The organism is Fusicatenibacter saccharivorans (genome assembly GCF_027667425.1).
Classification (GTDB): domain Bacteria; phylum Bacillota; class Clostridia; order Lachnospirales; family Lachnospiraceae; genus Fusicatenibacter; species Fusicatenibacter saccharivorans.
This window is the reverse complement of the sequence record NZ_JAQEGR010000012.1, coordinates 1-57671: the sequence shown is the minus strand read 5'-3', so window position 1 is coordinate 57671 and position 57671 is coordinate 1. Positions and strand designations below refer to the sequence as shown.

The following is a 57671-nucleotide window of genomic DNA, read 5'->3' as shown; positions in this document are numbered from 1 at the left end:
CGCGCCAAGAAGCACGATGAAAAAGACTGACAGAAACCGCCCCTTGTTCTTTGTGATTTCCCGGATAAAGTCTTTTCGAAATGCTCTCATCGTCCACCTACCATTCTATCTCTTCCACCGGCGTCGGGTTCTCATTTGTTTTCATTCCCGCCACTTTTCCGTTTCGGATTTTAATCACGCGGTCCGCCATCGGTGTCAACGCCGAGTTGTGAGTGATGACAATGACCGTCATCCCCTTCTCCCGGCAGGTATCCTGCAGCAGCTTTAAGATCGCTTTTCCCGTCACATAATCGAGCGCGCCGGTCGGCTCATCGCAGAGCAGCAGTTTCGGATTCTTCGCCAGCGCACGCGCAATCGCCACACGCTGCTGCTCTCCGCCGGAAAGCTGCGCCGGGAAGTTATTCTTTCGCTCTTCCAGCCCAACCTCCGCAAGCACCTCCGACGCATCCAGCGGATGCTTACAAATCTGCATCGCCAGCTCCACATTCTCGAGCGCCGTCAGGTTCTGCATCAGATTATAAAACTGAAAAACAAATCCAATATCCTCCCGCCGGTACTGGATCAGCTTCTTGCCGCGGTATTTGCTGATTTCCGCGCCGTCCACCAGCACCTTTCCGGAAGTCGCCGTGTCCATGCCTCCTAAGATATTCAGAACGGTCGTCTTTCCCGCGCCGCTCGGGCCGACAACGATCACAAACTCACCTTTTTCCACATCAAAACTGATTCCATCCGCGGCCTTGATGGTGACTTCACCCATTTTGTATGTCTTGGTTACATCCTGAAGACTCACATATCCTGCCATGCTCTTGTGTTCCTCCTATGTAAAATTCAATATCCCTCATTTCTTTTATTGTACCAAGCCGTTGCCGCGGCGGCTAGTCCTAAGAAGGCGAATTTACTGTTTTTTTATAAATATTCCTGGGCAGACCGCATTCTCAGCTTTTGCATTTTTCCATACATTTGCAGAATAAAACAGCCGCTACCGTGCTTGCTGCCGTCGCTGCCAGTGCCGGTCCGACAATGGCCGTTGGATGCACGCTGCCATACTGGCTGCGGTAGGCAATCACGTTGACCGGTATCAGCTGCAGGGAAGAAATATTTAAAATCAGAAAGGTGCACATTTCCCGGTTTGCAGTTCCTTTCGGAACAGCGGCCGGATTTTTGTTTTTCCGCCGTTCCTCTTCCAGCTCTTCGAACTGTTCCATGGCAAGAAGGCCCGGCGGCGTTGCCGCTGCGCCAAGACCGAATACATTACAGATCATATTTGTGGCAGCCGATTGGATGGCCGGGTGATCCGATGGTACCTTTGGAAACAAAAAGCGCATGACCGGTCCCATCTTTTTTACCAGGCTGTCGATCATTCCCGCTTTCCCTGCAATCTCCATCAGCCCGCTCCAAAGGCCCGTCACACCCAGAAGAGAAATTGCCAGCACAACTGCCTCTTTTGAAGCACGCAGCGCACCGTCTGTCACCTCCGGCAGCTTTCCGCAAAAAGCACCGTAGGCAATACCAAGAAGAAGCATACCGCTCCAGAGTCTGTTCATGGATTCACCTGCGTTCATCCGTTATCTTTATACGATATGCTTCTTTTCTGTTTTTCATGATATTCTGTTTCAACCCACAGATAAGACGCCGTTGTCACGCCCGCCAGCTTTGTGAACAGCTTTGCCACCGCGGTATCTGTTTTCTGTCATTTCTTTCTTTTGTTCTGTCGTTCACAGCCTCCTGCGCTTCTCTCCATTCCAAAATAAGTTTTGTTTTCCCATAAAATCAATTTTCTTTTAAAAAAATCGGATCATAGGAATCATTAAAAGTTTAATTTATGTTTTCATCTGATTTTTTGTCTAATTTTTATGCCTATTTCATATAGTTTTTCAAATAATAGTATAATAAACACAAATTTTAGCCGGAATCGGATCATTCTATTCCATACCAAAACAACAATCCGATGCCCAAAATACAAGAGCGCATTACTTGAAACGCTTGACTTCAGGAGGGAAAATATGAGTGCAAAATTAGTATTAACAGTAAAAGATTCCAATCGAATGGCAAAAGATCTTTCCATGAGCGTCATGGACAAAATGTTTCATCCACTCAAGTACAATAAAATGATGAATTCCAAAGCAAAAATAGGCATCTTTATTGATGACGAAAAAGAAGGAACTTTATATGAGGCATCTAAGACTCCATATGAAATCAGCTTAACTCCTGGCGTTCATCGTATTTCTATGATAGATCCGGCAAAAGACAGCAAAAAAGGGAATGTCAATCTGATGGGGTCCATCATTGGATTTTCTGCAGGCAGCGGCCTCGCAGAACAAATATCCGTCGGCGAAATAGGAAAATCCTTAGCCGGTGCCATGTTTAAAACTGGTGATGGTTACCTGGATCTGGATTTAAAAGACGGAGATATCTTAAAAGTTCAGTGTCAGGCCGGAATTGGCGGAAAAGTATCTATCAAAGTATTAAAATAAGAATTGCCAAAGCATATCATGCAAAGCAATCGGATGACAAGGGAGGCAAAATATTTTTTGCCTCCAACATCATTTTATCAGCAGACACCTGGAGGAAATAAAATATGGACTTTCCTGTTTCGATTCCATGGGAAACTCTTGATCCCGAAATATTACAAAAAGCGATAAATTCAGGTAGTAATTACAGAACCTATTGTGATGAAAAATCATGGGATATTTCTTTTGAAATAGAATTTCTGGAAAAAGAAGAAATCATCTTTCTTCTCCTGGTTGAGCACGGACGCCGCAAAGGCGGAACTTCTGTGCAAAAGACAAATGAACGAACGGAAATTTCCAAATATACAAAAGAAGAACAGGCAAAAATGGTAAATGCTTTTAATCAAAAACTTGATACTTACGAAGCGTGGAACTCTCTGTTTGTCGGACCAACGACAAGTATGTTTGGAAACCATGTGTATGAATCCTATATGGACTATATGTATTCCTGGGATCACTTGGGCGACAGAATTTTTCTGTCCAATTATTATGAACGTCAATTATATTCTGTGCAATCCGATACCCATGTTACAGTAAAAAGCAATCAGGAAGGATATGATTCTATCTATGAGCTGGCGCAGGCAAAGGTAACAGACCATACCTTAGAAGGTATCTGCTGGAATTTTTTCCCGAAGCTCCTGTTTTCCAAGGGAGATCTCGCGGGTGCGCCGTACCATGATGTCTATCATCGTCTGGAAATTCTGACAGATACAGAATATCTGCTTGTTCCGGCGCTGCTTTCACTCAAAGAAAAATATGAAATTACAGCAGTCGCCGGAAATCTGGATTGCCCGCAGATGCATTCTCATGCAATGACACTGAAAGCAGCAGTACAACAAGCTATTTTTAAAAATATCTTTGGAAATCTCTTTCCGGAAAATGGATTTTTGCTACAGAAAGCCCCAAAGAAAATGCTGCTTTCTGCTCAAAAACAGGCAGAGGAATTTTCTGTTGCGTCTATGAATGCCCGAAAATATCCCGAGCTCCTGATGCAGGCAGCTGCAAAAGAAAATTTTCATTGTACAGCCTTTCAGATTCTGCAATTTTCCAACAATCCATATCTGTCGGCCTTTGATAAAACAGATCTTTTCAGAAGATGCATGGCCATCAGTAATCAATCAGAAGAACCGGGAATCTGGAAAGAAACCTATCAGAATCTGCTCCGGGTAATGATCTGCAAAATAACTTTGGAGGAATCTCAGTTCAGCGATCCGGAGAGCACCAAAGAATTACAGGATTTTACAGAACACCAGCAAGAAAAGCTGGAACAGGAAATGCAGTTAAAAATCCCAAAAGAAAAAACTGCTGAAATTTTATTGATGAATGAACTGAAATGTATGCTGGCATGCATTTCCGTCGTAACAGCAGAAAAAATACAGGGACACAAATGCACCGAATTGGCCGAGAAGAGCTGGCGTCTGGCAGAAAGTATCGAATATATATGGAATGCAGAAATTCTAAATCCACAAATCAGAGAAACTGTGTCCAAAGCATTCATCCGCATTTGTATCGGATGTGGATCTATGTATCTTCAGAATGTACAGGAAGAACATATAAATCCCGAGCAGATCCAGGAAGCAGCGGAAGAAATCTCATTACTTCTGTATCATTACAGCGATCTTTTGCTTCCGGAAGAAATGCCGGTCTATCAAATCCCTATCTATCAAACGCTCCAAATTGCAAATATGAGACTGGAGCGAAAGGAAAATGCATTGTACTATGCCCAAAAAGGAGTTGTATTGTGTGATCTGTTTTCTGCTGGTCAGAATGCGCAATTAAATGGTCTCATTCAGGATTCAAAAAACATGTTTCAGCAATATATCAATCAAAATGTACCTGCTGCATCCCGCCCGGCAAAAAAGAAGGGGCTTTTCTCCCGGCTCTTCCAGAGATAGCAGGAGAAAAGCTGTCCCGAAAGAACCCTTTATTTTCCTGGAAGCGCGGTTTATAAGGTGCCTCCATATTCCAAAATCATGTTTCGAATAATATCCAGCGTCTCCTCCTGTGACCATGCCATGTTTCCATTCTCCAGAAACTGGCAAAATTCATATAGTTTTTGTGAGAAGCCGGATTCTTTTAAAATATAATATTGCAATCCATGACTTGTATTGTTCCAAAATGCAATTCCATTATGAACATTAGAGCTACATACAATGGAGATGTGTTTCGGCAGCTGGACGAAATTTTCTTTTACACAAATGCAGGAATGAGGTGTGTGCAGCATATATTGATAATAACTTTTCAACAGCCACAGGCGCATCGCAGGATCAAGAGGCTTATAAAGCATATCCGGATAGCCTGCAATGCGTCCCTGCTCCATTAATTGTCGTAAGCCAGATATACAGAAAATATGTACCATACTTTCCGTTTCCATGTGCCGGATCCGCTGAAAGAGAGAAGATAAAAGCTGTTCTTTTTCCACTCCATCCAGGATGATCTGCTGTTTCAGTACATTTAACGGAATCAGATGCAGAAGACATGGTGAATATTCAATATAATAGTTATGCGTTACATAGCCTTCATTCATCATAACATTGACATCTTTTACATAAGCATTTAAATCAGAGCAAAACAACATTTCCTTTGCTATTTTTCTTTCCTGAATAAAGGAATTCTTCAGTAATTGTATTTGTTGCGCATCTCTGAGAATAATTCCTTTCGCCGTATGAAAATTGATTCCAATTGCAATATGGTCTGTGATCAGCCAGTTAGGAAGTAAGCCTGCTTTTTTCGCCTCGGACTCAGCAGAAGAAACGTAATAATAAAATGGTTTGTAGTTTTCATAGTTCATCGCCGGTTTCAGACTGCATATTTTCCGAAGGTTATCCAGTGTATTTTCCGTTGTCTGATTCTGCAGCAAAGGAAAAAGATGCTCTAATCTGCGATAGGGCACTTCATGAATAATCTGAACAAGATATCGTAAATGTTCCAGTGAAATTTCCGGAGTACATAAGCAAATCGTGGAATCGGAAGCATTTATCATTGCTTTTCGAATACACGCATAAATTGCAAAGATATTGTCCAGCGTCATATCCGTATCCGGAATTCCTGAAACACTTGGAGAAACAGAGACTTGAGGAAATTCAACCACATCCTGCTGGATAATACGGATCAGTTCTTCCATACATTGCCACTGGCTCTTTCCCATTTTTTCCTGGCGATAAAGGAACAGGAGATCTGCTCTTGTATTTCTGGTGCATTCCATCGCATCAAGAAGACAGGTCAGGCGCTCTTCTTCTTTTGGAATACGTTTTCCTTTACTCATTTTAGAAATGTAATCCAGCTGCATACCACTGGCCTCAGACAGATAATATAAAGTTTTTCCTGTATTTTTTATTTCCTTTTCAAGCCTTTGTGAAAAATCGCTCATGTAGTATCAAAGTTCCTTTCCGGACAACAGCAAATATCCGATGGCTTGGGCAGAATGCTGTTTTCCTGTCGACATTGATCTAAGTATACAGGAAAAATCCAAAATATGCAAAATTTTTCACACAAATTCATCTGCTTTTTCTGCAAAAAAGCTTTATATCATTTATAACATTACGAAGGAGAAAACTAATATGCTTTTCATCGCTATCCTAATCTTAATCTTTTTGATGTATCGATTTTTTACCTTTCGTGCCGAAATGGTTTTTACCATGTCCTTAATTGCCCCGATCATGATCGTAATCGGCGCCTGCTATTTACCTGGAAAATATCATGAAGCCGGAATTTTTCTTCTGGTTATCGGTGCATTTATGCTGGCCGTTGTTCTGCTTATCTGCCGCCTCACTGCACGGGGTGTTGAAAAAGGACTGCGGCTGGAGTATTACAAAAACCTGATTATTTATGGCGCCCTCAAATTTTTACAGAACCTTTCTAAAGCAACGATTGTTTTTAGCTTTCTGGCCGCTTCACTAGGCGCCTTCTCTATGGACTACAAAGAAAGACTGGATACCAAAGGAAGAAAAATTTATGTAGATGATAACCTGCGTGACCCGGAAGGCAACCAGTATGAAGAAGTAGAAAAGTAAAAAAAGCAGGCACGAATCACCTTTTTCGGGAATCGTGCCTGTTCTTTTACGTATGCATCAATTTCAAAAATTCATTCTCCGGCATTTCAACACCAAGTAGTGTCTTCATCATCTGAAGAAATACATCATCGGTTTCTTTTTGAGCGTTCAGACAGACCATGATGACCGACAGTTTATCATCCTCTTTCCTCTTGCTGCATTACTTTTTGTTTCCCCTTACGCTGTTTTTACTATAGCATATTTTTCTCCTGTTTGCACCTACCTACAGGACTGCTACTAGCTACTCTCTCAAGATGCAGCGTATCAAAAAGGGAGCTTCCGCTTCACAAATTTTTATTCGTTAAAAGTGTATCATTGTGAAACGCTCGTTGCGTCCGCCAGAGGAAGCCTGTGGATCTGCCCGGAAGAAGTCTCCTGTGACTATTTTGACTGGTGCGAGGGAAAACTTTCCGCGATCAACCAGTACCATGGTGAATACATGGCGCAGTACAACTGGGCTGAGTTTACCAACGGGGAGCTGAACTGGGGGAGAGGCCGATAAGAAATTCACACAAATCTGACTATTTATGATATACTGAATGAAATGCTCTTAGTTCTGAATTCTTTTATGCTCCGGCACAGATCTTTCGGGACGAAATTTTACTTTTCTATGTCGAAATCCACCATTTTTTCGACATACGAAGAAAGGAACGTTATGAAAATTATTTTTATCCGCCACGGCGAACCAAATTATGAAATTGATTCTCTGACCGAAAAAGGCTGGCGCGAGGCCGAGCTGCTTTCGAAACGCACAGCGAAATGGAATGTCACCGATTTTTACTGTTCTCCGCTTGGCCGTGCAAAAGATACGGCTTCTTTTACGCTGAAAAATGCGGGCCGTGAAGCTGAAATTCTCCCATGGCTGCGGGAATTTGATGCACCCGTCCTGGACCCGGAGACTGGAAAACGCCGGATTCCATGGGATTTTCTGCCGGATGTGCTCGATGCAAACCGGGATCTCTATGACCAGGATCTCTGGACGAAAAATCCGATCATGCAGACCGGAAACATGGACGAGAATTACCATTTCGTGACCGACGGACTCGATGCACTGCTTGCGCGCTACGGCTATGTACGCGACGGCTACCGCTATCACGCTTCGGATGAAACAAACCGTGAAGCCGTCATCGTCTGCTTCTGCCATCTCGGCGTCACCTGTGTGGCACTGTCGCATCTGCTGAATATGACGCCGGTACAGCTCTGGCAGGGCATGTTCCTGGCACCGACTTCCGTCACAATCGTCGGAAGCGAGGAACGCAAGCTGGGCGAAGTATACTTCCGCTGCCAGACCGTCGGCGATGTCCATCATCTGCTTTCCGCGGGCGAACCGGTTTCGTACTATGGAGCCTTTAATGATCCATTTCAGTTTTAAAAATCACAAAAAGGAGTCTTTTATCATGAATGAAGCAAAATTTCAGGCAAAATTAAGAGAATATGCAAAGCTGATCGTAAAAATCGGCGCAAATGTACAGAAAGGACAGCGTGTCCGCCTCCAGGCCGGCGTCGATCAGGTTCTGCTTACCCAGATGGTGACAGAGGAGTGCTATCAGGCGGGCGCAAGCTATGTGGAAGTGATCTGGGAATGCGGTGAGATCAACAAAATGCATTATCAGTATGCCACCGCAGAAACGCTTGGCGCGGTTCCGCACTGGGAAGAAGAGCGTTTCAAACAGATGACGGTTGATCTGCCGGTTCGCATTTTCATCGACTCCTCCGATCCGGACGAGCTCGCCGGCATTCCTGCGGACCTGCTCTCCACCGTTCGTCAGATGCGTGGAAAGGTCATTAAAAAATACCGTGACCAACTTGATGGAAAGCATCAGTGGCTGATCGTTGCCGCCGCTTCTCCAAAATGGGCAGAAAAAGTATTCCCGGGCGAGCCGGAGGATATTGCTGTTGAAAAACTGTGGGATGCTATTTTCGACTGTGTTTACTTAAAAGACGGCGAAGATGCAGAAAAGATCTGGCAGGCACACTGCGACCTCATGACCCAGAAAGCCAGCTGGCTGAATGAGCAGGCATTCCACAAGCTGCATTACACCAGCAAAAACGGTACGGATTTCACCGTTGAGCTGATTCCGGGCGCAAAATGGAGCGGTGCCGGTGATATCAACCATACGAACAACACCTTCTATGTTCCAAACATGCCGACCGAAGAAGTCTTCACCAGCCCGATGAGAGGAAAATGTGAAGGCCGTCTCGTTTCCACAAAACCTTTAAGCTGGTCGGGACAGATCATCAACAACTTTACCGTCGATTTCAAGGATGGAAAAGTCGTTGACTGCCACGCAGAGCAGGGCGAAGAGGTTTTGAAAAAAATGTTCGCCATGGACGCCGGTGCTGCAATGCTCGGCGAGGTTGCACTCGTTCCGAAAGAATCTCCGATTAACCAGTCCGGGCTGATGTTCTTTAATACCCTTTTCGATGAAAACGCATGCTGTCACGTTGCAGCTGGCGCCGGTTTCCCTGAGGTGCTCGATGGATTTCTGGAGATGAGCAACGAGGAAATTCTGGAAAAAGGTGTGAATGATTCTCTGATCCACGTTGACTTTATGGTTGGATCGGATGACCTGCACATCGTAGGTATCCGCGAAGATGGAAGCGAAACCGATATTTTTGTAAATGGTACCTGGGCAGAGTAAATCTGCTGTTTTTCGCAATAGAAGCAGGGGACTTCCTTTATTTAGTCAAAAAAACAGACCCGGGGCAATCTACCGTTTTTTGTAGACTGCCCCGGGTTCTGTTTTTGAAAAAAATTAGTTTCCAGACTTTCCTTTTCTCATATAAGGATTTCGATACAGCGAAATCACAAGTTCTGCTGCCATGAAGCACCAGATGATCGGTTCGCACCAGATCACGGCACTGTAGTGGTAGCGCGGGATAAACACCATCGCAAAAATAATTTTTCCGAAAAGCTCAATAAAACTCGACAGCAGCGGAAGAATCTTTTCTCCGAGTGCCTGCAGTGCAAGGCGGCTGCAGTTGACGAGGCCGAGCGCAAAGAAGAACGGAATGGCTACACGGAGGTAGCGGGCTCCGTTTCCGAGGACAGTCGGGTCGGACGAGCCGGAGATCAGATGAACCATCGTCGGTGCAAGCGGCGTGACAAGAAGAATCAGGCATGCGGTCACGCTGAAGCAGAAAATATAAGCATAGCGAATGCCTTTCCGTACGCGCTCCCAGTTGTCCGCGCCGCGGTTCTGTGCCACATACGTGTTGACTGCCTGTGCCATCGAGGAAAGCGGCATCATCGAGAAGGAAAACAGCTTTCTCGCAGCCGTGTGTCCCGCAATTGTTTCATAGCCAAGGCTGTTGATGCCCGGCTGCAGGACAATCGAACCGACATAGATAATACTGCTCATAAATCCCATCGAAAATCCCTGTGCCAGAAGCTCCATGTACAGTCCGCGATCCGGTTCAAAATGACGTTTTTCCGGAAGCAGAATTTTTGCTTTGGTAACAATATAAATCAGGCAGAGCACGACGGAAATTCCCTGCGCAATCACGGTTGCAATTGCAGCACCGCGAACACCCATGCCGAAAGAACGGATAAACAGCAAATCCAGTACAATGTTTACCAACGATGAAATAATCAGGAAAACAAGCGGCATAAAGCTGTTTCCGATTGCTCCCAACAGACCGGAGCACAGGTTGTAGGCAAACATGACAAACAGAAAAACGGATAGAATTGAAATGTAGCTGTAGGATTCTTCGAGGATTTCTGCCGGTGTTTTCAGCAGCCGCAACAGCGGATGCATGAAAATCGTTGCAAGAACGGTGACCACCAGTGTAACGGTAATACCAATAACGATACAGGATGCAACGGATTTTTTCATCCGTTCCGTCTCCTGTCTTCCAAAGCATCGCGCCGTGACGATCGCGAGCCCGTTTCCGACGCCGAACGTAAATCCGGTCATCATTTCATAGATCGACGAGCAGGCACCCATAGCTGCAATCGACGAATCGCCGAGTGTATGGCCGACAATCAGTGTGTCCATCGTGTTGTAAATCTGCTGAAATACACGGGATGCCATGATCGGAAGTGCAAAAAGAAGCAGAGATTTCAGAATCGATCCGTGAAGCAGATCAACCCGGGAACTCCGCTGAGTTTGTGACTGTGACATAAAAAATTTCCTCCCTCAAAAAAACTTCATTACGCCCATTATAACAGACGGGAGGAGCTACCGGGCAAGGAAAATCTCCAACTCTGTAAAAAAATATAATAATACAAAACTTTTACCGCTTTTCGTCCATGATCTGTCTCTTTCCCAGAAGCAATCCGTTACAGTTCACTGATATCTAGCAAACTGTAACATTCGCAGCCCTCCTTTTGCTTCGCAAATGGAGAGCTGCTCACGCCTGAATCACTTTCTTACGCAGTGAAATAACAAGTGCTTCATTGCAAAGTGAACTGTAATCGTATTCCTGCATCTGCCTCCGTTTTTGTTATTCTTTTCCCACTTTAGCGATATGCAATACTCTGGTTCTCAAATACCACACTTCCATCTATGGCTCCCAGACAGATTCCTTCTCCCGGACTGGTATACATGCGGGTGTTCAGGGCAACTCCATCCACATATAATGTGGCAATTGTATCATCCACAATAATCTGTACATGATATTTTTTCCCCGGTGTCAGACGGATCAGACGTTCCAGACCCATATTGTTCATCTGCGGCCATGGCCAGTTCGGAGATTTTTCGAAAATCACACGATCCTTCGGGCATTCAAAGGTAAAGGAATAAAATTCATCATCTGCTTCCTGTGCTCTTACCCCGATCGAGAATCCACGCGTACCTTCTGTAAACGTAACATCTGCTTCATATCGATAACAGTCACCGGTGTGTGTCAGCACATGTTTCAGTGCTCTTCCCGATTCTTTTTCCAGTTTTACATCATCAATTTTTTTCTCATCTTTAAATGCATTCCATACGGTATCCGGGATCCGGCATCCAAGTGTGCCGTCTTTCCTCTGGTACAGCTCATGTGCAACAAACGTTCCCGCCCAGATAAAATCTTCCTTGTCCGAATCCGGCGTATAGCGAAGATTTGCGCTGTCTGTCTCATTCGCACGTGTAGGAACCCAGCCAAACAAAATTCTCTGATTATTTAACATAAAGGTTCTTCCGGCATAATAAGCTCTTCCGTCAAACGCATCGTCATCCGGTGCAATCCACGGTCCTTTGAGACTCTTTGCCATTCGATACACTTGTGTGGAAGCATGAGAATATTCTGTTGTAATCAGATACCACCAGTCACCCATCTTAAACAGATCCGGCATCTCATGCATCGTAAACAGATCCGGTGCCCAGAAGTCTCCCTGAAACTCCCAGTCCACAAGATTGTCTGATGTAAAGTAAACCGTTCTTCCTGTTGTTTTATGCTTGTCGCCTTCCAGCCGTGCACCCAGAATCAGGATATATTTTTCCGATTCATCATCCCACAGTACAAACGGATCTCTCCAGTCATCCGGATCATATCCCGGCTGCGGAGCAAATTTTACCGTATCCTGAGTTTTCGTCCAGTGTTTCAGATCCTCGCTGACCGCATGCATCAGTACCTGTGACGGTTTTCCCTGTTTGGGATAATCCCGGTTGTAGCCGGTATAAAATGCGTGATATTTTCCTTCCCGATCCTCGCAGATACTTCCGGCAAAAATAAACTGATCCTGCTCTTCATCGGTTCCTCTTGGAATTGCTGCTCCACAATCCTCATATGTCACAAAGTCCTTTGTTGTTGCCAGATCCCAGCCAAACGGCTCTCCGAAAGGACACGGCACTCTGGTATCTCTCTGATGAAACAGATAAAAGGTGTCATCCTTTCCAAATGGCATGCAATCTCCAAACCAGGTATTCGGATGCTGATAATAGATTTTCATACTTCTTCCTCTCTTTCCTGCCCGCCGGCATATCGTTATTCTTTTCCCAGTAAATACTGATAAATATCTCTCTTCGTCACGCCACGGTCTTTTGCCACGAGCTTCATCGCCTCTTTCCGCGTAATCCCCTGGTCTTCATACCGTTTCATATGTTCCTCAATCGAAATCTCCTCAAACGCAGCCTTCGCTTCGTCCTCGATTTCTTTCTGGCTTCTGCCTTCGATCACAAGAACACATTCGCCCTTCGGATCTTCCTGCTCATAGCGTGTGATGGCATCTTCCATCGTAGTCTGCCATGCCGTCTCGTGCTTTTTGGTCAGCTCACGACAAATCGTCAGTCTGCGATTTCCGAGCGTTTCCAGCAGTTCTCGCAATGTCTTCAGCAGATGATGCGGCGCCTCGTACACGATCATGGTTCGTGTCTCATTTTTCAGCCGCTCCAGCGCCAGCTTATGCTCTTTTTTATCCGGTGGAAGAAATGCTTCAAACACAAATCTTCTCGTCGAAAGTCCCGACAGCGTCAGTGCCGTCACGCACGCGCACGCGCCCGGCAGGCTTGTTACTTCAATTCCCGCCTCATACGCCATTTTTACGAGTTCCTCTCCCGGATCGGAAATTCCCGGCGTTCCTGCATCCGTAATCAACGCAATGTTCGTTCCCGCCAGCAGCTTCTGCACCAGTTCGCGTCCCTTGTCGTATTTGTTGTATTCGTGATAGCTTGTCATCGGCGTGTGAATTTCAAAGTGATTCAGCAGCTTAATGCTGTTTCTCGTATCCTCCGCCGCGATCAGATCGACTTCCTGCAGAATACGGATTGCACGGAAGGTCATGTCCTCCAGATTTCCAATCGGTGTTGCACACAAATATAATTTCCCTGCCATATTGATTCCTCTTTGCCAGATCTTTTCCGGCAATTTTCTTTCTATTTCAAAACTCCTGCAAATTCTGTCCCCAAGTGTCCTATTTAATAACGATGTATTAGAGCGTGTCTGTACGGGTTTCTACCTTCCATCACCGTACAATTCCCGGATATCCTTTGTATACACGCCCGGTGTCTCATACACAATCAGCGGCTTCTCCACGGTAATTCTCGGATTCCCGCCCTTCATCGCCTCAATCAGCACCATATTCGGCTCCTTGTCCACGAACGGATATACCAGCTGCATCCTTTTTGGTTCCAGATGATACTTTTTCAGCGTTGAAAAAATCTCTGCCAGCCGGAACGGCCGGTGTACCAGATAAAACCGTCCTTTTGTCTTTAAAACCGCCGACGCTTCTTTTGCAATATCATCAAATGAGCACAGCACCTCATGCCGCGCAATTGTTTTCGCCTCGAGCGCATTCGTCAGTCCGTGCTGTCCTGTCATATACGGCGGATTGCACGTTACCACATCAAATACTTCTTTTCCAAACTGCTGCGATGCCGTCTTCACATCTCCCCGGAAAATCTCAACTTCATTTTCCAGATGATTATACCTCACACTCCGCTGCGCCATCTCGGCGCTGTATTCCTGAATTTCCAGCCCGGAAAAATGCTCTCCGTTTGTCTTTGCTTTCAAAAGAATCGGTACAATTCCCGATCCTGTACAGAAGTCCATCGCACACTCCCCGCGTTTCACCTTTGCGTAGGAGGCCAGCAGCACTGCATCGATTCCGTAGCAGAAAAGGGATGGATTCTGTATCATCCAGTAACCGTTCTGCAGATCATCGAGCCGCTCTCCCGGCTTCAAAAATTCTTCTCTGTTTTCCATAAATCCTTCCTCTTTTTCTGCTCCGGCGAAAAAAGTCTCCGTCGCTGCAGATCTTCCCATCTTCTATCCTTTTCGCATGCAAAATGGTAGTATCAAAACAACCTGCTTTGCCTATTGGATGCCTCACTTCTCTGCGTTCCAGTATACCAGATTTCCCCGCTTTTGTCATTTGCTTCCGCAACGCATTTCTCGCCACAAAGAATCCTGCTTTGCAGGATTCTCCGCCTGCGGCGGGTCGCTCCGGCGACCTAATTCCCCTCTGCCGCAGTGCGATCCTGCCCGGAGGGCTTTTGCTTTACAGGAAATTTCAACGAAGTTTTCTGTAAAGCCAAAAGCCTGTGCACCACAGATTTCGTGTGAGCACAGGACTTTCTTTATCTTTTTCTTATTCCGGCTGTTTTGCCTCTTCCGAAGAAGCCTGCTCCCCGGAGCTGTTTCTGTCTTTTTTCTTCTCTTTGCCTTTTTCCTTCTTATGCTTCGGCTTGAACTTGAGCTCTTCCACCGGGCACTCCCGCATTTCCTTCTCATCGTTCACATCCACCAGCACTTTTACGAGCTGACGAAGCACATTCACACCGGAAACCTCACCTTTCATGCCGTCCGGCAGCGTTACGATATCGCCGACACCCGGCAGCTTGCGGTTCAGGTATTCATAGGTTTCCTGCTCGTTTTTCAGGCAACACATCAGTCGTCCGCAGACACCCGAAATCTTCGTCGGGTTCAGGGACAGGTTCTGCTCTTTTGCCATCTTGATCGAAACCGGTGCAAACTCGGACAGATACGTATGGCAGCAAAGCGGTCTGCCGCAGATGCCGATTCCGCCGAGGATCTTTGTCTCATCGCGGACACCGATCTGGCGAAGCTCGATTCTCGTCTTAAAGACAGCCGCCAGATCCTTTACCAGCTCACGGAAATCAATTCTTCCGTCGGCGGTAAAGTAAAACAGCATCTTGTTATTGTCAAACGTATACTCTGCATCGATCAGCTTCATCTCCAGGTTGTGCGCCCGGATCTTCTTCTGGCAGATTTCAAACGCTTCTTTTTCTTTCTTGCGGTTGCTCTCCTCCCGCGCATCATCCTTCGGCGTTGCAATGCGGATGACTTCTTTCAACGGCTGGATCACCTTGGAATCGTCAACTTCTTTTGGCCCCAGCACAACGAAACCATACTCTACGCCGCGCGCCGTCTCAACGATAACGTGGTCGCCCACGCAGATGTCCAGCTCTCTCGGCGAGAAATAATATACTTTTCCTACGTTTCGAAAACGTACTCCTATAATTGTTATCATGCTATCAGTTTTCCTTCATTGTCAGGAACATAAGCTCCATGGTTAAATCAAAATTAACATTCGCGTTCAGGCGGGCTCTCGCCTTCTGAATCGCCTCTATAATCTTCTCCAGGCCTTCGTATGAGCTCTTATTTGCTCTCTCACGGATTCCATTCAGCTCCTGCTTGAACACAAGGGAATCGACCTCTTTTGTCGCCTTAAAGAGCAGAACATCGCGGAACCATAAAGAAAAGATATCGAAGTAATCATCAATATTGTCTTTTTCGGCCGTCAGTTTTTTGATCGTCTCCACGATTTCATACAGCGGCATACTGTCGGCGTACTTTGCCATGCGGAGTGCACTTTCCAGCGTCTCCTCGTATTCCGGAGAACGGGCAATCCGCTCTGCTTTTCCGATATTTCCCTGCGCCAGGGACGCATCAACCTCTGCCTGGTAATCCGGCACATGCATTTCGTTCATCAGATAATCTTTCACAAGCTGGTCTCCCACTGGTTTTAAATTTAACTGCACGCAGCGTGACGAAATCGTCGGAAGCAGCGCATCCGGGTTGTCTGCCAGAAGCATGACAACTGCGTAGGCCGGCGGCTCCTCGATCGTCTTCAGCAGCGCGTTCTGCGCCTGAAGTGTCAGCTTCTGCGCCTCGTCGATGATATAAATCTTGTACGGACTGCTGTACGGCTTGATCATCACATCGTTAATGAGCTGCTCGCGGATTTCATCGATGCTGATGGTGTTCGGCTTTTCATGCTTCACATAAATGATATCCGGATGATTCTGGCTCTGTGCCTTTTTACAGGACGGGCATTCCATACAGGGCTCGACCCCGTGCTTCTCGCACTGAAGCGTCATCGCAAACAGTGAAGCCATCATTTTCTTTCCCGATCCACTCTCTCCGCCAAAAAGATAAGCATGAGATACTTTATTCATCGAAATGGCATTCTGTAAATGCGTTATGATTTCCTGATGTCCTACAACCTTCTGAAAACCCTGCATAAAATCACCCCCTGGAGTTCTTTTGTATTTCTTACTAATACTGCATTAAGTATATCACAACTTTTTCTGTTGTTCCACAAAATTCTGAATTTCGGAAAAACAGTCTTCCGGCGTAGAATTATTGAAAAATCTGCGGACAATTCCAGCTTCCGCAATTTTCTCCTCCGTAAAATCCTCACAGTCCGCCAGGAATCTCCGGCACATCTCCGCGTATTTCGGCTCTGTCTGTTTTCTTTCCCGTTCCAGTGCCCGCGAAAGCCGCAGCCCATCGTCCACCTCGACATACAGCGGAACCATCGCCTGCTCCCCGAAGTATGCCTTTAATTTCAGATACGATTCCAGTGTCCCGATTCCGAGATAATCATGCTTCACAAGATCAATCTGCCCGTCATCCGCCGTAAAATAATACCACGGCCCCTGCACCGTCGAATACATGCGCTCCTCGATAATCTTTCCGGCCTCCCGCAGTTCCGAAAGCCGTTTTTCATCCACAAAGAAATACTCTCTTCCGTCCTGCTCCCCGCTCCGGATCGGCCGTGTTGTATACAGGACAAACGGTTTTAAATCCAGCGCCGTCTCCTGGATCAGATGCTCATAAATATGATCTTTCCCTGACGCACTTTTTCCCATCAGATAGTAAATTTTTCCCATTTTATCTCTCCCCGAAACACAGATTCTTTATGCCTTAAACCGATATCCAACGCCCCAGATCGTCTCGATATACTGCGGCTTTGCCGTATTAAACTCAATCTTTTCACGGATCTTCTTGATATGCACCGTAACCGTCGCAATATCTCCGATCGACTCCATATCCCAGATCTCCCGGAACAGCTCCTCTTTTGTAAAGACGCGGTTCGGATTCTCCGCAAGGAAGGTCAGCAAATCGAATTCTTTTGTCGTAAACTGCTTCTCCTCGCCATTCACCCACACGCGGCGTGCCGTCTTGTCAATCTTGATGCCGCGGATCTCCACGATATCATTTTCCTTCTTGCCGCTTCCGACCAGACGTTCGTACCGTGCCAGATGTGCTTTCACGCGCGCAACCAGCTCACTTGGGGAAAACGGCTTTGTCATATAGTCATCCGCACCAAGGCCCAGTCCGCGGATTTTATCAATATCATCCTTCTTTGCAGAAACCATGATAATCGGAATATCCTTCTTTTCACGCACTTCGCGGCAGATCTCAAAGCCATCCACCTCCGGCAGCATCAGATCCAGGATCAGCAGATCAAAATCCTCCTTGATCGCCCGTACAAGACCGGTGTCTCCCTGGTTTTCAATCTCCACCTCAAAGCCCGAAAGCTCCAGATAATCTTTCTCCAGATCTGCAATGGATTCCTCATCCTCAACAATCAGTATTTTACTCATGAAACAGGTACCTCCTGATATTTTCTTAATACAAAGTACATCGTGGTGCCCACCCCTTCTTTGCTGGTGGCCCACACTTTTCCGCCGTGGTCTTCGAGAATTTTCTTCACAATCGAAAGGCCAATTCCGCTGCCGCCCCTCGTGCTGTTGCGGGACGCATCGGTGCGATAAAAGCGATCGAAAATCTTCGTCAGATCCTTCGTCGCAATTCCCTTTCCGTTATCCTCAATCTCCACCTGCACAAAATCTCCGACATCGCGCAGACGGATGTTGATGACCTTATGGCTCTTGTCCATATATTTGATGGAATTGCTTACAATATTATTGATGACACGCTTGATCTGCTCCGCATCCGCAATGACGACCGGGTCGTCCTCGAGGTAATTAAAGTATGTCAGATCCACATGCTGCGCGTCAAGTTCCAGATTCAGCTCCTCCACGCAGTCATCAAAGTAATCTGCGATGTGGATTTTTGAAAACGTATACGGAATACGGTTCGTGTCAATCTTGGAATAAAACGTCAGCTCATTAATCAGACAATCCATCTCATTTGCCTTATTGTAAATCGTGCGGATGTAACGGTCCATCTTCTCCGGCGTATTCGCCACACCGTCCATGATGCCCTCCACATATCCTTTGACCGCGGTAATCGGCGTTTTCAGGTCATGCGAAATGTTGCTGATCAGCTCTTTATTCTCTTTGTCGAACTCAACCTTTTCCTCCGCCGTCTCTTTCAGCCGGATGCGCATCTCCTCGAAGTCCTCGCAGAGATCATTGATCTCTGCCACACCACACGGCTCCACGGTAAAGTCAAGATTTCCGTCTTTGATGTTCTGCGTCGCCTTCTTCAGCTGTCCGAGCGGGCCGATCACACCGCGGTAAATCCAAAGGCTCAGGCCAAGGCTGGTGAACACCAGAATCAGAACCGTCACAACAGCAAGTTCTCTTGCCATACCCGTAATCTGCGGCGCAATCTGATCTGTCTTGGTTACGATAAACGCACTGCATTCTTTTCCGTCCACGTTCTCATAGTCCACCTGTTTGACCATCCACTGTTTTTCATTTCGGAAATAAACACCGCCTTGGGAATTGGCGCCTGGATCGCCGTATTTCGGCAGCTCATTTTCCAGTTCCTCCGACGACAGCTCTGCCGATCCGTTGTAAATGATGGTTCCGTTTTCACACACCGCAATAAACGACTGTTTTTTCTTCAGTCTCGCATTCAGAATGGCGAGATAATCCGTTTCTTCCAGCATCGAGGTATCCGATTTTGCGGTCTTCTCCACCTCGTCGTACTCTTCTGCTGTCATCGCATTCAAAAGCAGCGTATTGTTCGAAATGGTTCGATACGTTGCGTTTGCGAGACCATATTTTTCACCAATGCTCTTCGTCTTATACCCTACAAAAAAGTAAAACGTTAAGGCGCACATCACAATCGGAACCAGTATGATGATGAAAAAAGAAATGATGACTCTCGTCCGTAATTTCATGCTTTTTTTCTTTTTTTCCATATAAAATTCACCTGTTTTCCAACACATATTTCGTATTTTCCGCGCCCGCAGGACAGAAAAAAATCCTCAGTACGCAGTCTAAATTTATTATAGCACAACGCCTGAGGATTTTTCATTAACTTAGATGAATCTTTCTAAACTTTCTATAAACACAAGGTTCGTACGAACAACCGTGTTTTAAAGGTATTTTTTCAGGTCTTCTACCTTGTCCAGTTTCTCCCACGGCAGATCCAGATCGTTTCTTCCGAAGTGTCCGTAAGCGGAAGTCTGTTTGTAGATCGGACGGCGCAGATCCAGCATTTTGATGATTCCAGCCGGGCGAAGATCAAAGTTCTCGCGAACGATATCGGTCAGTTTGTTGTCGGACAGTTTTCCTGTGCCGTAGCTGTCGATCATGATAGAGGTCGGATGAGCGACACCGATTGCGTAGGAAAGCTGAACCTCGCATTTATCAGCAAGACCTGCTGCTACGATGTTCTTTGCTACGTAACGTGCTGCATAAGCTGCAGAACGGTCTACTTTTGTGCAGTCTTTTCCAGAGAAAGCTCCGCCGCCGTGACGAGCGTATCCGCCGTAGGTGTCTACGATGATCTTACGGCCGGTCAGACCGGAATCTCCGTGAGGTCCGCCGATTACGAAACGGCCGGTAGGGTTGATGAAGAACTTGGTGTGCTCATCTACCATGTCTGCCGGAATGATTTCGTCGAATACGTATTTTTTGATATCCTCATGAATCTGCTCCTGGGATACTTCCGGATCATGCTGAGTGGAAAGAACAACCGCATCAAGACGGAACGGTTTGCCGTTCTCATCGTACTCTACGGTTACCTGTGTTTTTCCATCCGGACGCAGGTATGTTAAAGTACCGTCTTTGCGGACTTTGGTCAGCTGGCGAGCCAGTTTGTGTGCCATGTAGATCGGGTATGGCATGTACTCTTCGGTCTCGTTGGTTGCGAATCCGAACATCATTCCCTGATCTCCTGCTCCAATGGCATCGATCTCCTCATCGCTCATATTGTTCTCTTTTGCTTCGAGCGCTTTGTCTACACCCATAGCGATATCGGTGGACTGTTTGTCAATTGCAGTTACAACAGCGCAGGTATCTGCGTCAAATCCGTATTTTGCACGGTCGTAGCCGATTTCGCGAACGGTATCACGTACAACCTGCTGGAAATCAATGTGTGCGTTGGATGTAATCTCACCCATTACCATAACGTATCCTGTTGTAGTACAGGTTTCGCAAGCTACGCGGCTCATCGGATCCTGCTCAAGCAGCGCATCCAGAATCGCATCAGAAATGGCATCACAGATTTTGTCCGGATGTCCTTCGGTTACAGACTCAGAAGTAAACAGTCTTTTTTCCATTCTTTTTCTCCTTTTTTTCTTCTCTTCTCTTTTGCTTTTCGTTCGTGGGCTTTGGCTTTCCCTGAACATTTTTTCGTAAAAAAAGATCCGCAATTTTTAGCGGACCTGAATAGTAATGTTCAAATCCCCTTATTGTTCGAAAATTTCGCTCAGGCTGGCACCTTCCCGTACAGACCATTCTGTCTGGGGGTTGCCGTGGTTTCACAGATCCTATGTATCTCCACCACTCTGAATAAGAGAAAAGCAACTGAATTTTTGATTTTGTTTTTTGCTACTCTGATACACTATCGCAAAATACGCCATTCGTCAAGAGGAAATAAAAGGATTTGAGACATTTTCTTACTGTTGTCCCAAACATCCTTTCTTTTTTTCTGATTTTTCGGCTGTATCTTCTGTTATTTGTGAACAGATAAGAAAACTCTCCAAAACAGAGAGTTTTCTTATCTGCTGTATCGTTTTTTCTACTCTTCTGCTTTCATCTCGCGGACAACCTTCCGCAGCTTCAGAATCATGGACGGAGCAACAGAAAGCTCATCCACTCCCATTCGTACAAACTGCTCCGTCAATGTCAGATCTGCACCGAGCTCCCCGCAGATTCCTGCCCATTTTCCGCATTTGTGTGCATTTTCCACCACCATGCGAATCATCCGAAGAACGGCTTCATGGTGTGGATTGTAGAAATCATCCAGCTGTTCATTCTGACGATCAATCGCCAGGGTATACTGCGTCAGGTCATTCGTTCCGATGCTGAAGAAATCCACCATTTCCGCCAGACGGTCGCTGATCATCACGGCTGCCGGTGTCTCGATCATAATGCCCTGCTCCGGAATTTTATACTGCACTTCCTGTGCTTTCAGCTCTTCCTCTACCTCTGCAACAATTGCGTAGATTTTTTCTACCTCTTCTGTTGATGTGATCATCGGATACATGACAGAAAGGTTTCCGTAAACGGCTGCGCGGAACAATGCGCGAAGCTGCGCTTTAAAAATTTCCGGCTGTTTCAGACAAATCCGGATTGCACGGTACCCAAGCGCCGGATTTTCTTCTTTTCCAAGATTAAAGTATTCTACCTGCTTATCTGCCCCGATATCCAGCGTACGGATAATCACTTTTTTGCCTGCCATGGTCTGCACGGCCTGTTTATATGCCTGAAACTGTTCTTCCTCCGTTGGGAAATCATTTCTTCCAAGATAGAGGAATTCGCTTCGGAAAAGTCCAATTCCACCGGCATCATTTTCCATCACATAGCCAAGGTCACCAACACTGCCGATATTTGCATAGATGTTGATCTTACGGCCATCCGGCGTAATATTTTCTTTTCCTTTTAACTCCTCAAGAAGCTTCTGTTTTTCTGCTTCTTCCTGCATTCTTTTTTCGGTTTCCTTCCGCACATCCTCCTCCGGCTCAAAGATAACCTGACCTGAAAAACCGTCTACAACGGCCGTCATGCCTGTTTTCAGACCGTTTAAATCCATCGGGACGCCGATTAATGCCGGAATATTCATCATTCGCGCAAGAATCGCAGTATGAGAATTGGTAGATCCATGCACAGTCACAAACGCAAGTATTTTTTCTTTGTCCATCTGTACAGTTTCACTCGGACTTAAATCGTCTGCCACTATAACAGATGGTTCCATAGAACTCAGGTCGTTATCTCCCTCGCCGCTTAAATTGCGGACCAGACGTTCGGAAATATCTTTTACATCTGCGGAACGAGCCTTCATATATTCATCATCCATAGCTGCAAACATCTCTGCAAAATTATCGCCGGTTGCTGCCGCTGCATATTCTGCATTTACCAGTTCTGTCCGGATCATGTTCTCCATTGATTCCAGATAGTCCTCATCCTCCAGCATCATCTGATGGACTTCAAAGATCGCCGCACTTGCCTCTCCAACTTCCCGGACTGCCTTGTCATACAGTCTGCCAAGCTGTTTTTTCGAAACCTCCACGGCTTCTTTCACACGTTTTACTTCTGCTTCCGGATCTTCAATCCGGGCTCTTTTAACCTGGTAATCATTTTTCTTCAGAACCGCAACCGGTCCCATAACAATTCCTTTATATACGGATTTCCCCTGAAAATACTGCATTTTTTATCCTCCGAGCGTACTTTTTACAGATTTGCTTCGAAAAACGCTTTCAGCGTCTCAATCGCTGCATCTTCGTCCTCTCCGTTTGCTGCAACGGTTACGGTATCTCCCTGCTTTACACCAAGTGACATCAGCATCATCAGCTGAGTCAGTTTTTTCGTTTTTCCATCTTTTGTGATGGTGCATTCCGATGCAAAATTTTTTGCCTCCTTTACCAGCATTCCTGCCGGTCTTGCGTGAATTCCCAGTTCATCTTTAATGGTATATTCAAATGATTTCATGCTTTTATTCTCCTTCTTCTCTGTCCATAATCCGTTCTATGTGCATAGCGAGATATCCAATTTCAATCTCCTCCATCGGAAGTTTCAGCCTCTTTTCCATCTCCTCACAGATTCGTTTCGCCGCCTGAAAGGCTTTCGGAAACTTTACGGACATGTAGTCATTCATATTTACTTTCAGTTTTTCCCCACTGACCGCTCTTGCAACCATATAGCGGATATGGTTCATCATACGGTTATACGACAACGACATCACATCGATGGTATGCCCGGTGATATGCTCCACCAAAGAAATGCTCTCCCGGACTGCTCTTGCTACTTCCATGGCCTGTGAAACATTTTCCTCCACAATTGCCGAATGAACATGAAGTGCAAGATAGCCGATTTCATGTTCATCAATTTCGATCTGAAGCCGTTCTTTTAAAAGCTCCCTGATACAGGAAGCAACTTTATACTCTTTGTAAAACATCACACGGATATCGTCGGTGAGCGGATTGCTGATCTGCTCACCGTTCTGAATCCGCCGGACAGCAAAATCCAGATGATCTGCCATTGGAAAGACGATGGAACGGTCAATTTTTCCAAATTCCTTTTCTGCCTCGTCAAGCACGGCACTCGCCAGCTCCAGGCTGAGCGGAGAAACGCCCTGTACAATGGTTCTGGCATTTCCTCGCTCCGTCATCTCTGTCAGGGAATAAATGCGGGCATCGTCTCCCGGCTGTACACGCTGTCCCATTTTTTTCCCAAATGCAATTCCTTTCCCCATGACCAGATATTCCCGGTTATTTTCTTCTTCCACTCCAATAAATGAATTGTGGTTCAGTGTTTTTGCTATCCTGTACATTCTTCTCACCCGTTTTTAAGGCACAGCTTACGCGAGAATCTCAATCGCAAATAAAGGATCTCCTGCTTTTACCGGTCCGTCTGTCAAAAGACGGATTCTCTGGTTCTCCTCCAGCTCTGTGCAAAGAACCGGTGATGTAACCGACGGCGCATGTGTTTTCAGATATTCCAGATCCAGCTTCAGCATCGGATCACCTTTTTTCACGGTCTGACCGCTTTCTACCAGTGCCTCAAATCCCTCTCCGTTCAGTTTTACTGTATCAATTCCGACATGAATCAGAAGGCTGACCCCGGAATCGGTTACAAATCCAATCGCATGTTTTGTGTCAAAAACAAACGCAACTTCTCCGTCCTCCGGAGCACGCACATAAGGATCTTCCGGTGTTACAACAGCGCCGTCTCCCATCATCTTTTCCGCAAACGCTTCGTCCGGCGCAGTAGAAAGATCAGCTGCCAGTCCGCTCATTGGACTGCAGACAGTAATGGTATCCACAACCTTCTGTTCTTTTGTTTCCTGCGCTGGCTCCGCCTCTTTTTGGGCTGGTGCATTTTCTGCTTCTGCATTTTCTGCTTCCGCATACGTATTCGGAGCTTTTTCCAGATAATCCTCTAAATTTGATTTTATCACAGTTACATTCGGTCCGTAAATAACCTGTACACCATTTCCTTTATGCACAACGCCAGATGCCCCTGTCGCCTTTAAAATACCATCGCTGACTTTCGCTGCATCATGAACAGTACAGCGCAGTCTTGTTGCACAGCAGTCCACATCCGAAATATTTTTCTTTCCGCCAAGACCTTTTGTGATTGCTTCACTCATGGCATCTTCCGATGCCACCCCATCGTTCTGCGCCTCTTTTCTTGCTTTTACATCTGCTTTCGTATAAAGCTTGGTTTCCACATCATCATCCTCACGGCCCGGTGTCTTAAAATCAAACTTTTTAATCATGAATTTGAAGATAAAATAATACAGGAAGAAATAAAGAATGCCGACCGGAATCACCCTCATCCAGCTTGTCTTTTCATTTCCCTGCAGAATACCGAACAGGAAGAAGTCCAGAAGTCCGCCGGAAAAGGTAAGACCTACTGCGATATTCAGGATGTGTGCGATCATATAAGCTGTTCCCGCAAGAATAACCTGCACGACAAACAACGCCGGTGCAACAAACAGGAACGAGAATTCCAGCGGTTCTGTGATACCGGTTGCCATACACGCAAGTGCTGCGGAAAGAAGCAGACCGCCTGCTGCTTTTTTCTTCTCCGGTTTCGCACAATGGTACATGGCAAGTGCCGCTCCCGGAAGTCCGAAAATCATAAAAATAAATTCTCCGGAGAAATATCTCGTTGCATCTGCACTGAAATGTGCGATATTCGCAGAATCCGCAAGCTGTGCGAAGAAAATATTCTGTCCGCCCTGCACCATCTGTCCTGCCACTTCCATGGTACCTCCGACTGCCGTCTGCCAGAACGGCATATAAAATACGTGATGCAGACCAAATGGAATCAGTGCCCGTTTAATCAGACCGAAAATCAGCGTTCCGACATAACCGGAGCCGGTTACCAGGCCACCCAGCGCATAAATGCCGTTCTGTACAACCGGCCATACAAAATACATTAAAATTCCCACAAACATATAGACGATCGTAGAAATAATCGGTACAAAACGAGTACCTCCAAAGAAAGAAAGTGCGTTCGGAAGCTGGATCCGGTAAAATCGATTATGAAGTGCTGCGACTCCAAGACCGACAATAATACCGCCAAACACACCCATCTGCAGCGACTGAATACCGCAGACAGAAGTGATGGTTCCTTCCAGAACGGATTCTGCAATTTCTCCGTTTTCCAGAATCTGACCCGTAATAGTCAGCATTGCGTTAATCGCTGTATTCATAACGAAATATGCAATAACGGCTGACAGGGCAGAAACCTCTTTTTCCTTCTTTGCCATACCAATTGCAACACCTACCGCAAAAATCAGAGGCAGGTTATCAAACACCGCACTTCCTACTTTGTTCATGATCACCAACAGCGCATGAAGAATTGTGCCGTTGCCGAGCAAGCTTGTCATCCCATACGTTTCAATCGTGGTTGCATTGGTAAATGAGCTTCCGATTCCCAGTAAAAGTCCGGCTACCGGAAGAATTGCGATCGGGAGCATAAAGCTTCTTCCCACTCGCTGCAGAACACTAAAAATTTTGTCCTTCATTTTTTTACTCCTTGTGTAGTTTATACTTTTTACAAGAAGAGTTTCTGCGGTTTTGCATCTTTTTAGCCGGTCTGTACTCTTTTTCTGAAACAGAGTACAAAAAAGAGACACTAACCCACATAAACAATTCCTGTTATGTATAGTTAATGCCTCCAAAAATCGAGTTACACACTACAACTGTAGTTGAATATAGCACAGATAAATCTCTTTTGTCAAGTCAGTTCTTATGATTTCAGCTTTTTTCTTTTTATCCATTTTTCACATTCTTATGCATCTATTTTGTGCACAATAGCTAATCAACATCTTTTTTTTGAAATGTCATAAATTCAAGATCTTCCTGTTTCCATAGTTGTGCAGGCACATGCAATACTTCTTTACTTTCAATATCCTGCCACCGGCCTTCCGGAAGATACAGTTCATATTCATCTCTGTCAAATCCGGGTGAAATAAGCAATGCATCACCAAGCATATAAGACAGATTCTGTGTCTTTGCGATTGGATCTTTCGGATATTCCATCACAAGCGGACGAATCATTGGAATACCAGACTGATGACTCTGGCAGGCGGTGTGATAAAGATATGGCACAAGTCGATGTCTGAAGTTAATCCATTTTTTTACTTCTTTTAATGCCATATCTCCATACTGCCATGGTTCCCGCGGTGTTTTACCGTGCGCTCTGGATAATGGCATCCACAATCCCATCTGCACAGAGGAAAGGTAATCTTCTATATTCGGACGTTCCTCATTTCCGATATAACCTGTGTTATAAAATCCGCCAAGATCATAACCCCAGAAAGATACACCAGACATAGCCATCCCAAGTCCGGCCTGAAGGATTGCACTGTGACTTGCTTTATCACTGGAAGAATCTCCTGCCCATGCTGCCGGGATCATATGAGAACCCACATACCCACTGCGTCCCCAAAGCATTGGCAATTCCCCACGTTCGTCGCAAATTTCTTTCATCCATGTGTAAATATTTTTTGCATACAGATACGTCAGAAGATTATGTCCTTCTCGCCCGCTCATGCCATTGTAAAATACAACATCTTCAGGTACTGCTTCAGAGAAATCTGTCTTTATCACTGATACACCCATTCTGACGATTTTTTTCACACGTTCCTCATACCATGCCAGAAATTCCGGATTTGTGAAATCAAAGCAAGCACACAAAAGCTCTGAATCTGCAGTCGCTTTAAACATTGCAGGATGCCCTTCTTTATTTTTTATAAAAAATCCACGTTCTGCCAGTTCCTTAAATGCCGGCGAATCTTCCTGCAAGTACGGATAATTCCAAAGACTTAAATGTATGTTCTTTTTATTTAATTCTTTAATCATTTCTTCCGGTTCAGGGAAACGTTCTGTATCCCATTCCCATACACCAGACATATCCTGCCTCTGCCAGCCATCGATATGAATTACATCGATACCTATTCCAAATTTTTCAGCATCAGCAACAACATCCTCGACTTCTTTACGGCTCATATAAGAGCATTTTGACATCCAGAAACCAAAAGCCCACTGTGGAATCATAGGTATCTGCCCTGTAATCTGCAAATACTGCTGCAACAGCTTCTTATAGTCTTTGCTTTCTTCTGCCAGGAAAATATAATCCAGAATAGGATCGTCACTGCCCATCTGATAACTGATCCATGATGAAGCACCCATATCAAATGATGAACGCGTAAATGTATTTAACAATACGGAATATCCCCGGCTGCTTGTAAAATACGGATGACTTTTATATGAATCCTCCGTATTAGTAGACAATGCATCTTTTTGCCAACACTCTATTCTTTGTCCACGTTTATTAAAATGTGTAAACTTCTCTCCAAATCCCCAAAATTGCTCATCGGAGAATAATACAAACTGCTCAAATGAGGCTATACTTTTTCCAGATGCATCTACTCTAAATCCTGTTGGAAGCTGTTTCCACCGGTTATCGACATTAGTGTCAAAAGCCTGTTCTTTCGTCAATAATTTTCCATTCTGATAGATGGACATTTCCCAGTAGTTTTTTGAAAAATGAAGACTTAACTGATTTGTTTCATATATATACAGATCTTCATTTTCTGTAAATTCTGCATTTTTTGTTTCAAACTCCGATTCAGGTACATCTTCGACTACCGTCTGTCTGTGGCTTTTTGCAGTCATCTCCGGCACCATCACAAATCTGAATACCGATGGTGTCAAAAATGTAATACGAACTGTGGCTATACGGTCTTTCCATGTACGTACCAAAAAATGTATTCCATCTTCTTTGGCACACACTGATTCAATTTTCGTAAGAAAATCATACTCATCTGAAAAAATTGTTCTTCGCTCCCCACATTGTGGATTATATTGTGTTTCTGCTTCATTAGACATATATTGTCCCCCTCTGGTTTTTATTATTTTTAGTCAAAATGTATAATCGGTAACGTTTTCGTATTCAACATATCATAAATTTGTATATTTTTAAATATCTTTTTTTACCAATACTGACCGCCTCAGCTTTGAAAATAATAGTAGTAAAATTTAAGCCAATTTCTTCGCAATAAGGTAAAATAAAAGAACGGTACCTTTTATTGCACCGTCCTTTTTGTCAACATTTGTTTTATACTGTTTTTACGCTCTTAACCGGAATTTCTGGATGTCCTTTGCATTATTCACACGCTCAATTTCAGCGCCGAGTCCACGGAGCTTTCCGTCGAAGTCCTCGTATCCGCGCAGAATGTATACAATATCATCCACCACGGTAACACCCTCTGCTGCAAGACCTGCAATAACAAGTGCTGCTCCGGCGCGAAGATCCGGTGCGGAAACCTCTGCTCCGGTAAATTTCTCTACGCCGTCGATGATCGCCGTGTTGCCTTCTACTTTAATACAGGCGCCCATACGTGCCAGCTCATCCGCATATTTAAAACGATTTTCAAAAATACTCTCTGTTACAATACTCGTACCGTTTGCCAGTGCCAGTGTAACCGCAATCTGCGGCTGCATATCGGTCGGGTAACCCGGATACGGCTGTGTCTTTACGTGTGTTCTGCCCAGACGTTTGCTTGCGCTCACACGGATGGAATCGTCAAACTCTTCTACGTCGCAGCCAATCTCCTCGAGCTTTGCGGTTGTTGCTTCCAGATGCTTTGGAATCACGTTTTTAATCAGCACATCGCCCTTTGTAGCTGCTGCTGCAAACATATACGTACCTGCCTCGATCATATCCGGTACGACCGCATAGCTGGTTCCGTGCAGGGTATCGACACCCTTGATCCGAATCACGTCGGTTCCTGCTCCTTTGATGTTGGCTCCCATGCTGTTCAGGAAGTTCGCCACATCGACAACGTGCGGCTCTTTTGCTGCGTTCTCAATCGTTGTATTTCCTCTTGCCATCGAAGCTGCCATCATGATGTTGATGGTGGCTCCAACGGAAACCATATCCAGGAAAATGTGGCTTCCATGCAGATCTGCCGCACTTGCCACGATTGCGCCGTGACGGATGCTTACCTCAGCGCCGAGTGCGCGGAATCCCTTTAAATGCTGGTCGATCGGACGGCTTCCAATGTTACATCCGCCCGGAAGCGGAACTTCCGCTCTTTTGTATTTTCCAAGCAGCGCGCCTAAAAGATAATAAGACGCACGGATTTTTTTGATATATTCATAGTCAACACTCAGATCACCGATAGTCGATGCATTGATCCGCACGGTATGACGGTCGATGCGGTCCACAGTAGCTCCGATCTCTGCAATTGCTTCCAAAAGTACATTAATATCGCTGACATCCGGCAGATTTTCGATCAGGACCGTTTCGTCGGTCATCGTTGCTGCCGTAAGAATTGCAAGCGCCGCGTTTTTTGCTCCCCCGATTTCCACTTCGCCCACAAGAGGATTTCCACCTCTGATGACATACTGTTCCATATATTCACCTCAAATTTTCTTTTTCATAACTTAACGAGTGTGTTTTATCCGAAATAACGATTCAAAGTCTGTTCTGCTGTTTTTTTTACACACTCCGGACTCACTGAAACGCACTGCTCCCCGCAGTAATTTTTCAGTCTCCCCTTATCTTAACTCAAATCTAATATTTTGTAAATCAATTTTAATATATTCCGTACTATTTCCGTTTTTTTCCACCGTTTCCGGTCAGGAATATTCAGAGAAACGTTATATGTAATTTCTAACTGTCAGAACATTTTCCTTATTATTATGTAATATTATGTTTTTGAAAATTCTCCGAATATTCCACCCGTTCCTTCTTACATGCCAATCTGCTCGCGAAGTGCCAGAATCGTGCCCTGGATATCCTTTCCGCTCTCATCGACCGTAATCTCGGCATACTGTTCATACAGTTTACTTCTCTCATCGTAAAGATCTTTGAGCGTCTGACCCTCTTTCAGCACAACGCCGCGTCCCTTCAGGTTTCCAAGACGCTTTGCCAGATCCTCATACGACAGCTTCAGATAAACGATTATTCCAATCTCTTTAAAATGCTCCATCGCCTCTTTTCCGTAAATAGCGCTGCCGCCCGGTGCAATGACGCTTTCATCGGCTTCCAGAGTCGCATTGACCTCATTCTCAATCGCAAGAAAGCCTTCGTTTCCCTCATCTGCAATAATCTCGCGCAGAAGACGTTTCTCCCGATGCTGAATCACAAGATCCGTATCAATAAACTCATACCCCAAAGCCTTTGCAAGGATAACGCCAACGCTGCTTTTGCCGGCTCCCGGCATTCCTATTAATATAATATTCCGTTTCTTCAAGTTTTATTCCTCCTGCTGTCCTGTATGTACTCTCGGAATCTTTTTGTTTCCTCTATCTCTGCAGATTTGTTCCGCCCTGCTTCATGATCTGCTCAATCTCTTTTTCGCTGACCACGTTGGCATCGTGCTGAATCATCAGCTTTAAGACGCTTGCAGAAATCGCAAAATCGATGGTTCTCTGCGGCGCAAAATCATGCGCCATCGCGTGAATCAGTCCTGCGCCAAACGCATCACCGGCTCCGACTGCCTCAAAGCTGTGTACTTTGTGAACCGGGCTCTCATAGAATTTTCCGTCTTTCAGGTAAATTCCCATCCAGTCGCCGTCCTCCACGGTGTAGAGATTGCGCAGCACGCTCGCAACTACTTTACAGTTCGGGAACTGCTTCTGGATTTCCAGCATGCCCTCTTTGTAAGACTCGATCTGCTCAATGCCGCGCGACATATCTCCGTCGTACGCCGGAATGCCAAGTGATGATTCAAAATCCTCATCGTTTGCAATGCAGACATCCACATACGCCATCAGACGGCGCATAACGCGCTGTGCGTCCTTCGTGGACCACATTTTTCCGCGGTAGTTCAGATCACATACCACCTGGATTTTTTTCTCTCTGCAGAGCGCCAGAGCGTTCTCCAGCGCTTTTTCAATCTCTGTGCTGATGGCAGGCGTGATACCGGAAAAATAAAAGAGATCTACGCCATCAAGCAGTTTTTCCCAGTCAAATTCCTCTGTCTTTGCCATTGCAATTGCGCTGTAAGCGCGGTCATAAACCACGCTCGTCGGGCGGATATTCGTTCCCTTTTCAAAATAGTAAATACCAACGCGTCCGCCGCCCCGCAGCACACGGGATGTATCGACGCCGAACCGGCGGATCTCATTGACGGCTGCCTGTCCCACCTGGTGCTCCGGCACTTTTGTCACGTACGAAACATCGTCCCCGAGTGTCGCCAGGGAAACCGCAACATTCGCCTCCGCGCCGCCGTAATTGGCTTCAAATGTATCTGCCTGTAAAATTTTCAGATGCTCCGGTGTTTTCAGACGCAGCATCACTTCTCCAAAAGTAAGTACCTTCATACTAAAATCCCCTCCAAAAGCAATTTGCTTTTTTGTCTCAATACCTCTTTATCTTACGCTGTTTTCCCCACGGACGCAAGAAAAACCTGCGGAAACCACCCCCGTTTTCCATCGCAGAAAAGCACAAAAAAGAGGCTTTCTGTTTCTCTTCAGAAAGCCTCTTTTCGTGTATTTCATTATTCTTTTACTGCTCCCAGTGTAATACCGGTTACGAAGTATTTCTGCAGGAACGGATATACAATCAGCATAGGAACAAGGGCGATAAATACCTTTGCTGCCTCCAGTGATTTGTTAGAGTTCTGTGCTAACTGCTGATACTGCTCTGCAGTCAGGGTTACGCCTACCGGGATCTGAACGGAGATCTGACGGATGTAGGTCTGTAACGGATAGTTCGTCTCTTTGTTCATTAATACCAGGCCCTGGAAATACTCGTTCCAGTAACCAACGGATGTAAACAGGACGATGGTTGCGATAACCGGTTTGGAACACGGAACTACAATCTGCCACAGGATACGCCACGGGCCGGCGCCGTCTACACGGGCTGCCTCCTCGAGGTCTCCCGGGATGCCGCGGAAGAAGTTCATCATCAGGAGTACGTTGAATACCGGAACAGAACCAGCCAGAACCAGTGCTGCCATCGTATCGATCATACCATAATTTTTAACGGTGATGAACCACGGAATGGTACCACCATTGAACAGCATACAGAATACCAGGATCCACATCAGGACGTTTCTCGGTTTGTACTCTGTTTTGCTCTTTGCCAGCGGATAGGACATCATAATCAGGACAACCATGGTCCATATGGTTCCAATCACAACTCGCTTGATGGAAATCCAGAAGGAATTCCAGAATGCGGAATCACCCATAATCAGGCTGTAGGATTTTACGTTTGATCCGATCGGGTAAATCGTTACAAGACCGCCCTCAGCGGCTGCTTTTGAAGAAATAGATACGCAGAACGTATACCATAACGGATAAAAACAGCTGAATGCCAGGAGAATCAGGATGATAGCATTTATGACTTTAAACGCTCTGCTGCCAAAACTCTTGCTTTCTATCATAATTTCTGCCCTCCTTAGAAAATCTTGTAATCAGCAAACTTGTAAGCACAAACATAAGAAGTAACAACCAGCACGAAGCTGACAACAGATTTAAAGAGACCTGCTGCAGTAGCCAGCGAGAACTGCATGTTTGTAATACCAATACGGTATACGTATGTATCGATGATATCACCAGTTTCAATAACCAGCTGGTTGTACATGTTGAATACCTGGTCGAAACCTGCATTCAGAACGTTGCCCATTGCCAGTGTGGTCAGAAGAACGATGGTCGGAACCAGTCCCGGGATGGTGATGTGCCATACACGTTTCCAGCGGCTTGCGCCGTCGATTGCGGCTGCCTCGTAAAGGCTCGGGCTGATGCCGGTCAGCGCTGCAAGATAAATAACTGCGTTGTAACCGAACTCTTTCCATACATCAGTTCCGATCAGTAACTGACGGAAGATGCCAGGCATGGTCATCGGAAGAACGGTATCCGTTGCACCCATTGCGCTGCGGACCGTGTTGAAAATTCCGTTTGCGCCAAGGATATTGGTGATGATGTTTGCAAGGATAACCCAGGATACGAAGTGCGGCAGATATACGATCGTCTGAACCGTCTTTTTGAACTTCATATTCTTTACCTCATTCAGCAGCAGTGCGAACACCAGCGGAATGATGATATTCAGGATAACCTTTGCGATTGCAATAATCAGAGTATTGACAAGTGCCCGTTTTGCATCCGGGATAACGGTCAGGTATTTAAACCATTTCAAACCTACCCACGGAGAGCCGAACCATCCTTTGCTCGGATTGTAATCCTGGAATGCCATTACAATACCAACCATCGGAACGATAGAAAACATAAACAGCCAGATATAACCCGGCAGAACCATTAACGTATAGTGAAAGGAATTTGACAGCCCGAGATGGCCTTTTTTCTTCTTCACGGCAAGCTCCTCCTTTGATGTCATTTTTTTAAAGTAGTGGGGTACAGGCTTTCCTGTACCCCACCCTCCACATCATACATTTACATTAGTTACTCAGCCAGGTAATCTTTTACCAGCTCAAGGATCTGATCACCACCCTGTACATGCCAGTCGGTGCAGAACTGATCCCACTCGTCAAGGCTCTTCGCACCAGTGATGAACTGAAGGATACTCTTGTCTTCCAGGTCAGAAATCTGGGTCCAGTAGGTATCCATTCCGTCGATGGTGTAGTACAGTTCAGAATAGATCTTGTGATCCGGCTCAAGTGTTGCGTATGGACGATCACCAATCAGCAGTGCATAGAATCTGTTGAACTGTCCGTTGTTGGTGTTGACATCCATATCGGTTACTGCCAGATCTCTGGATCCGTCATAGTCCTCAGAGATAACGTCTTTCAGAGTTGCGGCATCGTTTGCCAGGTTCTTGTACAGACCGTTGAATTTGCTTCCGCCCTGCTGATAATCATCTGCGCTTGCTTCGCCTTTGATGATTCCCATCAGTGCATCATACTCATACTCGCACTCATCGGTAGCTGCCATACAGTTACGCAGCGGATACCAGCCGATTGCTACAGAAGTATCGAAGGTAGACTCATCACGAACGAGTACGTTGTTCATGATAACAATGGCTTTCTTCACATCATCCGATGCGTTTTTGTTTACCATAGTATAAGTGGTTCCAACGTCTTTCATATGAATATTCCACTCACCGTCTTTGGTGTACAGCGGATATGCCTGCCAGTTTGCATTGTTATCGTTACGGAAGGAATCCGGGTTTCCGTATCCAAGGCTCCACCATGGTCCCATGAAGATACCGCAGGTTCCGTTCTTAACATTGTTTGCATTGTCGCCGTTGGTTGTGGTTCCAACCTCCGGGTTGATGAGGCCTTTTTCATACCAGTCATGTAAGGTGGTAAGGGCTTCTTTCATTTCATCTGTTGTAGTTCCCCAGTACAGTTCGCCGGAATCATCTTTCAGAAAATATCCCGGTGTTGCATTGAATGCCTGATATACAGCATCGAAACCGTATCCGTTGTTGGAGGAGTTCAGGAAGTTGGAGTAGGTTCTTCCGCCGTTATCAATACCTGCGATTGCATAATCCGGGCTGAGACCTGCGTCTTTAAATTTCTGAGCTACTTCGCCGAGTTCATCTACGGTCTTCGGAACTTCCAGTCCTAACTGATCCAGCCAGTCCTGACGGATAAAGTACAGGTAAACACCATCGGTATCTACCGATATGTTTGGCAGTGCACAGAAGGTTCCGTCTACGGTTGCATTGTTGATCGCACGTCCTTCGGTAGTCTCGATGATTTCTTTTACCTGTTTGGATGCGTACTGGTTGAACTCCGGCCAGAGGTCTGCAAGAAGATCTGCTCTTGCTGCCTGTACCAGGTAGTTACGGGTTGGTGCAACGACTGCATCCGGAAGGGAAGCAGATGCGATTGCCAGAGATACTTTCTGCTGGAAGTCAGATGCATTACCTGCAGTCCAGTCGCAGACAACTTTGATGTTGTAGTTATCCAGAAGGTATCTGGTGTACTGGTTGTTATCTACGGAATCGCCGTCCGGAAGTGTGGTATCCTTCGGGTCGATCTGATATCCATAATGTACTTCTACGACATGATCAAATTTTGCAAACGCACGATCGTCATTTTCACCCGGTACTGCATCGTCTGCTTCATCAGCTGCTGCAACCCAGTCACCAGAACCTGCTGCATCGCCGGAGCCGCTGTCCGATGGGGTATCCTTTGCTTCATCGCCGCCTGCCGTACTTGATGCTGTTGTGCCGCTGCTCTTGCTGTTTGCGTCAGAACTGTCTCCCCCAGTGCTGCCACATGCTACCAGGCTTACGATCATGGTGCTTGCCAGTAATGCAGAAATTACTTTCTTTTTCATTTGGTGTCCTCCTTGTGATTTACGTTCTTTTTGCGTGCTCCGTTGTTGCTTTTGTCCAGGTTTACGAAGAATCCATTGTTTTTAATCATACGTTTTGCCTAAAACTTTCACATTTTCGTCACACTTTTTATGCAATGATTATACCTCTCTTCCACCCGTTTTGACAAGCATTTTTTATGTATTTTTCACAATTTATTTCGTTTTTTTAATTCATATTGTCGATTTTGTACACTATTTTAAAATTTATAGTCAATCTTGACTTTTTCTTTTTCGTTATTCTTTTATCTATTGACGGATTTTTTGTGCTTTTTCCGTCATTTTGTATATTCCTCGTATTTTCAGACATTTTACCTGCAGAGCCTTCTACCGGCAGTTCCCTCCGAATGCCGGGCAACACAATAAAAAAGAACCTCTTATCTCTCCCCGGGAATACTTCTTTCCGGAAACATAAGAGGTTCTTTTTCTTTTTTTGTTCTTTATTCTGCTTTTTTCTTCTCTTTTGGAATAATAATATTCAGTACAATCGCCGCAACAGCTGCCGGAACAATACCGGAGCCGCCGAAAATCAGCTGGATATAATAAGGAAGCTCAGAAGTTGCTCCCGCTGTGGAACCAAGGCCGTAGCCAAGACCCAGTGCAACAGAAACGATCGTGATCTCACGGCTCGTAATCGGCTCTTTTGTGATGAGCTGGATACCGGAAACCAGAATTGACGCAAACATCATAACGGCTGCACCGCCGAGTACGGACTGCGGCATAATGGATACAAATGCTGCAATCTTCGGGCAGAGTCCGCAGAGGATCAGGAAAATGGCTCCGCAGGAAAGTGCCATACGGTTTACGATTTTTGTCATCGAAATAATGCCGACGTTCTGTGCAAAAGAAGTATTCGGGAGAACGCCGAGTGCTGCTGCAAAGCTGGATCCGAGACCGTCGCAGATGATACCGCCGGAAAGCTCAGAATCGGTTGCCTCGCGGTCCATACCGCTCTCTACGCAGGCGCAGATATCGCCGACCGTCTCAACGGTTGTTACGATGAACATGATCGCTACCGGGAGAATTGCCTCCACACGGAAGACTGGTTTTACCTCAGCCAGTTTTCCAAAGCCTGCAATACCAGGGAGTGCGAACCAGGACGCATCTTTTACCTGCTGGAAATTGACAACCCAGGAATATGTATAGGAAACAGTGCTTCCATCCTCAAGAACCGCCGTTCCGGTATGCGGCAGAACCATGGTCATAATAATAGCTACCACGTAGCCGACTAAAATACCGATCAGAATTGAAGCCGTGCTTAAGATTCCCTTCGGATTTGTAAAGTGCTTCAGTGCCAGCGTTACAATCAGAACGACCATGCCAAGGAACAGGTTCTGTATGGAACCGTAATCGTTCGTTCCGGAACCGCCGCAGAGATAATTGATTCCAACCGGAATCAGCGAAAGACCGATCGCCATAACGACGCAGCCGGTAACAACCGACGGGAAAAATTTACGAAGCGGCTTTAAACAGACGCCAAGCACGCCCTCAAACAGACCGCCGACAATTGTCGCACCAAGGATAGCGCCGTACGTCAGCGCGCCCTGTCCCAGCACGGCTGTCACGCTCTTGAATACGCCGAGGAATCCAGAAGATGTACCCATAACAATCGGTACTTTACCGCCGATCGGTCCAATCGAAAACATCTGTACCAGTGTTACAATACCGGCTACTGTCATTGCATTCTGCAAAAGAGCCGTACGAAGTGCACCGTAGCCCGCATCCGCCGTCAGACCGCACGCTCCCATGATGATCAGAAGCGGGGTAAGGTTTCCTATGAACATCGCCATTACGTGCTGCAATCCAAGCGGAATCGCCTGCTTCAGCGGAATCCGTCCTTCAAAGGTGTACGGGGTTCCCATAGCTGAACTTTTTTCTTTTTTCATTGCTTTTCTCCTGCTTTTGTAGATTTGGGCTGCCTTGCCTTTCGGTATGGAATATGCCCTGCACAGCCGGAATTTTTCCGGCAAAGCGTCCTTGTTTTTTCTTATAGATACTTATAAGTTTTTCTTTTTAAACAAGTCTTCTTCATAAGCTGTGCTTTTATGTAAAAAGATTATCATGTTTCTTTTTTCCCGTCAACCCGCATCTTGTACAGAATTCCATAAAAAGGAGACACCGGTCTGTGTTCCTCATCTCACAGATCAATGTCTCCTTGTTTTCTTCCTTCAATTTAAGCGTTCTGGAAATCCTCAATCGCTTTTACGGTGCGGTTATATTCTTCCGTCACCTTCTGCATCAGATCATCCGTCTCGGTCTCCTGCAGCGGTCTTAACCGCTCGGTCAGCTCGGCGCTTGGCTCGTACAGATTTTTAAAACCAAGATTCTGGCACACGCCTTTTAATGTATGAGCTGCACGGAATGCAACCTCAATATTTCCGTCCGCCAGTGCCTGGCAAAGCTCCTGATAGCTCGGATCCTGAGGAAATTTTAAAATGATCCGCTGAATCAGAGATTCACTGCGAAGCCGCTGAACGGTTTCCTCGTAATCTGCTCCCATCTGCATGTAGCAATCTTTTAATGTCATCTTCTCTTCCTCTTCCCTGTATGCAAATTCATTACATATTAATGCAAACAAGTTCTTTATCAATACATAAATAATTATATTTCTCACGCAAGCTCTTGTCAACTTCTGCTTTTCATTATTTTTGCATTATTTTTGTTTACTATACGCTCTATTTCTGAATATAAAATATCTTTTTTCTTACGTTTTTCTTACGTTTTTATCTTACCTGTATATTGCATTTATGCATAATAATACAACTTACTCGCATATTCTGTCGTTTTATTCACACGGTACCGCGTGAAAGTCTATTTCTTCTGTCTAGTCTCGTTGCAAAATGTAATGTTTTTTGTACCCTGTAATTTTCGTTATTTTTCTGTGTTTCTTCTATCTTTTATGCAAAAAGGGACCCTCGGTCTTAACCGGAGATCCCTTTGGATTTCTCAAAATCAGATTAGCAGATTCCCTGAGCCATCATAGCGTCAGCTACTTTCTCAAAGCCTGCGATGTTAGCGCCCATAACATAGTCGCCCTCATGGCCGTAACGTTTTGCAGCATCAACCATGTTGTGTGTGATGTTGATCATGATGCTCTTCAGTTTTGCATCAACTTCTTCGAAGGTCCAGGACAGACGCTCGGAGTTCTGGGACATCTCGAGTGCGGATGTTGCAACACCACCTGCGTTTGCAGCTTTTCCAGGTGCGAAGATTACGCCGTGCTCCTGCAGATATTTGGTTGCTTCCAGAGTAGTAGGCATGTTAGCGCCCTCGCATACTGCAGTGCATCCGTTCTCAACAAGTGCTTTTGCATCCTCAAGCAGCAGCTCGTTCTGAGTTGCGCAAGGAAGAGCAAGGTCTGCTTTTACAACCCATACGCCGCGTCCTTCGTGATACTCGGAGTTTGGACGATATTTCTTGTACTCGGTCAGACGGGCACGGTTTACTTCTTTGATCTCTTTTAATGCAGCTACATCGATTCCGTCTGGATCGTAAACCCATCCGTTGGAGTCAGAGCAGGTGAGAACTTTCACACCAAGCTGAGTAGCTTTCTCGATTGCATAGATTGCAACGTTTCCGGAACCGGATACACAAGCGGTCTTGCCTGCGATGTCGATGCCGTTCAGTTTCAGCAGCTCCTGGGTCAGGTACAGCAGTCCGTATCCGGTAGCCTCTGTTCTTGCTAAAGATCCGCCGTAGCTTAAACCTTTACCAGTCAGAACGCCTTCGTATACGCCGCGGATTCTCTTGTACTGTCCGAACATGAAGCCGATCTCTCTTGCGCCTGTTCCGATGTCACCAGCCGGTACGTCGGTGTCTGCGCCGATATATTTGCAAAGCTCTGTCATAAAGCTCTGGCAGAATGCCATGATCTCTCTGTCAGATTTTCCTTTCGGATCGAAGTCAGAACCACCTTTACCTCCGCCGATCGGAAGGCTGGTCAGTGAGTTTTTGAATACCTGCTCGAATCCCAGGAATTTGATAATACCAATATTTACAGAAGGATGCAGACGGATTCCTCCTTTGTAAGGTCCGATTGCACTGTTAAACTGTACACGATATCCGGTGTTTACATGAGCCTGTCCTTTATCGTCTACCCACGGCACACGGAATTTGATCTGACGCTCTGGCTCTACCATTCTCTCCAGAAGAGCGACTTTTCTGTATTTTTCCTCGTTTGCTTCAATAACAGGGCGAAGAGATTCCAGAACCTCTTTGACTGCCTGATGGAATTCCGGCTCAGCTGGGTTTTTTGCAACTACGGACTCAATAACCTCATCTACGTATGACATGTTCGTTTCCTCCTTGAAATTTCTCCCTTAATGTAGTGCAGAAAGATTTCTTTAAAAGATCCATCTGCGGTTCTCATCAGCCTTAAAGCGTGGAGAAAATCATTTCCGCACTCTCTCGCGTCTCCGGTGGATTCTCCCGTCCTCCGGATCACTTAATTTTATAAGGTCAACGATTGGTTGATATTATAGCATAAAATATCCGGTTTTTGCAATATTTCACGCAAAAAATTCCTAATAAATCATGATTTTGTAGCGTTTTCTAATATTTACCCAGTATTTTTGTCGATTTTGTATATTTTTACCGAAAGTACTATAAAATTTTGCGTGCTGATTCTTTAGAAAATAAAGATTAGCTGCGGTTTTTTGTTTTTATATTAGGTGTTTTCGATTTTTTCTTCACGCTCCAGCCAAAGGTTCCCTGCTTTTTCCCGATTCCAAAGTACTCTCCGTGGGAATACACAATCGGTTTCGCGCGGTTCAGATCGAAGCGGCCGCGCTCATCCATGTATGCCTCATCCGCATGGACAGCCACAACTTTTGCAAGAAACATGTGATGCGAGCCCAGTTCGAGCACCTGCTCCACTTTACACTCGATATTAACCGGCGACTCCCCGATCATCGGTGCGGAAATCTCCTCCGCCTCGACTTTCGTCAGTTTCATCTCTTTGAACTTATCCACATCTCTTCCCGAGCGCACGCCGCAGTAGTCGGTCGCATAGCAGAGGTCCTCCGTCGTCAGGTTGATGACGAACGCACCGCTCTCTTTGATCATCTGATAGCTGTAGCGTTCCGGCCGCACCGAGATCGATACCATCGGAGGATTCGTACACACCGTGCCGGCCCAGGCAACGGTGATGATGTTGTCCTCCCCGTTCTTTCCGCGCACCGACACCATGACCGCCGGCAGCGGATACAGCATATTTCCCGCTTTCCATGTCTGTTTTCCCATTCTTATTTCTTTCCTTTCCTCTTTTTCACCCTTTTATGACCGAAAAAAGCGTGCCCCGGATCTGTTTTCAGGCCCGGAACCACGCTTTTTTATTTTTTCTGTTTTTACTGATTCTGAAGCGCCATCATAAATGCCGGAATCAGCTGTTTCTTTCTCGACACAACACCCTTCAGCTCGCAGCTGACCTCGTTGACCGGAAGATCTTCAAAAGCTTTTTCGATGACTTCCTTTGCCCCGCTTCCATAATACAGAAGCTCTGTAGATTCTTCTATAATATTGGTCAGCATAAAGAATACCATCTCGATGCCGTGTTTTCCGCACTCGCTTTCCATCTGCGGCAGAAGCTGTTCCTTGATGGATTCCAGCTCGCCCGCATCGAGGGATGTAATCTGGCCGACACCAAACGTAACATCGCCCATGATGAATTTTTTGAAATCCTGGTAGAAAATTTCTTCCGGTGATTTATCTTTCAGGTTGCTTCCTGCACGGAACATTTCGGATGCAAACTCCGGAATGCTGATGCCTGCAATGTCCGCCAGTGCCTCTGCTGCCGCTTTGTCAAGAAACGTACACGTCGGCGACCGGAACATCAGCGTATCGGAAATGATGGCTGCGCAGAGCAGTCCTGCGATGTTCGGCGCGATCTCCAGCTCTTTTTCCTTATAAATTTCATACATAATCGTTCCCGTGCAGCCCACCGGCTCATTGCGGAACATAACCGGCGCCATCGTCTCAAGTGATCCCAGACGATGATGGTCGATGATCTCGAGAATCTCCGCCTCTTTGACGTTATCGACCGCCTGTGATTCCTCATTGTGATCGACGAGAATCAGTTTCTTTCCTGCATTTCCGATCAGGTTCCGACGGGAAATCGTTCCCACATATTTTCCTTTCTTGTTCAGAATCGGGAAATCGCGGTGTCTCTGATTTTTCATAACTTCTTTGATATCATCGAGGAAATCTTCGGTGTTGAACGTGATCAGATTGCTTCTGCGCATCAGATATTTGACCGGAATACTCTGGTTAATCAGACGCGCAATCGTATACGTGTCATGCGGACTGCTGATGATCACACAGCATTTTTCCTCTGCAAATTTCTGAATCGTTTTCGTCACCTTTGCGCCAAGTCCGACGATAATGCAGCTTGCATCCATCTCGATTGCACAGAGCTGGTCCTCCGCACGGTTTCCGAGAATGACAAGGTCATCTTTTTCGATGTAGTTCTCCATCGTATCCGGATGGAATGCGCCGACAACGACTTTTCCGCGGATAAAATATCCATGCTCATTTCCGACAATGACAGATCCGTCCAACGTATCCGCGATACTGCGGTATTGCGTCCTTGCCAGTGACATGACATGGCTGTCATAAGAATCCATATAGGATTCCGCGATATCACTGACCGTGATCACGCCCTGCAGATCATTGTCCGGCGAAGTAATCGGCAGTGTGACTACATTGTTGTTTTTCATCATGGAATACGCTTTTTTCACGGAAATCGTACCCGGCACGCTCGGCACCTCGTGAATCTCAATTTCCTTTACCTGCGTTCCCGCATTCGGCAGGTAGCCCGGCGCACGCACCCCAAAGCGTTTCAGCACATACTCGGTCTCCTCGTTGATCTGACCGGCACGGCGTGCCACGTAGGTTTTTGTTTTATCCGTTCTGTTTTTGATATCCGCATAGGCAATCGCCGAACAGATCGAATCCGTATCCGGATTTTTATGTCCAATTACATAAACTCTTGAATTTGATTTCATAATAGTACTCCTCCCTTCTGTATGTTTGTGGTATACAGTAAGTTCGTCCCGGTAGTTTTACTTCTTTTTTTTGTAACGACTACAGTTACTGCTCACTTCGTGACCAGTAACCGCCGCCCTGCACATGCAAATTCGCTCCGCGAAGTTCCGGGCGGCCACCTGAATCACTTTCTCCTGCAGCCGCGCAGCAAGTGCGCGTCTCAGTAATTTTGGTAACGACTACACACATCTTACCATCCTTTTTTCATCTGGTCAAAGAAAATCTTTTATGTTAAGATAAACGCAGATAGAAAAACGTGCAAAATTGAACCCGATTTTTTCATAAATCCACAATTTTCCTCTCGTTTTCCTGTTATTCTTACGAAAAAGGGGTGTTTCATTATGTCAGAAGAAAAATTAACCATGGATGACTTCTCCGCAGAGCTGGAAGCTTCTTTCAAAAAAATTGAGGAAGGCGACATGCTCACCGGAACCGTCATCTCCGTAGATGAAAAAGAGGTGATTCTCGATCTGAAATACTACGCAGAGGGTGTCATCCGCGCCGAGGACTTCAGCAACGAGCCTGGCTTCTCCTTAAAAGACGCTGTTCAGGTCGGTGACGAAATCACCGCAACCGTGATCCGCAAAGACGACGGCCACGGCAACATTCTTCTCTCCCGCGCAGAGGCAAACGATATCCTCGCATGGGAAAAACTCGCACAGTACAAAGAAGAGAAAACCGTACTGGATGTAAAAGTCAAAGGAATCGTAAACGCCGGTGTTATCGCTTACGTCGAAGGAATCCGCGGCTTCATCCCGGCTTCCAAACTCTCCCTGAACTACGTGGAAGATCTGAATGAATACTTAAACAAAGACATTCAGGTACAGGTTTTTGACCTCGACAAAGAAAAAGACCGCCTGATCCTCTCCGCCCGCGAAATTCTCCGCGAGAAAGCAGACGAAGAGCGCAAAGAGAAAATCTCCAACGTAGAAGTCGGCCTCGTCACCGAAGGAACCGTTGAGAGCCTGCAGCCATACGGCGCCTTCATCAGCCTCGGAAACGGCCTCTCCGGCCTCGTCCACATCTCCCAGATCTGCGCCAAACGAATCAAACATCCATCCGCAGTTCTGGCAGTCGGCGATAAAGTCAAAGTAAAAGTCATTGCCATCAAAGACGGCAAACTCAGTCTCTCCATGAAGGCACTCGACGACGTTGCCGCCGAAGAAATTCAGGAAGAAACCATCGAACTCCCGGAGACAGAGGAAGTGACAACGACACTGGGATCGCTGTTTAAAAATATTAAGCTGAACTAAAGTTGCATCAAAAAAACAGACTTTCCATTCTCACGCATTCCTGCGTGTATCTGGAAAGTCTGCTTTCTATTATAAGAATTCTATTAGCCCTTTACAGCTCCAATCACAATACCTTTCACAAAATATTTCTGGAAGAACGGATACACAACCAGAATTGGAAGTGCTCCCATAACTGCAACGGCCATTTTGATACCAGTCGCTGGAAGTGTAATGCTTTGTGTCAATGCTCCTCCTGAAGCACCGCTCATCAGATACTGCACATCCAGAAGCATCTTATTCAGCAGAACCTGAATACTGTACAGTTTATCGTTATTGATATAGTACAGACCATTCAACCAGTCATTCCAATATCCGAGGCCGACCAGAAGTGCCAGTGTAGCAATAATCGGCGTAGACATCGGAAGAACAATTTTTGCCAGAATTCTCCACTCACCTGCTCCGTCAATTCTTGCAGCCTCGATGACCGCATCAGGAATGTTGGTGGTGAAATACGTTCTCATCATGATGACATAGAAAGCTCCCATCAGAAGATTTGGAACAATCAGTGCCCAGATGGTATTTTTAATATGAAAGATTCCAGTCCACATCATATAGGACGGTACCAAGCCACCGTTGAACAACATCGTAAAGAAAATCACAAAGGAGAAAAATGCTTTTCCCGGAAGCTCTTTTCTTGACAGTGGATAGGCAAACAATGTTGTCAGAGTCAGGTTTGCCACGGTTCCGACTACCGTTACCAGTGCGGAAATGATATAACCTCTTACAATACTGCCTGAATCTACCAGCAGTGTTTTGTATGCATCAAAACTGATTTCACGCGGCCAGAAAGAATATCCATATTTTAATAGAATGTTCTCTTTGGTGATTGATGACATAATCAGCAGAATAAACGGGACGATACACATAGCGGACAGTAAGATCATAATCACATTAGCTGCAATCTGAAAGCTTTTATTTCTTTCAACCATTTTTCATACTCTCCCTTCGCTTAGAATAATGCACTGTTTTCGTCCAGTCTTCGAACAATCAGGTTTGCAATCAGTACCAGTGCAAATCCTACCAGTGACTGATAAAGACCTGCTGCAGATGCCATACCGATGTTGTTCAGCTCCATCAATCCACGATATACGTAAGTATCGATGGTGTTTGTCACGTCGATCAGCGGTCCGCTGTTCATTGGTACCTGATAGAACAGTCCGAAATCGGAATAGAAAATACGTCCTACACTCATCAGCGTCAAGGTGATAATGGTTGTTTTCAATCCCGGTAGTGTGATATGTACAATTCTCTGCCAGCGGTTTGCACCGTCGATAGATGCAGACTCGTAAAGACTGGCATCCAATCCTACTACCGTTGCATAATAGATAATGCAGTTATATCCCAGGTTTTTCCATACATTGACAAAGATCAAAATGAATGGCCAGTACTTCGGATCAGAATACCATCCGATGCCCTGTTTTCCCATTGGTTTCAGAATACTGTTATTAATGAATCCGGCATCTGTGCTGAGGAATCCATATACCAGGTAGCTGACAACGACGATAGAAATCAGGAACGGTACCAGAATTAACGTCTGGTATATTTTCTTTCCCATCGTGGAACGGATTTCATTCAGCAGAATTGCCACTGCAATTGCAAGTACGGTTCCGACTACGATAAAGATTACGTTGTATCCCAGTGTGTTTCTTGTAATTGTCCAAGCATCTTTTGTCTTAAACAAAAACTCAAAGTTTTTAAGACCTGTAAACGGGCTTTTCAGGATTCCCAGACTGTAATTATATTTCTTGAATGCAATGATAATTCCAGCCATAGGCATATAGTTATTGATAAATAAGTATACAAGCCCCGGAAGCAGCATCAGATACATGGGAATAAATCTGCGGATTTTACCCCAATTTCTTTTCATCTTCCCAGCCTCCATTATTTGTTGGCTTCCAGCCAATCATCTAACTGTCTCTGTTTCTCAGCGATGATGGTATCTGCTCCTGCTGCTTTCAACTCATCCAGGAATTTCGGAATGGTAGTTTCTGGATCCAAGGAACCGCACTGCAGTGCAGGACCATATTTGGCAGTTACGTTTGCGCATGCAGTTACTTCGTTCTGTACATTTGTGTTGTCCCATGCAAAACCTTTGGCCGGAGAAACAACCGCATTGTTGTTGAACTCCTGGGTCTGATCCCAGATATCCGGATCATTTCCTTCCCATACATAGGAAATTGCCTCATTCGGCCAAGCCCATGGAAGACTGGTATAACCTGTGTTACTTGCTGTTACACCGTCTGGGTAGTTGATGACACCGTTGTCTTTGTCTGTAAACTCATAATGAGTTCCTTCCAGACCATTGATAAGAATATTTGCCAGATCCGGGTTTGTGTAGATCTCGTTTAATACCTGTACAGCTCTTTCCGGTTTATCACTGTTATGCGGAACATACCATACAATGTCAACACGTGTTGTGGTAGTATATGGTTCTACCAGATTCAAAACAACGATTTCTTTTCCGGACTCTTTTTCGATCTCCTGCTCGATACCTGGTTTTGTATTTGTAAAACGTCCAAAACCTTTACCAGAACCAATCAGACTATTTGCCATTTCAGTAGAAGTGGAAGCATCCGGCATGATCAGACCTTTCTGCGCCCAGTCATAGCGAAGTTTCATTTCGTTCATATATTTATCTGTTGCGTAGTAATTAATAACTTCTGTGCTGTCAGAAGATACACTCTCTAAAGATCCGATATCTCCACCAAGGTCATCTGGGTTTGTCATAAGGCTCATGGAACCCACATGAGAAACAATGGGATATACATCTGGATACATTTCTTTTACTTTTTCAAGGAGCGGCTCCAACTCCTCTTCTGTTTTAATAGAACTATAGTCAATTCCGGTTGCATCTGCCATCTCTTTATTCATAGCAAATCCCCATCCCGTTGCTTTCTCTTTATTGGACGGAACACCATAAATATTGCCGTTAAAGGTTACACATTTCCAGTCGGATTCACTGATTTCAGATTTCATATCGCTGCCATAGCTGTCCAGATAATCCGTAATCGGAAGGATCTGTCCGCTGCTGATTGCAGATGTTACATTTCCACAGTACTCATACATCAGATCCAATTTTTCAGAAGATGCCAATGTCAGGTTTACCTGCTGATCATAGCTTCCAAAGCCAACTCTTGTTACTTCAATTTTTGTATTAAATTTTTCCTCTGTGATTTTGCTCGCTGCTTCAGAAATTTTTGCGCAGTCATCTGTACTTGCATCACCAGGTGCCAGAATTTTTACTGTATAGCTGTCATTATTGCTACTTTCTGCGCTCTTAGAAGATGAACCCTGTGCAGAGCTTGCATCGCTTCCGCAACCTGCCAGCATACTTCCCGCCATAACAGAAACAAGTAAAAATGCCATTGCTTTTTTCTTATTCATTACATTTCTCTCCTTTGTTCTTTTCTTTGTTTTACGAATAGCTATATCCTATCAAAGAAGTATCTCTTTCTCTATAAAATCTGTGACTTTCTCTTTATATATTGTGACATACCACTGTAACTTTCGTTATTTTAACGAATCTGTATACTTATTTCTTGAAAACACACGACATCTATATTAGAATAAATGGCATGTTCCAACAGTTGGAACGCTCACACGATTTTTCTTATATTGTTATATTTTGGGAGGTTCTTATGTTATCTCGTAAAAATTTTTACATCTCATCAAAAATTTTTTTCACCCTTATAAGCCTTATCATGCTTATTCCGCTTACATTTCTGACGATATTTTTTGATTTCTACTCGCTTCGCCTGCTGAACCGCGAAATCGCTTCTGCAAATCGAAATGCTCTGTTTCTCTATCAGGAACAGTTAGAAGCAGATCTTTCCCAGATAGAAACCTCAATGGCACAGAACTGGGCTACGAACTGGAATTATCAGAAACTAAAATATAAACTTGATCCGCTCGATGTTCATTTAAATACACTCTCCATTGTGAATAAAGCACGGGAACAGCTTGCTCTGACAGAATGTCTCGGTGCTGTCTATATTTATTCTGCTCCCAATGATGTCTGCCGCTGTGCCTATCAGGACTGCTATTCCTATAAAGAATTAATAACAATGCAGAATTACGTAAAATCCCTTGATTTTGAATCAACTCCCAAATCCTGGTTTTACGATAAAGTCGGTGATAAATACTTTTTGGTTCGCCTTATCGGTTTTTCCAATGCCTACAGTGTTTCTCTCGTAGATTTTGATCTGGTCATGGCTCCATCTCGCCTCGCCACACAGACGCATAAAACTAGTTCACTCGTCTATCTTTCCAACGACGGAACCGTATTAAATCCTTCTAAAACCATTACAGAAAATAAACTGACCTTTTCGCCTGAAGACAATAACCACATCAAAAAAGGACAAAAAGAAAACTTTTTTGTTGTACAGGATCGCTTAAAATATGCTGATATTACCATGCTTTACCTTTCCCCTTACCAGGGAAGCCAGTTTTATTTAAATGCGACACAGATGTTTGCCATCATTGCCTCTGTGCTGGCACTGCTTTTGATTCCGTTCATGTGTTTTTTGGCCATCAAAATTTACTTTTCTCCATTAAGAGATGCAATCGCTACCATGGAGAATATTCGAAACGGTAAATTGAACTCAAAACTGCAGGAAACACAGTTTATCCGTGAATTTTCCGTCTTTAATTCCACTTTTAACCGAATGATGGATGAAATTCACAATCTGAAAATCCGCACTTATGAAAATAAGCTGATCATTCAAAAATCTCAGCTGCAATATTTTCAAATTCAGTTGAAGCCTCATTTTTATCTGAACTGCCTGAAAACTCTTTACGGTATGATTCAACAGAATAAAGGAAACGATGCACAGCAAATGATTTTATATGTTTCCCAGTATATCCGCTATACCTTCCGCGACAACAGCAGTCTTGTGCCACTGCAGACGGAACTGAATCAGGTACAGAATTATTATAAACTTCAGAAGCTAAACACAAGAGATTCTTCTGAGCTGACCATTTCTGCCGATCCCGCTGTTTCAAAGTTTCCGGTTCCCATGCTCTGCATTCAGACATTCGTCGAAAATTCTTTTAAGCATGGGCGAATCTCCAGCCAGCCGCTCAATGTACACATTTCCGTACAGCTGACAGAGACTGAAGAAGGAAATTATTTAAATATCAGTATTCAGGATAACGGAACCGGATTTCCGGACGAATTTCTGCAGTCCTTTCTGCAACATACAGAAGATGCAGTAACCGGACAGCACATCGGTATACACAATCTCCGTCAACGACTTACCTTACTTTACGGTGATCAGGCCGGACTGATCTGTATGAACAATTCCTCCGGCGCCCTGACAGAAATTATCCTGCCCATCCAGGAAGAACCAAATACCAGTTCAGAAACTAAAAGTAGCTTACTCTCAAACGAAAATTTGTTTTCATTATCCTAGAAAGAGGAGGAATCCCGAATGAATGTATTGATTATTGATGACCAACCCGATGTTGTCGCCGGTATTCATTCCGGCATCAACTGGGATGCGCTTTCCATCCGACAGGTTTTCTGTGCTAACGACATTATCCGTGCGCGTGAAATTCTTTCAAACAATTCCGTGGATATCATGCTCTGCGATATCGAAATGCCGCTCGGCAGCGGTCTTGAACTTTATGAATGGGTTGCGGAGCATTTTCCAGAAATCAAATGTATTTTTCTCACCTCACATGAAGATTTTTCCTATGCACAAAAAGCACTGCAACTCGGCGGATTCGATTATCTGATTCAGCCCGCTCCCTACAGTGCAATTGAGGTTTCCATTCAGAAAGCAGTCCTGCAAATTCAAAAGGAAAAAAAGGAAAAATTTTACAGTGAATATGGAAACTATTTCAGCAAACGCGAAATGGATCTTCTTGATGTGCTTTTAAATGAATTTTTGCAGAAACAGCCTGCAGAACCGCAGAATATCCTGAGTTTTCTGGACACGATCTCCATAAAACTCGATCCCGGCCGTTCCTGTGTTCTGACTTTGATTGATATTCTCGAACAGGACACGCCACATCCAGTTCGTGACCTTTCTCTCCTCCGCTCTATCCTGCAGAATGTCATTTCCGAGCTGTTTAAGCCGTTCACTAAAAAACTGCTTTTCTGCCATGTCCACGAACAGGTTTTTGCCCTTATTTTATACGAAACCGATAATTTTACAAAAGATCAGGTGCAAATTTATTTGCATACTTTTGTGGAAGCCGCTTCACAGTATCTCCACTTTAAAATAGCATGCTACTGTGCTCATTCTGCAAATTTTCTTCTGCTACCAGATAAAATACAGCAGCTTTTGGAACAGCGCAGTGAAAATGTGGCAAACTATAGCGGTATTTTTTATCAGAAATCCAGTATTTCCCAGGTTCCCTACACCCCTCCGGATTTTGTCCACTGGAATGTCATGCTCTCCTCTGGTTATTACGATGCCGTCCGTGCAGACATGCATGATTATCTGCTCCGCCAAAAAGAATCCGGTCATGTAAACCAGAAAATGCTCAGTCTCTTTTTACAGGATTTTCTTCAGCTCTTCTATCAGATTCTGAACCATCACCACATCGGTGCACACGGTGTTTTTGAAAAAGAATACGATATTCACGCCCTGAACAACTCCTGTCATTCCATAGAAGAGATGCATAAACTGCTTGATTTTTCCGTTGATTATCTAAAAAGCCTTCAAATTAGCGCAGAACCAGGTGTTTCACAGATCGACCAGGTGGTAAATTTTATTCAGAAAAATATTCACCAGAATGTTACCCGCACCGAAATCGCACATCAGGTATACATGAACCCGGAATACCTCTCCCGGCTTTTCAAAAAGGTAAAAGGAATTTCACTTTCTGACTATATCGTGCAGGAAAAACTGAAAATTGCGATTTCCCTGTTTGAGGGAACCAATCTCCCGGTCAGTGTAATTGCAACGAATATCGGCTACACGAATTTTTCTTATTTTACACAGGTATTCAAAAAAGTCTACGGAATTTCTCCGAGTGAATACCGTCAAAAGAAAAAATAATGCAAAAATAGTACTGCGGAGCGTAAAGTTTTCCCAAATAAATGTTAATACCCGGGTATAACGAAAATACGTTCCGCAGTATTTTATTTTTGCATTACTGTTTTATCTTCAAACAAGTTTTTATACCGGCATCGCCGCCACAAAATAATACATCACAATAAAATGACAGAAGCTGCCACCCATCACAAACAGATGGAAAATTTCATGTGTTCCGAACTTTTTATGCTTCGCATTAAACATCGGCATTTTTAAGGAGTAAATCACCCCGCCGACCGTATAAATGATGCCGCCCGCCAGCAGCCATCCAAATGCCGGCCGTGAAAGAGCCAGAAACAGCGGATGAAATGCCAGTACACACAGCCATCCCATTGCGATATACAACACTGAGGAAAACCACTTCGGACAATTGATCCAGAATGCCTTGACGAGAATCCCGCCAAGCGCTGCCGCCCACACCAGTGCACAGAGTGCAATTCCCGTCCGTCCATGCAGTGCAATCAGGCAGATCGGTGTGTAGCTTCCCGCAATCAGCACGGAAATCATCATATGATCAAACTTCTTCAGTCGACGGTTTACCTTCCCATTTACATCAAACGTGTGATACACGGTGCTCGCCAGATACAGCAAAATCATACTCAGCATAAACACTGCCATTGCGACCACATGCAGATGATCCGGCTCCCGTGCCGCCTTCAAAAGCAACGGCAGCGTTCCCACCACCGCCAGGATCAGCGCAGTTCCATGTGTAATCGCACTGCCAGGATCCTTGATTCCATTTTTTCTGATATACTTCATCCTGCTCATTCCTTTCCTGTCAGAAACACTGTGTATTTCAATTACTACTTTATGTAGTTTTGATTACTACTTATTATCGTTTCTTTTATTATAGCAGGATAAAATTATTTTTCAAGTCAAAATATCTATTTTCTTTTGAAAATGTTTGACCTGCTTTGACACAAAAAAACAGACTGCTCGCTTACGCATACCGTTGTGCCTGTTTGAGCCGTCTGTTTTTGTATTTTTATTGCTTCTTCGCTTGAATCAGCTTCCATTTTTCTACCCGCGAAAGCTGCTTAATTTCCCATTCTCTCCGCATAGCCTCCTGTTTTGTTAAAAAGGTTTCAAAATACACCAGTTTTACCGGTTTGCGGCTCTTTGTATATTTCGCTCCTTTTCCAGCATTGTGTGCCTTTACTCTGCGTTCCAAATTATTGGTCCAGCCTGTATAAAAAGATCCATCGCTGCATTCCAGAATATATGTAAAATTCCCCTGTTCCATTTCAAATTCCGTTCCTTCTGTTCATCTGTATTCTATGTAACTTTAACACTCGGTTCTTTTATGCGCAATCAAAAAAATAAGAAAGAGTCCTGCTTCGCAGGAAAATTCAACGAAGTTTCCTGTAAGCAAAAAACCGTCCGGATTTCTCCGAACGGTTTTCTCATTTTTATTTTTACTGCATTGCCAGCTCATCTACCGCCAGTTTCAATGCGCCCATGATACCCTGGTTGTCGTTCAGGCTTGGAAGTACAATGTAGCTGTCGAGATCCTCAAGTTCTTTTGTTACAAGATATCCGTTCAGCTGTTTCTTTACTTCTTCTCTTACGAGCGGCATCATATGCTCCTGATGCATAACGCCTCCGCCCAAAACGATTCTCTGCGGGGAGAGCAGCATGATGCAGTCTACAAGTGCCTGTCCGATATAGTAAGCCTCAAGCTCCCATACCTCTTTTTTGTCTGCCAGCTCAATACCTTTTTTGCCCCAGCGTGCTTCAATGGCAGGACCTGCAGCAAGGCCTTCCAGGCAGTTGCTGTGATATGGGCATTTTCCGCCGTAAGTATCTTTCGGATGTCTGGTCAGCAGAACGTGTCCGCCTTCCGGATGAAGCATGCCGTGCAACAGCTTGCCATTGGAAATAATTCCCATTCCAACGCCCGTTCCGATGGTGATGTAAATGCTGTTGTCCAGACCTTTTGTGATTCCCCAGGTAGCCTCACCCAGTGCAGAACCGTTTACATCGGTATCAAATCCAACCGGGATGTCCAGTGCATCTGCGAAAGCGCCTACGATGTTGTAGTTCTTCCATGCTAATTTGGGAGTTGTGGTAATGTAACCATATGTTTCGGATTTTCTGTTCAGGTCGATCGGTCCAAAGCAACCGATTCCCAGTGCCTGAATGTCCTTCTCTTTGAAATACTCAATCATTTTCGGAACGGTAATTTCCGGTGTCTCGGTCGGGATAGAAATTCTCTCATAAATTTCTCCATTTGCGTTTCCAATTGCGCAGACCATCTTTGTTCCGCCTGCTTCTAATGCTCCAAGTCTCATTGTGTTTTTCTCCTCTCTTACGCCTCTGGATTTGAGCAGATCACGGAAAGTTTTCCTTCAAATCTGCATCCGTTAAAATTAGCCGGAATAATAAAGTGTGTACCTTTTTTCACCGTAATACCGTTTACAGTACCCTCTCCGGCAATAACGCTTACATTAGTATAATATTTTTTCGCATCCAAGGTGAATACACCGTCGATGTCGTATTTATCTACAGAGTAGAACTTGCATGTTACAAAATGGGTATGTACCGCGCCCGGGATTTCCTCTGTAAAGGTATCGATATCTGCCGTTTTAAACGGAGCCTCGATAACATCGATACTCTGCTCTACATGAAGCTGTCTCGGTTTGCCGTTCTGCAGTCTGTCATAATCGTATACACGATAGGTGATATCGCTGCTCTGCTGTGTCTCCAGAATCAGTGTGCCGCCTTTGATGGCATGTACGCATCCCGGATTGATCTGGAAGAAATCTCCCTTATGTACCGGCACTTTGCGGATGAAATCGCTCCACTCATGATTGCGGATCATTTTCTCCACTTCTGCCTTGTCATTTGCATTGTGTCCGATAACAATTTCTGTACCCGGTTCGCAGTCCAGCACGTACCAGCACTCGGTCTTTCCAAGAGATCCATTCTCATGCTCTCCTGCATAAGCATCATCTGGATGAACCTGGATGCTCAGATCATTTTTTGCATCAATGATCTTGATCAGCAGCGGAACCTGGCTTCCCGGGTAATTTCCGAAAATTTCCGGCTCCTCGTTCCAGAGCTCACCTAATGTTTTTCCATCAAATCTTCCGCCTGCCACACGGCTCATTCCGTTGGCATGTCCGCTGATCGCCCAGCACTCGCCGGTTGTATCGCTCGGAATTTCGTAATCAAATACGTCTCTTAACTTTGTTCCACCCCAGATTGCTTCTTTGAACACCGGGTCCATAAATAAAAGCTCCATATTTTTCTAATCCTCCTTGTTTTCAGGATCTGTCCACTACATCTATTTTAACCGATAACATTCAAAAACGAAACCCCTAAAATGACAAACTTTCACATTTTCTGTAACCGGTTACTTTCCTTTTATTCCACCCTTTTTCTATATCAAAACAATCCTGTTTGTTATATGTAAAGCTGACTGTTTTCAGCCAGCCTTTTTTATAAAAAGCAATCGAAAAACGGTATTTTACCATCCGCGGTCTGCGCCGCCTTTTTTGTATTCAAAACCTGTAAAAAAGATTCGATTGCGAATCCTACACTTTATAATACTTTCCCGCATCCCATTTCGTGCAGGTCCTCTTTTTTATTCCGAAATTGCCGGGAGATATACCATAGGATCAATGGCTTTTCCGTCTTTTTTCATCTCAAAGAAAAGATTGCTTCCCTCTTTTACATAATATTTCGTCGGTGCTGCAACTGCTCCGATCCGTGCTGCTTTCTGAACTTTCTGGCCTGCCTCGAGGGAAACGTCTGTGAGCTGTCCGTAGATGGCTTCGTATCCATTTCCAAGATTCATGGTGACGGTGAGGCCGGTTCTTGCATCATTTTCCACACTCACAACTTCTCCGTCCGCTGCCGCCAGAACCGGAGTTCCTTCTGCCGCCGAGAAAACAACGCCTGGATTGCACTGGTAAAGATCCAGTGTCGGGAAATAAACGGTATTTTCCATGTTATACGGAATCAGAACTGTTCCAGTAACCGGCAGTTCCATGATTGTCGCTTCGCTGAACATCAGATCCTGTGCAGCCCCTGCTGTCTCAACTGCCGTTTCCTGATTTTCTGCAGAATCCACAGTTCCGGATGCTGCACTCGTTTCTTCATTCGCCGCTGTTTCTCCTGATCCTGTTTCTCCGTTCTGATCCGCCGCTGTTCCGTTTACCGCCTGCGCGTCCTGTCTTTCTGTATTCCCATCTGATTCTTCCGGTGTATTCTGAGCCGTCTCTGCATCTGCTTCTGGATTTCCCGCCGCCTCTTCTTCACACGCCGCTTCCATTTCCGGCACCTGTTCCAGACTGTTTTCCACATCATCTGCCTGATCCTGTACGGCACGCGTTCCGTCTGCATCTCCCGCCGTCTCCTCCGTCTGCTGTTCTGTAGTTCCGGTGCTTTCGTCCTCTGTAAGCTGTGCCGTCTCTCCCTGTTTCGCCTGATCTGCCTTACCGTTTCTCGCATCCTGCTGCCAGGTCAGCACTCCGCCTGCAATCATCATTGCCAGTGCCGCTGTGATCACGCCGATTCTCAACTTGTCTCTTTTCATGTTCTTACCACCTCTGCTGATATCTTTTTAAGCATTTCAGAGGCGTTTTTCGATTTCTCGCTCTCCTCCTGCTTTTCTACAGTAAGCAGTATTTCCCATCCGGCGCGATCTATACACAAAAACTGGATTTTTCCTTTCCGTTATCCACAATTTTTCCCCTGCGCTTCTTTCTTTTGTGGAAAACATAATTCTTTTCTGCGCATTCCGTGCAAAACATCCCCAATGTTATCCACACCTTATTTTCTCGACTTGCTTCACGTAAAAAAAGAGCCGGAACCGGGAATTTTCTCCCGTTTCCAGCTCTCGCTTTCACCTGTATTTACTGTAATCTTCCATACACCGTACTCGCATCCGCGATGCTGTCCACCGCAGATCCCGAATCCGTCATGGCCTCTGCCGTAACAAGTATGTACTCTTCGCCTCCATATTCTGCAAAGCTGACCAGGCACTGACCCGCCTCATCGGTAAATCCGGTCTTTCCGCCTTCAATGACTGCCCCGTTCTCCAGTGTCGTACTCATCTCATAGCTGGTAAACCGGTGGAGCATCGTGTCATACAGCGTAATTCCCTCCGGGTGTGATGCGGTAGCTTCCGTTGTGTAAACCTCCCTCGTCACGATCTCGCGAAACGTATCACTCTTCAGACACTCGCTCATCAGCACCGCAATATCACGGCAGGTAGAATAATGGTTGTCGTTATGCAGTCCCGTGCAGTTCTCAAAATGCGTATTGGTAAGTCCCAATTCTTCTGCTTTCTGGTTCATCATGGCCACAAAACCTTCTTCCGATCCGCCGACTGCTCTCGCCAATGTCTCACATGCATCTGCGCCGGATGGAAGCAGCACACCATAGAGAAGATCACGAACCGTCGGCTGTTCGTACGGATTAAATCCCGCTACCGACGCATCCTGTGCCGTCAGTTCCTCGAAGATGTCCTCCGGAACCGTAATCGTCTCGTTCAGATCCGGAAGATTTTCAATGGTAAGCAGCGCTGTCATAATCTTTGTCATCGACGCCGGATAAATTCTCTCATCTCCGCCCAGATTCATCATCTCAGCCAGATCGCTTTCCCGCACCAGCAGGGCATGCTGACTGTTCAGACCATCTGACGAAATCTGCTGTACCGGCTCAGGCGTCGGTGTAATCTCCTCCTCCGGGCTGGAATCCGATATCGGCTCTGAACTGTCCCCAGCAAGAGAGGATGACGAAACCGAAGAGGATGCACTTGCGTTTCCATCCGTCTGTTTTTTCTCGTTCTTCTGCATCTGATATCCAAGCACGCCAATCAATCCGATAATGATAACAAGCAGAACACTTAAAATCACTTTCTGCTGAAACTGGCGTCTTCGTCTTTTGTTTTTCTTTTTTTGTGCCATAAACAGATTCCTCCGTTCTTTTTTATTCTTTCAAAGCATAGTACATTTCCTGCTCTTTTGCAAGATTTTCGCCGTAACCTTAAGATAAACATAATCAAAATTGGTCCACCGGACCAATTTTGGATATGCAGAACAAAAAAAGAACCCTCGAAAGGGTTCCACATAGTGAAGCATCGGGGATTCGAACCCCGGACAACTTGATTAAAAGTCAAGTGCTCTACCGACTGAGCTAATGCTCCGTAAAATATGCCTAGTTCCGGAATCGAACCAGAGACACGAGGATTTTCAGTCCTCTGCTCTACCAACTGAGCTAACTAGGCATAAAATTGCGGGAGTAGGATTTGAACCTACGACCTTCGGGTTATGAGCCCGACGAGCTTCCAGACTGCTCCATCCCGCGATATCCTATTTTTGTACTTGATTTCTCAAGTAAAGCCGATGATCGGACTCGAACCGATAACCTGCTGATTACAA

At 45.3% G+C, this 57671-nt stretch carries 48 protein-coding genes, 3 tRNA genes and 1 riboswitch (1 of these 52 running past the window's edge); of the genes, 9 read left to right on the top strand and 42 right to left on the bottom strand.

The genetic code is table 11. The annotated features are described in order from the left end of the window. From PGS38_RS12155 to PGS38_RS12145, 3 genes are all read right to left on the bottom strand, one after another. A protein-coding gene (locus PGS38_RS12155) for an ABC transporter permease (RefSeq protein ID WP_118640833.1) crosses the window boundary here: on the bottom strand, positions 1-90 show its start. It extends 4176 nt beyond the left edge of the window; 90 of the gene's 4266 nt are visible here — the first part of the coding sequence; the start codon lies at positions 88-90; the stop codon falls past the left edge of the window. A 7-nt stretch (positions 91-97) separates the two neighbouring features. Then, on the bottom strand, positions 98-802 hold the full coding sequence (locus PGS38_RS12150; RefSeq protein ID WP_270476320.1) for an ABC transporter ATP-binding protein: 705 nt from the start codon (positions 800-802) through the stop codon (positions 98-100). Between the two features lie 133 nt (positions 803-935). Then, positions 936-1544, bottom strand: a complete 609-nt coding sequence (locus PGS38_RS12145; RefSeq protein WP_055220413.1) for a hypothetical protein — start codon at positions 1542-1544, stop codon at positions 936-938. A 459-nt stretch (positions 1545-2003) separates the two neighbouring features. Between PGS38_RS12145 and PGS38_RS12140 the strand changes: the two genes are divergently transcribed. Together PGS38_RS12140 and PGS38_RS12135 are read left to right on the top strand one after the other, a co-directional pair. After that, positions 2004-2474, top strand: coding sequence for a hypothetical protein (locus PGS38_RS12140; protein ID WP_055267244.1), 471 nt, complete (start codon positions 2004-2006; stop codon positions 2472-2474). 302 nt (positions 2475-2776) lie between these two features. Further along, positions 2777-4405, top strand: coding sequence for a hypothetical protein (locus PGS38_RS12135; RefSeq protein ID WP_147399737.1), 1629 nt, complete (start codon positions 2777-2779; stop codon positions 4403-4405). A gap of 50 nt (positions 4406-4455) precedes the next feature. Here PGS38_RS12135 and PGS38_RS12130 read toward each other — a convergent pair whose 3' ends face one another. Next, on the bottom strand, positions 4456-5799 hold the full coding sequence (locus PGS38_RS12130) for a hypothetical protein (protein ID WP_158583772.1): 1344 nt from the start codon (positions 5797-5799) through the stop codon (positions 4456-4458). Between the two features lie 349 nt (positions 5800-6148). Here PGS38_RS12130 and PGS38_RS12125 point away from each other — a divergent pair, with 349 nt between their 5' ends. The 4 genes from PGS38_RS12125 (at position 6149) to PGS38_RS12110 (ending at position 9204) form a co-directional block, all read left to right on the top strand. Next, entirely contained in the window at positions 6149-6523 is a 375-nt protein-coding gene (locus PGS38_RS12125) for a hypothetical protein (protein ID WP_147341994.1), read from the top strand. A 346-nt stretch (positions 6524-6869) separates the two neighbouring features. Further along, positions 6870-7064, top strand: a complete 195-nt coding sequence (locus PGS38_RS12120; RefSeq protein WP_055220341.1) for a hypothetical protein — start codon at positions 6870-6872, stop codon at positions 7062-7064. Positions 7065-7217: 153 nt separating this feature from the next. After that, positions 7218-7934, top strand: coding sequence for a histidine phosphatase family protein (locus PGS38_RS12115; RefSeq protein WP_117510703.1), 717 nt, complete (start codon positions 7218-7220; stop codon positions 7932-7934). 25 nt (positions 7935-7959) lie between these two features. Further along, positions 7960-9204, top strand: a complete 1245-nt coding sequence (locus tag PGS38_RS12110; RefSeq protein ID WP_117801896.1) for an aminopeptidase — start codon at positions 7960-7962, stop codon at positions 9202-9204. Between the two features lie 114 nt (positions 9205-9318). Here the strand turns inward: PGS38_RS12110 and PGS38_RS12105 are convergent, their stop codons facing one another. From PGS38_RS12105 to PGS38_RS11980, 26 genes are all read right to left on the bottom strand, one after another. Further along, positions 9319-10686, bottom strand: a complete 1368-nt coding sequence (locus tag PGS38_RS12105; protein WP_055220337.1) for an MATE family efflux transporter — start codon at positions 10684-10686, stop codon at positions 9319-9321. A gap of 338 nt (positions 10687-11024) precedes the next feature. Further along, the gene (locus PGS38_RS12100) at positions 11025-12440 is read right to left on the bottom strand and encodes a family 43 glycosylhydrolase (RefSeq protein ID WP_055220335.1); all 1416 of its coding nucleotides are present in this window, start codon (positions 12438-12440) and stop codon (positions 11025-11027) included. Between the two features lie 35 nt (positions 12441-12475). Next, positions 12476-13321, bottom strand: coding sequence for a 16S rRNA (cytidine(1402)-2'-O)-methyltransferase (gene rsmI, locus PGS38_RS12095; protein WP_055220333.1), 846 nt, complete (start codon positions 13319-13321; stop codon positions 12476-12478). A 120-nt stretch (positions 13322-13441) separates the two neighbouring features. Beyond that, a complete protein-coding gene (locus PGS38_RS12090; protein ID WP_055220409.1) occupies positions 13442-14191 on the bottom strand; it encodes a tRNA1(Val) (adenine(37)-N6)-methyltransferase in 750 nt (249 codons plus the stop codon). A 385-nt stretch (positions 14192-14576) separates the two neighbouring features. Beyond that, positions 14577-15479 carry a PSP1 domain-containing protein gene (locus tag PGS38_RS12085; RefSeq protein WP_055226011.1) on the bottom strand — a complete coding sequence of 301 codons (903 nt, stop codon included), beginning with the start codon at positions 15477-15479 and terminating at the stop codon, positions 14577-14579. Positions 15480-15483: 4 nt separating this feature from the next. After that, positions 15484-16473, bottom strand: coding sequence for a DNA polymerase III subunit delta' (gene holB / locus PGS38_RS12080; protein WP_022461270.1), 990 nt, complete (start codon positions 16471-16473; stop codon positions 15484-15486). A gap of 54 nt (positions 16474-16527) precedes the next feature. Further along, on the bottom strand, positions 16528-17124 hold the full coding sequence (locus PGS38_RS12075; RefSeq protein ID WP_117804503.1) for a nucleoside/nucleotide kinase family protein: 597 nt from the start codon (positions 17122-17124) through the stop codon (positions 16528-16530). 27 nt (positions 17125-17151) lie between these two features. After that, the gene (locus PGS38_RS12070; protein ID WP_117801792.1) at positions 17152-17841 is read right to left on the bottom strand and encodes a response regulator transcription factor; all 690 of its coding nucleotides are present in this window, start codon (positions 17839-17841) and stop codon (positions 17152-17154) included. Then, positions 17838-19331, bottom strand: a complete 1494-nt coding sequence (locus PGS38_RS12065) for an ATP-binding protein (RefSeq protein ID WP_270476352.1) — start codon at positions 19329-19331, stop codon at positions 17838-17840. Before PGS38_RS12065 ends, PGS38_RS12070 begins: the two co-directional genes overlap by 4 nt. Before the next feature lie 198 nt (positions 19332-19529). Further along, a complete protein-coding gene (gene metK, locus PGS38_RS12060; RefSeq protein WP_055267252.1) occupies positions 19530-20717 on the bottom strand; it encodes a methionine adenosyltransferase in 1188 nt (395 codons plus the stop codon). Between the two features lie 126 nt (positions 20718-20843). After that, a riboswitch (SAM riboswitch) is annotated at positions 20844-20956 on the bottom strand. 222 nt (positions 20957-21178) lie between these two features. Next, positions 21179-22807, bottom strand: coding sequence for a phosphoenolpyruvate--protein phosphotransferase (gene ptsP, locus PGS38_RS12055; RefSeq protein ID WP_118666954.1), 1629 nt, complete (start codon positions 22805-22807; stop codon positions 21179-21181). A gap of 23 nt (positions 22808-22830) precedes the next feature. Continuing rightward, on the bottom strand, positions 22831-23088 hold the full coding sequence (locus PGS38_RS12050) for an HPr family phosphocarrier protein (protein WP_117801790.1): 258 nt from the start codon (positions 23086-23088) through the stop codon (positions 22831-22833). A gap of 4 nt (positions 23089-23092) precedes the next feature. Further along, the gene (locus PGS38_RS12045) at positions 23093-23929 is read right to left on the bottom strand and encodes a PRD domain-containing protein (protein ID WP_118700621.1); all 837 of its coding nucleotides are present in this window, start codon (positions 23927-23929) and stop codon (positions 23093-23095) included. Between the two features lie 27 nt (positions 23930-23956). Beyond that, positions 23957-26134: a PTS sugar transporter subunit IIABC gene (locus tag PGS38_RS12040; protein ID WP_270476313.1), complete on the bottom strand. Its 2178-nt coding sequence runs from the start codon at positions 26132-26134 to the stop codon at positions 23957-23959. Positions 26135-26426: 292 nt separating this feature from the next. Continuing rightward, complete coding sequence (locus PGS38_RS12035) at positions 26427-28502, bottom strand: glycoside hydrolase family 31 protein (protein ID WP_270476311.1); 2076 nt, start codon at positions 28500-28502, stop codon at positions 26427-26429. Positions 28503-28742: 240 nt separating this feature from the next. Beyond that, positions 28743-30032 carry a UDP-N-acetylglucosamine 1-carboxyvinyltransferase gene (locus PGS38_RS12030; RefSeq protein ID WP_055226306.1) on the bottom strand — a complete coding sequence of 430 codons (1290 nt, stop codon included), beginning with the start codon at positions 30030-30032 and terminating at the stop codon, positions 28743-28745. Between the two features lie 338 nt (positions 30033-30370). Continuing rightward, positions 30371-30874 carry a shikimate kinase gene (locus tag PGS38_RS12025; RefSeq protein WP_117801787.1) on the bottom strand — a complete coding sequence of 168 codons (504 nt, stop codon included), beginning with the start codon at positions 30872-30874 and terminating at the stop codon, positions 30371-30373. Between the two features lie 52 nt (positions 30875-30926). Continuing rightward, complete coding sequence (locus PGS38_RS12020; RefSeq protein ID WP_270476308.1) at positions 30927-31946, bottom strand: sugar kinase; 1020 nt, start codon at positions 31944-31946, stop codon at positions 30927-30929. Positions 31947-32122: 176 nt separating this feature from the next. Further along, positions 32123-33010: a carbohydrate ABC transporter permease gene (locus PGS38_RS12015; RefSeq protein ID WP_117801785.1), complete on the bottom strand. Its 888-nt coding sequence runs from the start codon at positions 33008-33010 to the stop codon at positions 32123-32125. Positions 33011-33024: 14 nt separating this feature from the next. Next, positions 33025-33936 carry an ABC transporter permease gene (locus PGS38_RS12010; RefSeq protein ID WP_238033680.1) on the bottom strand — a complete coding sequence of 304 codons (912 nt, stop codon included), beginning with the start codon at positions 33934-33936 and terminating at the stop codon, positions 33025-33027. 89 nt (positions 33937-34025) lie between these two features. After that, positions 34026-35870: an extracellular solute-binding protein gene (locus PGS38_RS12005; protein WP_270476306.1), complete on the bottom strand. Its 1845-nt coding sequence runs from the start codon at positions 35868-35870 to the stop codon at positions 34026-34028. A 476-nt stretch (positions 35871-36346) separates the two neighbouring features. After that, positions 36347-37792: a uracil-xanthine permease family protein gene (locus tag PGS38_RS12000; protein ID WP_117510677.1), complete on the bottom strand. Its 1446-nt coding sequence runs from the start codon at positions 37790-37792 to the stop codon at positions 36347-36349. 287 nt (positions 37793-38079) lie between these two features. Then, positions 38080-38433 (bottom strand): Hpt domain-containing protein, encoded by a 354-nt coding sequence (locus tag PGS38_RS11995; RefSeq protein ID WP_055220310.1) that lies wholly within the window; start codon positions 38431-38433, stop codon positions 38080-38082. A 430-nt stretch (positions 38434-38863) separates the two neighbouring features. Continuing rightward, positions 38864-40198, bottom strand: a complete 1335-nt coding sequence (gene gdhA, locus PGS38_RS11990) for an NADP-specific glutamate dehydrogenase (protein ID WP_022461212.1) — start codon at positions 40196-40198, stop codon at positions 38864-38866. 349 nt (positions 40199-40547) lie between these two features. Next, entirely contained in the window at positions 40548-41147 is a 600-nt protein-coding gene (locus PGS38_RS11985) for a flavin reductase family protein (protein ID WP_117510675.1), read from the bottom strand. Positions 41148-41251: 104 nt separating this feature from the next. Continuing rightward, positions 41252-42907: a putative manganese-dependent inorganic diphosphatase gene (locus tag PGS38_RS11980; RefSeq protein ID WP_117510673.1), complete on the bottom strand. Its 1656-nt coding sequence runs from the start codon at positions 42905-42907 to the stop codon at positions 41252-41254. Positions 42908-43288: 381 nt separating this feature from the next. Here PGS38_RS11980 and PGS38_RS11975 point away from each other — a divergent pair, with 381 nt between their 5' ends. Further along, positions 43289-44200 carry a 30S ribosomal protein S1 gene (locus PGS38_RS11975; protein ID WP_117813161.1) on the top strand — a complete coding sequence of 304 codons (912 nt, stop codon included), beginning with the start codon at positions 43289-43291 and terminating at the stop codon, positions 44198-44200. An 83-nt stretch (positions 44201-44283) separates the two neighbouring features. Here PGS38_RS11975 and PGS38_RS11970 read toward each other — a convergent pair whose 3' ends face one another. The 3 genes from PGS38_RS11970 to PGS38_RS11960 are packed head-to-tail and all read right to left on the bottom strand — an operon-like array spanning position 44284 to position 47623. Further along, positions 44284-45168, bottom strand: coding sequence for a carbohydrate ABC transporter permease (locus PGS38_RS11970; RefSeq protein ID WP_117762170.1), 885 nt, complete (start codon positions 45166-45168; stop codon positions 44284-44286). A 20-nt stretch (positions 45169-45188) separates the two neighbouring features. After that, entirely contained in the window at positions 45189-46106 is a 918-nt protein-coding gene (locus PGS38_RS11965) for an ABC transporter permease (RefSeq protein ID WP_117813176.1), read from the bottom strand. 14 nt (positions 46107-46120) lie between these two features. Next, a complete protein-coding gene (locus PGS38_RS11960; RefSeq protein WP_117801779.1) occupies positions 46121-47623 on the bottom strand; it encodes an ABC transporter substrate-binding protein in 1503 nt (500 codons plus the stop codon). Positions 47624-47940: 317 nt separating this feature from the next. On the opposite strand from PGS38_RS11960, the gene PGS38_RS11955 reads away from it, so the two are divergent. After that, positions 47941-49650 carry a sensor histidine kinase gene (locus PGS38_RS11955; protein ID WP_158565035.1) on the top strand — a complete coding sequence of 570 codons (1710 nt, stop codon included), beginning with the start codon at positions 47941-47943 and terminating at the stop codon, positions 49648-49650. Between the two features lie 18 nt (positions 49651-49668). After that, positions 49669-51246 (top strand): response regulator, encoded by a 1578-nt coding sequence (locus PGS38_RS11950; RefSeq protein ID WP_270476302.1) that lies wholly within the window; start codon positions 49669-49671, stop codon positions 51244-51246. Between the two features lie 120 nt (positions 51247-51366). Here the strand turns inward: PGS38_RS11950 and trhA are convergent, their stop codons facing one another. The 9 genes from trhA to PGS38_RS11905 all read right to left on the bottom strand — a co-directional run bounded on the left by trhA (position 51367) and on the right by PGS38_RS11905 (position 57597). After that, positions 51367-52041 carry a PAQR family membrane homeostasis protein TrhA gene (gene trhA / locus PGS38_RS11945; protein WP_270476300.1) on the bottom strand — a complete coding sequence of 225 codons (675 nt, stop codon included), beginning with the start codon at positions 52039-52041 and terminating at the stop codon, positions 51367-51369. A 226-nt stretch (positions 52042-52267) separates the two neighbouring features. Continuing rightward, on the bottom strand, positions 52268-52525 hold the full coding sequence (locus PGS38_RS11940; RefSeq protein WP_055220299.1) for a GIY-YIG nuclease family protein: 258 nt from the start codon (positions 52523-52525) through the stop codon (positions 52268-52270). 172 nt (positions 52526-52697) lie between these two features. Next, entirely contained in the window at positions 52698-53573 is an 876-nt protein-coding gene (locus PGS38_RS11935; RefSeq protein WP_022461220.1) for an ROK family protein, read from the bottom strand. A gap of 17 nt (positions 53574-53590) precedes the next feature. Continuing rightward, positions 53591-54526: a mannose-6-phosphate isomerase, class I gene (manA, locus tag PGS38_RS11930; RefSeq protein WP_270476299.1), complete on the bottom strand. Its 936-nt coding sequence runs from the start codon at positions 54524-54526 to the stop codon at positions 53591-53593. A 342-nt stretch (positions 54527-54868) separates the two neighbouring features. Further along, positions 54869-55822 (bottom strand): peptidoglycan DD-metalloendopeptidase family protein, encoded by a 954-nt coding sequence (locus tag PGS38_RS11925; protein WP_117762165.1) that lies wholly within the window; start codon positions 55820-55822, stop codon positions 54869-54871. A gap of 319 nt (positions 55823-56141) precedes the next feature. Beyond that, positions 56142-57197, bottom strand: coding sequence for a D-alanyl-D-alanine carboxypeptidase family protein (locus tag PGS38_RS11920; RefSeq protein ID WP_118595197.1), 1056 nt, complete (start codon positions 57195-57197; stop codon positions 56142-56144). A gap of 166 nt (positions 57198-57363) precedes the next feature. Continuing rightward, a tRNA-Lys gene (locus PGS38_RS11915) sits at positions 57364-57436 on the bottom strand. Between the two features lie 8 nt (positions 57437-57444). Next, positions 57445-57517: transfer RNA gene (locus tag PGS38_RS11910), tRNA-Phe, on the bottom strand. A 6-nt stretch (positions 57518-57523) separates the two neighbouring features. After that, a tRNA-Met gene (locus tag PGS38_RS11905) sits at positions 57524-57597 on the bottom strand. Positions 57598-57671 lie beyond the last annotated feature (74 nt).

Bases quoted from the DNA above. Each gene is read 5' to 3' on its own strand.
- PGS38_RS12150 (WP_270476320.1), bottom strand. From the start codon at position 802: ATGGCAGGATATGTGAGTCTTCAGGATGTAACCAAGACATACAAAATG.
- PGS38_RS12145 (WP_055220413.1), bottom strand. From the start codon at position 1,544: ATGAACAGACTCTGGAGCGGTATGCTTCTTCTTGGTATTGCCTACGGT.
- PGS38_RS12140 (WP_055267244.1), top strand. From the start codon at position 2,004: ATGAGTGCAAAATTAGTATTAACAGTAAAAGATTCCAATCGAATGGCA.
- PGS38_RS12130 (WP_158583772.1), bottom strand. From the start codon at position 5,799: ATGCAGCTGGATTACATTTCTAAAATGAGTAAAGGAAAACGTATTCCA.
- PGS38_RS12125 (WP_147341994.1), top strand. From the start codon at position 6,149: ATGTCCTTAATTGCCCCGATCATGATCGTAATCGGCGCCTGCTATTTA.
- PGS38_RS12115 (WP_117510703.1), top strand. From the start codon at position 7,218: ATGAAAATTATTTTTATCCGCCACGGCGAACCAAATTATGAAATTGAT.
- PGS38_RS12110 (WP_117801896.1), top strand. From the start codon at position 7,960: ATGAATGAAGCAAAATTTCAGGCAAAATTAAGAGAATATGCAAAGCTG.
- PGS38_RS12105 (WP_055220337.1), bottom strand. From the start codon at position 10,686: ATGTCACAGTCACAAACTCAGCGGAGTTCCCGGGTTGATCTGCTTCAC.
- PGS38_RS12100 (WP_055220335.1), bottom strand. From the start codon at position 12,440: ATGAAAATCTATTATCAGCATCCGAATACCTGGTTTGGAGATTGCATG.
- rsmI (WP_055220333.1), bottom strand. From the start codon at position 13,321: ATGGCAGGGAAATTATATTTGTGTGCAACACCGATTGGAAATCTGGAG.
- PGS38_RS12090 (WP_055220409.1), bottom strand. From the start codon at position 14,191: ATGGAAAACAGAGAAGAATTTTTGAAGCCGGGAGAGCGGCTCGATGAT.
- PGS38_RS12085 (WP_055226011.1), bottom strand. From the start codon at position 15,479: ATGATAACAATTATAGGAGTACGTTTTCGAAACGTAGGAAAAGTATAT.
- holB (WP_022461270.1), bottom strand. From the start codon at position 16,473: ATGCAGGGTTTTCAGAAGGTTGTAGGACATCAGGAAATCATAACGCAT.
- PGS38_RS12075 (WP_117804503.1), bottom strand. From the start codon at position 17,124: ATGGGAAAAATTTACTATCTGATGGGAAAAAGTGCGTCAGGGAAAGAT.
- PGS38_RS12070 (WP_117801792.1), bottom strand. From the start codon at position 17,841: ATGAGTAAAATACTGATTGTTGAGGATGAGGAATCCATTGCAGATCTG.
- PGS38_RS12065 (WP_270476352.1), bottom strand. From the start codon at position 19,331: ATGAAATTACGGACGAGAGTCATCATTTCTTTTTTCATCATCATACTG.
- metK (WP_055267252.1), bottom strand. From the start codon at position 20,717: ATGGAAAAAAGACTGTTTACTTCTGAGTCTGTAACCGAAGGACATCCG.
- ptsP (WP_118666954.1), bottom strand. From the start codon at position 22,807: ATGCAGTATTTTCAGGGGAAATCCGTATATAAAGGAATTGTTATGGGA.
- PGS38_RS12050 (WP_117801790.1), bottom strand. From the start codon at position 23,088: ATGAAATCATTTGAATATACCATTAAAGATGAACTGGGAATTCACGCA.
- PGS38_RS12045 (WP_118700621.1), bottom strand. From the start codon at position 23,929: ATGTACAGGATAGCAAAAACACTGAACCACAATTCATTTATTGGAGTG.
- PGS38_RS12040 (WP_270476313.1), bottom strand. From the start codon at position 26,134: ATGAAGGACAAAATTTTTAGTGTTCTGCAGCGAGTGGGAAGAAGCTTT.
- PGS38_RS12035 (WP_270476311.1), bottom strand. From the start codon at position 28,502: ATGTCTAATGAAGCAGAAACACAATATAATCCACAATGTGGGGAGCGA.
- PGS38_RS12030 (WP_055226306.1), bottom strand. From the start codon at position 30,032: ATGGAACAGTATGTCATCAGAGGTGGAAATCCTCTTGTGGGCGAAGTG.
- PGS38_RS12020 (WP_270476308.1), bottom strand. From the start codon at position 31,946: ATGAAGGTACTTACTTTTGGAGAAGTGATGCTGCGTCTGAAAACACCG.
- PGS38_RS12015 (WP_117801785.1), bottom strand. From the start codon at position 33,010: ATGATAGAAAGCAAGAGTTTTGGCAGCAGAGCGTTTAAAGTCATAAAT.
- PGS38_RS12005 (WP_270476306.1), bottom strand. From the start codon at position 35,870: ATGAAAAAGAAAGTAATTTCTGCATTACTGGCAAGCACCATGATCGTA.
- PGS38_RS12000 (WP_117510677.1), bottom strand. From the start codon at position 37,792: ATGAAAAAAGAAAAAAGTTCAGCTATGGGAACCCCGTACACCTTTGAA.
- PGS38_RS11995 (WP_055220310.1), bottom strand. From the start codon at position 38,433: ATGACATTAAAAGATTGCTACATGCAGATGGGAGCAGATTACGAGGAA.
- gdhA (WP_022461212.1), bottom strand. From the start codon at position 40,198: ATGTCATACGTAGATGAGGTTATTGAGTCCGTAGTTGCAAAAAACCCA.
- PGS38_RS11985 (WP_117510675.1), bottom strand. From the start codon at position 41,147: ATGGGAAAACAGACATGGAAAGCGGGAAATATGCTGTATCCGCTGCCG.
- PGS38_RS11980 (WP_117510673.1), bottom strand. From the start codon at position 42,907: ATGAAATCAAATTCAAGAGTTTATGTAATTGGACATAAAAATCCGGAT.
- PGS38_RS11975 (WP_117813161.1), top strand. From the start codon at position 43,289: ATGTCAGAAGAAAAATTAACCATGGATGACTTCTCCGCAGAGCTGGAA.
- PGS38_RS11970 (WP_117762170.1), bottom strand. From the start codon at position 45,168: ATGGTTGAAAGAAATAAAAGCTTTCAGATTGCAGCTAATGTGATTATG.
- PGS38_RS11965 (WP_117813176.1), bottom strand. From the start codon at position 46,106: ATGAAAAGAAATTGGGGTAAAATCCGCAGATTTATTCCCATGTATCTG.
- PGS38_RS11960 (WP_117801779.1), bottom strand. From the start codon at position 47,623: ATGAATAAGAAAAAAGCAATGGCATTTTTACTTGTTTCTGTTATGGCG.
- PGS38_RS11955 (WP_158565035.1), top strand. From the start codon at position 47,941: ATGCTTATTCCGCTTACATTTCTGACGATATTTTTTGATTTCTACTCG.
- PGS38_RS11950 (WP_270476302.1), top strand. From the start codon at position 49,669: ATGAATGTATTGATTATTGATGACCAACCCGATGTTGTCGCCGGTATT.
- trhA (WP_270476300.1), bottom strand. From the start codon at position 52,041: ATGAAGTATATCAGAAAAAATGGAATCAAGGATCCTGGCAGTGCGATT.
- PGS38_RS11940 (WP_055220299.1), bottom strand. From the start codon at position 52,525: ATGGAACAGGGGAATTTTACATATATTCTGGAATGCAGCGATGGATCT.
- PGS38_RS11935 (WP_022461220.1), bottom strand. From the start codon at position 53,573: ATGAGACTTGGAGCATTAGAAGCAGGCGGAACAAAGATGGTCTGCGCA.
- manA (WP_270476299.1), bottom strand. From the start codon at position 54,526: ATGGAGCTTTTATTTATGGACCCGGTGTTCAAAGAAGCAATCTGGGGT.
- PGS38_RS11925 (WP_117762165.1), bottom strand. From the start codon at position 55,822: ATGAAAAGAGACAAGTTGAGAATCGGCGTGATCACAGCGGCACTGGCA.
- PGS38_RS11920 (WP_118595197.1), bottom strand. From the start codon at position 57,197: ATGGCACAAAAAAAGAAAAACAAAAGACGAAGACGCCAGTTTCAGCAG.